Genomic DNA, 55,103 nt, shown 5'->3' on the forward strand with positions numbered 1-55,103 from the left:
ACCTCCCACTCCCCCCCGCGCAAGACCCCCCCCCCCCACCCCCCCCCCCCCCTCCCCCCCCACCGCCGGGTGCGAGTTGACACTCCGTCATAGTGGCGGAGAGTTGATCATCGCTCAGGGTTTGCGGGCGACGGCCGCGTAACAGGCGGCGTCGGCCGCGCTGGCGTTCTCCGCCACGTCCTGCGGGTCGGGGCGCCACTGGTGGGAGGGGACGATGCCGGGGGTCACCAGCTCCCAGCCGTCGAAGAAGCGGGTGATCTCGCCGAGTGTGCGGGGCTGGCCCGGCGTGCCGGCGGCCAGGTAGGCCGCGGCGAGGCGGGCGATGCCCTCGGGATCGAAGTCCGGCGTGACGTGGCTGATCGTGAGTGTGCTGCCGGACGCCAGCTCCGACTTGAGGCGCTCGACGATCCGATGGGCGTCGTGGTCGCCCGTGACGAAGTGCAGCAGGGCGTTCAGGCTCAGCGCCACGGGCTGCTTCAGGTCGAGCGTGCCCAGCAGTTCGGGGGCGGACAGCAGCGCCTCGGGGTCGGTGACATCCGCCTGGACGTAGGCGGTGCGGCCGGCGGGGTGGCTCTGCAGGAGGGCGCGGGCATGGGCCAGCACGATCGGATCGTTGTCGGTGTAGACCGCATGCGCCTCGGGGGCCCGGAGCTGGGCGACCTCGTGCAGGTTGGGCGAGGTGGGGATGCCGGTGCCGATGTCCAGGAACTGCCGCATGCCCGAGCCGGCCAGGAAGCGGGTGGAGCGGTGCATGAAGCGGCGGTTGATCCGGGCCGCGACCAGGATCGAGGGGAAGACCGCCATCGCGCGCTCGGCCGCCTCGCGATCGGCGGGGAAGTTGGTCGTCCCGCCCAGGAAGAAGTCGTACATCCGGGCCGAGTGCGCCCGGTCCATCTCCAGGTCAACCACACCGTCTGCACCGTCGTCGGTCATCGCACCCCTTCTCCACCGGACATCATTGCCCACCACCTTGGCGGAGAACCCCGCAGGAACGAGGCAACCCCGAGGAGTAGTCGTATTATTCCTCTCTGTTAAATTCCTTGGGATCGGACTGCACATTGGGGCCGTTCATCCGGTTGGCTTACAAGTAAGAGAACCGCGTGTGTCTCACACCGACGGCCGCCTCCACTGTGGAGCGGTGCGGTGCCCATGAATGGGACGTCCGTGACCATCGATCTGGAAACCATGGCGGTCTGGGGGACCGCCGCCCGGATCCCCGCCGCCGGCATACGGCGCAACCGCCCCACCATCGGCGACAGGAGCGCCTGATGGGAACCACACCCAGCGGCGCGCCGGACCTCGACGGGCACCGCCCCGACCCGCGTCCGCCCACCGCCACACCCACCGCCACGCCCACCATCACGCCTGCCGTCACACCCCGGCGGTCCACGCTCACCTTCGACGCGTTCCACGAGTACCACCACAAGCTCTGGCTGCGCTACGCCCACACCCAGCTCGGCCACCGTAGCGCTGCGCAGAGCGTGGTGGAGGCCGCCTGCGCCGACCTGCTGGAACACTGGGAACACGCGCTGGAGCAGCACTCGGTGCCCCAGTACGCATGGACGCTCCTCAAGGACCACGTGCAGCGCTGGCTGGACGCCCACGGCATGCAACCCGTCCTGGTGGGCACCGCCGCCTTCCACGCCGCGATCCGCAAGCTCCTGGTCCACGAGATGCGCGACGAGTTCGCCGTCCTGGAGAGCGAACTGGGCCTGTACCAGGCCATCGCCGAACTGCCCGAACGGCAGTACGACGTCATCGTGGTCCGCTACGTCCTCGGCCACGAGGTCGATGAGGTCTCCCACTACCTGGGCATCGAGGCCGCGACCGTCCGCTCCCACGTGCGGCACGCCAAACGCCGACTGGCCAGAGCACTGAACCTGCCCGAACTCCCCGATCAGCCGGAACTCCCTGATCAGAAAGGGAAGATGTGAAGCGCACCGACGAAGACCGCTCCATCGACACCCTGCTGAACGACGCCGAAGTCCTCACCGACGAATACGACGACTACGACGCCGAGGCCGCCCGCCGACGGATCACCCAAACCCTGTACGCCCGCAGGCAACACGCCGCCGGTACTCGTACCGCCGACGCTCCGGCCACCGCGACGGACCGCTTCCCCGCCGCCACCGACCAGGCCGCCCACGACCTGAATCTCGCCGCCTCGCTCATCGTCGGTGCGCCCCAGGCCGCCACCAGCCTGGAGCGGCTGGCCCGCGAGGACGACATCGAGCCGGCCGGCGCTCTCGTCTTCGCCGCCCTGCTCCACCTCACCGGCTACCAGGAGGCCGCCGCGTTCTGGTGGCAGTTCGCCGCCGGCGCGGGCAACAGGAACGCCGCGTTCTGCCTCTTCCTCGCCCACCGCAGGCGCGCCGAGTTCAAGGACGCCGCGCACTGGCGCGCCCAGGGCCGTGGCCTGGCGGCCGGCTCCGGCGGGCGAACCCGGGCCGGACTGCGGGCCCTGCTGCCGGAGAAGGTCCGCAACGACCTGCTCCGGCAGTGCCGCGACGGCCGCCACCCCGCACTCCCCGCCGCACTGGAGGCCGTGATCAACCGCCTGCCCATCGACAGCGCGGACAGCGACTACGGCGAGATCCCGCAGCCGGTGAACGGCATCGTCCGGGACCTGGTGAGCACCCGCTGGTCCTAGGGCGTGTCCGGCCCCAGGGCTTGCCTGACAAGCCCTGGCCACCCCTGGCGGGACGGCCGCACTGCTACTGTGCCAGCAGGACTGTCCCACCAGGAGTGCCCATGCCAGCCACCCCGCCGCAGCGGCCGCGGCTGACCGTCGACGAGCTTGCCGCCCGGGCCGGCGTCACGGTGCGCACCCTGCGCTTCTACAGCGGGCGCGGTTTGCTGCCACCGCCCGAGCTGGGCCCGCGCCGGGTCGGGCTGTACGGGCCCGAGCACCTGGACCGGCTGGAGCTGATCGAGGAGTTGCAGCGGCTCGGCCTCACGCTCGCCGCGATCGAGCGCTATCTCGATCAACTCCCCGCCGACATCAGCTCATTGGACCTGGCGATCCATCGCGCCCTGATCGCCGTCTGGGCTCCGGAGACGGCCGAGGAGGCGAGCGTCGAGCAGCTGTCCCGCCGGGTCGGCCGCGCGCTCTCCGCCGCCGACCTGGACCAGCTGGTCGCGATGGGCGCCCTGCAACGCACCGAGCAGGACGACGCGTTCCTCGTCGACCCGGGTCTTCTCCCGCTCGGCGCACGGGTGTTGGACCTGCCGATCCCGCTGGAGACGATCGTCGCCGCGCGCGCCGTGGTCCGCCTGCACAGCCAGGCCGCCGCCCGCGAACTCAACCGGCTGTTCCTCGAAACCGTCTGGAAGCCGTTCCGCGAGAGCGGCGCCGCCGAGGCCGAGGTGGTGCGGATGCGCGAGGTGAGCAGCCAGATCGAGCCGCTGCTGACCCAGGCCCTGGTCACCGCCTTCCACCGCTCGCTCGCCGAGCAGCTCGCGGAGAGCGGCGGCGCGGGCTAGGAGTTAATGCATTGCCCTTGGCGGCTGCCTGTCAGCATGCTTGCCGCCATGACCTCTCCCGCGCTCTCCTTCGCCGCCAAGCCCACACTGGTCGGCACTCGCGTACTGCTGCGGCCGGTCATCGCCGCGGATGCCCCGGGGCTCGTGGAACTGCTGCACGAGCCGGAGGTGCGTCGGCTGACGGGGTCGCACGGGCCGGTCCCGCCGCAGGCGCTGGAACGCGCCGAGCAGTGGTACTCCTCGCGGGCGGCGGAGGACGACCGGCTGGATCTGGCGGTCGTCGAGCAGGCCACGGGTGGGTACGTCGGTGAGGTGGTCCTGCGGGGGTTGGATGCCGACAACCGGTCATGTTCGTTCCGGATCGGCCTGGTCGGGCCCCGCGCCTTCGGCCGTGGTTACGGCACCGAGGCCATCCGGCTGCTCCTTGCCCATGCCTTCGACACCGTCGATCTCCACCGGGTCGAACTCGAGGTCTACGACTTCAATCCACGCGCCCGGCACGTCTACGAGCAGGTCGGCTTCGTCCACGAGGGCACGAAGCGTCAGGCGCTGCACTGGCAGGGCGCCTGGGTCGACTCGCACGTCATGGCAGTCCTCGCCGATGACTGGTCCAGGCACCGCGGGTTCCCCCGCTCCGGTGAGTGATCCGCCGCTGAGCCTTCCCCTGGGCGCGAGGCATCAGTGCTGGTCAGGTCGCCTGACGTGACACTTTGGGACACGAACGGGACACCGTCACAGCTCTGTCCCGGAGGGCCCGTCGAGCCTGGACCGGCGTGATCACCTGTGTGAATCTTCTGGTGAGCGCGGCGGACGGCTGCGGACCCACCCTTCTTCGGAGATGTAGAGATGCGTGTTCAGCGTGCCCTGGCGGCAAGCGCAGTGGCGGTCGTGGCGGGACTGGCGCTGACCGCCTGCCAGGGAGACGTGAGCGGCAGCGTGACGACGGGTGGCGGCCAGTCGGCCGCCACCCAGGCCGGCGCCGGGTCCGGCGGCAGCGGGTCCACCAGCGGCGGCTCGTCCGGCGGCAAGGGCTCCGCCACCACGGCGGCGATCAGCCACTGCACCACCGCCAACCTGGGCATCAGCGCGTCCGTGGGCAAGGAGACGCCGCCGGAGGCCGACATGGCCGCGGTCACCGTCTCGTTCACCAACAAGGGCGGCTCCGGCTGCACGCTGTACGGCTTCGCCGGGGTGGACCTGACCACCGGCGAAGGCCCGACCTCGGTGCCGCGCAGCCCGCACACGGCGAACACCGTCACCCTCGCCGCCGGGGCGAGCACGCAGTCCGTGATCTGGTACCGCACCAACCCCAGCGGCCACCCCGGCACCAAGGTCACCGGCATGACCGTCACCCCGCCCGGCGAGACCCACTCGGTCAAGCTGACCTGGCCGGGCGCCGAGTTCGCCACCGGCGCGGACGCCCGCGGCACGGACACCCTGTACCTGGAGCCGGTCGGCTACCGCGGCTGACGGCTTCGCCCGCGCCGGCATCCGGCTGACGGCATACGGCTGACGGGCTACCCGTTGCCCACCGCCAGGACCTGGGCCACCGCCTGCCCCGCCGCACCCGCGCCGTGGCCACCGCCCTCGACCTCGGCGGCCACCGCGAGATCGTCGCGGTAGCCGAGGAACCAGCTGTTGGGCGCCGGCTCGCCGTCCACGTCGGCGGTGCCGGTCTTGGCCCCGACCTGGCCACCGAGACCCGCCATCGCCTGCTGGGCGGTGCCAGAGGCCGCGGTCTGCGCCATCATCGTGCGAAGCTGCTTGGCCACCCCATGTGACAGCGGCTGGGCGGCCGCAACCTGCGGCTGCCCGGGCAGCAGGATCGGCTGGCGGAACGTACCGCTCTGCACGGTGGCCGCCACCGAGGCCATGGCGAGCGGGTTGGCCTGGATCTCGCTCTGCCCGATCGCCTCGCCCGCCGCGTCGTCCGAGCCCGTCGGAGCCGGCACCTTCGCGTCGAAGCTGCTCACCCCTGGCGCGGTGGACCACTTCAGGCCCAGGCCGAACTGCTCCTGCGCGACCTCGGACACCCTGCCGGACGCCAACTTGGCCTGGCTCTCCTGGATGAAGGCGGTGTTGCAGGACTGGGCGAAGTCGTCCATCAGCGTGTAGTTGGGGAAGGACCCCGCCTCGTCGTTGTGCCACTGCCGCGGCGAGTTGGCGGTCTGCGGGCAGGGCACCGGGGTGCTGGGGGTGTCACCGGCCTCCAGCAGTGCGGCCGCGGTGATCACCTTCATCGTCGAACCGGGCGCGACCTGGGCCAGGAACGCCTGGTTGAACCCACCGGCCGGCGCGTTGGCCACCGCAAGGATGTTGCCGGTGCTCGGCTCGATGGCGACCAGCCCGACCGGCTTTCCGCCCGCCGACTGCGCCGCCACCGCTTGCTCGGCGGCCCGCTGCACGTCAGCGTCCAGCGTCAGCCGCAGCTGCGGGGCGGACGGCGGCTGCGCGATGACGTACAGCTGCCGGGCGGTGGCCCCGACGCCGTCCGCGAGCACCACCGCCTGCCCATCGGCGCCGGCCGGGTCGGCGGACTGCGCGGTTCCGGACGGCTGGGCGGTTCCGGACGGCTGGGCAGCGATGGACGACTGGAGTGCGGCGAGTATCGGAGTGAGCGAGGGAAAGCCGTCCAGCGACCGGCCCTTGCGGTCGGCCGGCACCGGCGTCTGCGCGGCGATCGCGCGCAGCACAATGGAGTTGCTCGCGGTCAGCGACGGATGGATGACGCTGGGATCCCAGTGCACCACCGGCTTCCCACCGCCCGTCTGCCGCACACTCAGCCCGCTCTGGTACGTCCACGGGCTCCCGGTGGCGTTCGTGAAGGTGACGGTGACCTTGAAGCCGATCGGCGCGTCGACGTCGGTGGCCGTCGAGTGGAGGACGGCTTGGCCACCGGCGGCCAGTGCCAGCGAGCTGTACGCCAGCTTCTGCTTGAAGTCGGCCAGCTGGGCGGTCGCGGTGGCCGGACGGTCGGTCAGCGCGCCGGCCGCCTCCATGTCACCGCCGGCCCAGGCCGTCAGGAAGGCACTGGCGGTGGCCGCCGCGTCGGCCGCGCTCGGCGGCGAGGTCGGCACCGCCGGGGCCGGTACCGCGTGTGAGTGACCGGAGGAGCCGCCGAACACCGCGGAGGCGAGGTTGTCGGCCGCGACCCCGCCGACGGCGAGCAGCCCGGCGAAGACCACGCCGGTGGTGATCAGTACTGCGCGGCGTTTCCCCGAACGCCGTGTGGCGGGGTCGTCGTTGGCTTGCCCGTCCTCGTCCCCGTCCCCGTCCCCGTCCGGCTCCTCGTACTGGTCCGCGTCCGGCTCCTCGTGCTCGACCGGCTGCCGCCACTGCGGCCACCCGTCCAGCTCGACCAGCTGATCGTCCTCGGAATCCATTTCCTGTTCTCCCCCTGCTTGTAGGTCACTTGTTCCACTCTGGGCTCATCGCCACTGCCCGTACCTCATGCGGACTCAGCGCCAGCGGGTGCTTCCCGTCGGGGGTCGCATCGACGCGCTCGATCACGGTCACGCTGCGGCCGTCCGGGTGGAACGCCTCGGCCGTCCAACGGAGCTGCCCTGCTTCGTCCGGCCCGGCCGAGGAGAGCCACACGACGGTGCCGTCCCAGAGCTTCTGGCATGTCTCGGCGGGATAGCCTACGCAGTTGCCCACGCTCGGTTCCGGAGAGGCGTCCTGGATGTTCAGGAACACGGTGGCCGTGCCCTGGCTGTCGGTGAAGTCCAGCGAGGCGGAGATCTGGGCCTGGACGCCGTTCGGAGCCGACTGCCGGCCGGGGGCGAGGCTGCCTGAGCCGTCCGCGTGGCTCACCGTCCCTCCCTTGGGCAGCAGCGCGGCAAGCTGATCCTGGGCCCGCACGAAGCCCGCCGGGCTCGACGAAGGGGAGGGCGACGGCGAGGACACCGCCACCGTGCTGACGGCCGGAACGGGCCGGACCACGCCGTGCCCCTCCCCGGCCACTCCCAGAGCGCCCAGCAGGCCCCCACCGATGACCAGCAGCGCGGCAGCACCCCCCAGCTGCGCGCGCCGCACCCGTCGCAGGTGCCGTCCGCGCGCCGCCGCGCGCAGGACGAGATCCGGGCTGTGCGCCGGAAAGAGCCCGGCGGCCTGGTCCAGCGCATCGGGCAGCACCCGCTCGGTGCGTGTGAGCCTTGCGGGCAGCTGCTCCTGATCGTCCGTCATGTGGCTCACCACGACCCCACCAAATCCTGGAGCTCCTCACCGAGCACGACCCGCAGTTTCTCCAGCGCCCGCAGGCTGCGCACCCGCACCGCGCCCGGCGACACCCGTAGCACCCGGGCCGTCTCCTCCACCGAGTGGTCCTCCCAGTAGCGGAGCACCAGCACCGCACGGTCCTTGGCCGTCAACTGGGCCAGCGCGTGCAATAGGGCGATCCGCAGCTCCGGCTCGTCCACCCGCTCCGCCGCCTCCGGCACCGAATCGACCGGCTGCTCACTGGCGCTGCGCCGGCGGCGGTAGGAGACGAAGGTGCGGAAGAGTACGGTCTGGGCGAAGGCGGCCGGTGACCCGTTCTGGTCGATCCGGCGCCAGGACCGGTACAGCTTGGCCAGCGTTTCCTGGACGAGGTCCTCGGCCAGATGCCAGTCACCGGTGAGCAGGCAGGCGGTGCGGAACAGGTGCCCGCTGCGCGCGTGCGCGAACTCCAGGAAGTCCGCAGGTGCTTCCCCCACCGAGCTGCCCTTCCCCCCGAAACGATGCCACTCCTCATACGCCCGACCCCACCGGGCGCGTTACACCCTCCCTCAGGCGGGAGTCCTGGGGGAAGGGCTTGGCGAAGCGCATCCGGTCACACTGGGGGGAGCAGTCGAGGGTGCTAGCGCCCGCTGCGGCACTGTTGGGCGCGCAGCCGCAGGTAGACGGGGGTGGTGATCGCCACGCCTGCCAGCAGCACGATCACGTCCAGGAGCAGGCGGCGGTGGTGGTGGCCCTGGGAGTCGCTGTAGACACCTGCAAGCATTACTCGGACGACCAGAGCCCCCAGCAGGCCCACCCCTGCGGCGAGCAGGGCCTCGACCTGGTTCTCGCGTCGTGCCACGCGTCCTCCTTCACGCTCGTGTTCATGTCCGACGCCGCAGCACCGCGCGCGGATACGCCACAGAACGGGACGCACACGACTGGCCGATGGTTCAGGGGTGATCAGAGGAGGTGGTCCGCCTTGCCTGCCTTGATGTCCAGGATGAGGGCTCGGAGGGCGGAGATCGAGTCGGTGAGAGGGCGGTCCTCCTCACCGTTCACGGCGATGTAGGCGTTGCCGGCGGCGTCCGTGCCCAGGCGGAAGCAGTTGCCGGAGTCCTGGCAGAAGGGGGCTTCCCAGGTGATATCTGACATGTGATGCCCTCCCCGGGGACAACGGACCACCGGGACCGCACTACACGCGGTCCCGGCGCCTGACAGCTACAGCAGATGGTCCGCCTTGCCAGCCTTGATGTCCAGGATGAGTGTGCGCAAGGCAGAGATGGAGTCGGTCAGGGGACGGTCCTCCTCACCGTTCACCGCGATGTAGGCGTTGCCGGCAGCATCCGTGCCCAGGCGGAAGCAGTTGTTACCTTCGCCGCAGAACGGCTCTTCCCAAGTGACGTCAGACATCGGTTCTCCTAGAGCGCTTGAGCGATGGCGTGAATGAAATCCCGGGACTTCTCGACAGGCAAGGCCGACTCGGCCATCCAATCGAGATGTGCACGATACTTGGCAAGTTGAGCTTCGGCATCAGTGAAGTCCGGCCCGTGGGCAGAGTCCAACTGCACCGTGTCGAGCCGGGGAACAGCACCCTCGGCGTAGAGGAGAGCGTGGCCTGCACCGGGGAATGAGCCGCTCTCAACTGGCAGGACTCGAAGAGTGACGTTCTCCCGCTCCGATTCGACACACAGGTGTTCGAGCTGGGCTCGCATAGCCGCGCGCCCACCGAACTGCATCCGAAGAGCAGCCTCGTGGACGTAACCCACATAGGAGAGCAGATCCGGCCGCCGCAGAACGCGTTGCCTGGCCATGCGGTGATTCACCCGCAACTCGACCTCCAACCGCGACAGTGGCGGTAGAACCGAACCGAAGATGGCGCGGGCATAGTCTTCAGTGTGCAGGAGACCTGGCACATGCACTGACTGCATCGTCTTCAACCGGATCGCATGCCATTCGAGTTCAGCGATGTCGAGCATGCCAGGTGAGATCGTGCCGCGATGCTCCTCCCACCAACCGCGTTCCCGATTGGCGGCCATGGCGACCAGCGCCTCGATGTACGGCTCATCGGCACAGCTGTAGTTGCTGGCCAGCGTCCGCACGCGATCCGGGCTGATCACACGAACACCCGACTCCATGTTCGAGATCTTCGTACGATCGAGACCAAGCAGACCAGCCGCATACTCGGTACTCGCTCCTGCGGCGACACGGAGCTTTCGCAGCTCAGCGCCCAGGCGCTTCTGGCGCTCGGTAGGGACAGATCGAGTGGGCATGCCGTCCTCTCAGGCTGAGTTGGAGTCAGTCTGCCGCGATCGACTACCCAAATCCAACTCGATCGTAGCAATTACCCGGGATCCAGTGGCACATTGCCACTCAGGGCGCTAGCTTCAAGTAGCACGACGTTCACACACGGCGATGACCGGAAGTGCACCGCGCGAGCATGCCCGCCTTCCCTGGGACAGGTGCGCCCGCGCCCGGGGAGGCAGGCCACCGGCAGCGCCGCATCCACATCCACACCCACCACACGCACATGCTCAACCACCGCACCCCCGCGAGGAGTCAGCCATGCCTGGAATCCCGCTCCCGTCCGCCATCGCGACGACCGCTCCCACCTCCCCCACCCCCTCCCCCACCACCCCCACCATCCCCGCCGTGCCGCTGCACTGGCGGTTCCCCGCCGAACTCGCGTCCGTCTCGCGCGCCCGGCGGGCCGTGGCTCGCGCGCTCCCGCCGCACTGTCGCCCCGAACTCTCCTACGAGATCAGGCTGCTGACCTCCGAACTCGTCACCAACGCGATCCGGCACGGCGCCCGCGCCGACGAGGACGAACTCGTCGAACTCGTCTTCTGGACCGCCGACGGCCACTACTGGCTGGCCGTCTCCGACCCCGGCTCGGGCCGTCCCACCCTCTCCCCCACCCCCAACGCCAAGAGCACCGAGGCGTGCGGCGGCCGGGGGCTCCTGCTCGTGGACGCGCTCAGCGATGCCTGGGCCGTCGTCCCGCGCCGTACGCGCGGCAAGTCCGTCATCGCCGGAATCCGCCTGAACCACCAGGCCTGACGGAACGTCATATCAACCACACGAGCTGCCCTGCCGGAGGGGACAGGGCAGCCAGTGCATGCACCCTGACACTTTCCGGCCTCCCCGGGAGGAGCCCGACCTCCCCGCCTCCACGACCCCGAGTCACCCGTTCACGCCGTCCGCAGCGGGCGCGGTGCACGCGGCCGGTGGGACTGAACGCCGGCGCGGGAGTGGGAAGTCGGCATCGCCAACTTCCCACTCCCGCGCCGCTGTCAGGTGCCTGATTAGCTGCAGCTCAGGCTGAGGTTGTAGTTGCGGGATCCGGAGTCGATCGTCGTGTCGGTCCAGTACGGACCGGTGAGGCCGTACCCGGCCGTGAGGGTGTAGGTGCCGGGGCCCCCGCACGCGACCCCGGGGCCCTGGACCGTGCCGGACGGGCCGCCGCTTCCCGTGGTCTGGCCGCTCAGTAGTGTCTTGCCCGAGCGGCTCAGGGTGTACGAGAAGTCGAACGTGCACGGGTATTTCGAGCTGGCGTTGTACCAGGCTCCTCCCCAGTAGTACTCGCAGGAGGTGAACTCCAGCGTGGGCCAGACCTGGCTGCCGTCGGTCTGGAGGCAGAACTGGGCCTGGGTGTAGGTCCAGTGGTTCTCCGAGTACAGCGGGAACTGGTCGCCGCACACCGGCGCCGGATCGGTGGCCCCGTGCGGGGCATGGGCACCCGGGGAGGTGGCCGACGGTGGAGTGGCGACGGCGGTCGGCGCCATGGCCGCCACCAGCGCGATCGCGGCGGAGGCCGCGCACACGAGGGTGCGCTTGAGGGAGGTCTGGAAGAGGGGCATGTCTACCTCATGGGGGGTCGGTCGTCGGGGGACAGCCATGGGGATGCGGCTGAAGTCGGTTCGAGCGCACAGTGCAGTCTGAACGCCTACGCGCTTCCGCCCGTACACGAACCATTGCATACGACCGACGCCCCGGCCGGGCGACAGGGCCGCACGCGCACCAATGAGTCGAAGCGTCAACTCGTCGTACTGGCAGGCAATCAGAGCGTACGACTCGGCATGCGATCGGTCCTGCGGCGGTGCACACCGCATGCCGCTGGCTTCGGATCAGGTGTCAGGCGTCAGGCGTCAGGCGTCAGGTCCGACTGCAGAGCCGGGGCCGGGATCATGATCGCGGCGGCCGGCAGCAGGACGTCCGGTTCAGTGCCCGGGTCCTCGGTGACGACAACGCCTGCCGCCTCGACATCGAAGCCGGCCGGCCAGGTGGTGAGGTCGCTCGCCAGTGCGCCTTCCAGTTTCGCTTGCCGTAGGTCGGTTCCGCTGAGGTCGCAGCCTCGGAGGTCGGCCATGCGCAGGTCCGCGCGGACGAACACGGCTCCTGCGGCACGGGCTTTGCGCAAGTTCGCCTCTCGCAGGTCAGCGCCGGAGAAGTTCGCTTCACGCAGGTCGGCCTTGAGCAGGCGTGCGCCGCGCAGATCGGCTTCGGTCAAGCGGGCCTGGTGAAGGATCGAGGTCCCGAGTTCGGCGTGCCGCAGATTGGCCGTGATCAGCGAGGCCCCGCGCAGGTTGACCTGGTACACGCTTGCCGCTTCCAGGCACGTTCCGTCGAGGTTGACACCGTTCAGCCACAGTCCGTCGCAGTCGGCCCGGCGCAGGTCGGTGTAGCTGACGTTGAGCCAACCCGCGGGACGTTCCTCGCCGAGGACTCCGAGGCAGGTGAGCGCCACTTGGGCGTCCGCGGCGCGGGTCTCCAGCGGGCGCACCGAGTTGATCGATGCGTCCGCCGCCGGGGCTCCCGGCTCCTGCGGCGGCCAGGGCAGGTGCGTCCGCAGGTATGCGGCCATGATCGAGACGATCGCCTCGTAGTCACGGACGGAGTGGTCGGCAATCCGCCACAGTGCGTAGATGCCTCCGATCCGTACGTCGAGCTTGTCGCTGCCCAACTGTTCCACGGCTCGGCTGAAGCGGTCGGTGACTTGGCCCTCCCTGGTGGCGTTCAGCCCGTCCTGGCTGACGCGCAGCTGCCGCCAGGTGGCATAGGCCCCGAACAGGACGACCGCGCCACCGATCGCTTGAAGCAGCGTGGTGCGCACGTTGTTCACGGCGTTCACCCGGTCTGCGGCGGAGAGCTGGGCACCGGCGAGGTCGTGGTCGACGACCAGCCCTGGAAACAGCAGGAGTGCAACCGACAGCACCGCCAGACCGGCCACCGTGACCGAGACCCAGACCGCGACAACGGCCCGATCCGGCCGCTGACGGCCGCGAACAGATCCCCCCATAGCCACCGGATCCTAGGGCAAAAGCGAACGGCGCGAGCCAATCAGGACGAGGCTTTCTTCCCGTACCGCTTGGCGTACGCCGGGTCGGACTCCCACCACAGGCCGGACGGCCCCGCGCGGTCGGGCTCCTCCGCCGCCGGGGTCCCCGGAATACCCCCACCATCGCCGTCGTCCTCGGCGCGCACCCGGTTGACCAGGCCGGGGATCGGTGTGAGGAGTCCGAGCACCGGCACGATCGCGATCAGCAGCGAGTACCCCGTGCTGAAGGCCGTCACCCGGGTCACGCCGTCCTCGGAGACCTCGATGGCGATGGTGTTGGAGCGGCCGCCCCGGGAGCCGACGCGCAGCGAGTGCGAGCCCGCCTCGACCGGGAAGAGGGCGGACCCGCCCTGCTTGACCTTGCCGACCGTCGTGTCGTCGATGACGACGTTCAGCCAGCCCGCCCTCCGCAGGGTCGGCGCCTCCGTACGCACAAAAACAGTTCCGGCCACGAGCGCGCCCCTTGGATCCTGATCGCCACTGAATCCTGCCGATCATATGAGGCATTTACGACCCGACCCCGACCCGCAGCCCCTGCCAGGCCGCAAGCTCCCCCACCTCATGGCGCACGGCCTCCGTCATGGCCGGCGTGAAGGCGACGTCCTCGTGCACGGCGTTCACCACGAACGTCCCGGCCTTGCGGTCGGCCACCGCATCGACCTTTCCGATCAGCCGGTCCTCGTGCAGGATCGGCAGCGCGAAGTAACCCCAGCGCCGCTTCGCCTTCGGCTTGTACATCTCCAGCACGTACTCGAAGTCGAACAGGTCCTGCGCCCGCGCGCGGTCGTGCACCAGGCGGTCGAACGGCGACAGCAGCGCGGTACGCCCGGCGAACGGCTGCCCGAGTGCGGCCGGATCCACCCGCCACCGGCCCGGGACGCCTTCGACGACCGCCTCCTCCCCCGGCTCACCCACCTCCCCCGACTGACCAGCCCCTCCACCCGCGCGCGCCCGCTGGATGCCGAGCGACCGCAGCCACCGCTCAGCCCGGATCCTGCGCGCCTCCTCCGACGGGACCGCCACCACGCCGGCCGGATACACCCGCTCGGCGAGGTCCCACAGACGCTGCTTCCCCCGGCGCCCGGCGATCGCGACCTCGCCGCACACCACCAGGAGCTCCAGCAGCTGCGTGACGTTGCGGTTGTTGGTCCACCCCGTCGACGGCCACGCCACCACACTCGTGTCCGGGATGTCCCGCGACAGCAGGGGACCGGACGAGCCGAGCAGTCCGAGCACGTCCCTCCGGAACGTCTCGTTCGCCCGCAGCCACTCACGCGACTTCTCACGCGTCGGCGCGCTCCTCATATCCGCCACGTACAGCGGCAGATCGTCCATCGGCCGCACCATCGCGTCGGACTCCCACAGCGTCCGGTCCTCCTCCAGCGCCCGCCGCAACTGCTCCGGCCGGTACGCCGAGCCCAGCCGGCTCCAGGCGACCAGGTCCACGTTCGGCGCCACGGCGGCCGTCGGGTCGATCTGCAGCAGCGTCAGCCGGCGCACGACGCCGAGCAGGTCGCTCGGACGCCCCGCGTCGAGCAGCTGGGCCCGGACGGCTATCCGCCGCGCTTCCTCACGACTGAGCCGATGAATCGCCATCCGCGCAGGCTACCGACCGACACTGACAACGCCCTTCACCGGCCACGCGCGGGCGGCGTCTGCTCGACGAGGACGCCCGTCACCCGCTCCAGGACGATCACCTCCTGGTAGGCGCGGTCGAGCACCGCTGCGCCCAGGTTCAGGTGAGATGGCTGTGTACCCAGCGGGAGATGTTCGTGATTCCGGGCCGCCGTGCCTCAAAGACCCAGCTTGCCCTTGCCCTTGAGCGCGAAGCCACCCTTGATGACCGGCCCGTCCGGCGCCGCGGACATGCACTTCGTCAGCAGTGGCTGGCCCGGCTGCGTCGCACCGGAGATGCCGACCAGGCTCGGGCCGTCGCCCTTGCCGGCGGCGTAGAAGCTCAGGCCCATCCGGATGTGCTGCTTCAGCAGGTCCTGCCAGTACGGGCCGGCGTCGACCAGGGTGCCGGTGACGGTCGCGGTCGGGCCGCCGGTGGTCATGCAGTCCACCGCGAAGTCGCCCCAATTGACCAGCGGCGGCTTGCCGTTGCCCTGCGACATGCTGTGGTGGATCCGGAAGGTGCCCCAGGAGCTGGTCGGGAAGACGGGGTGCATCTGGTCGAAGGTGGCGTGCGCGTCGACGCTGACCTCGACGTCGTCGGCGGTGACGGGGTAGGCCAGCCGGGCCGTTCCCTCGATGCCGGCCGTGACGGAGCCGGCGGCCGGGGAGCCCGGGGTGGGGGCTGCCGAGGCGGTCTGCATGACCGCCGTGGTGGTGGTCGCGGCGACCAGCAGGGCGAGGACGGCGGCGGTGCGCGGGATCGTCTTGAGCACGATGGTCTCTCCGATGCAGAGTCAGCACTGGTGTGAACGTGCTGATGATCCTGCCGAGTTGGCGTCACCGGGGCATCACTCAGGAGAGCTGACTGTGAGGGCGACAACACCGTCCGCGGGGACGAGCGGCGCTCCCCCACCCGGGGGAGGAAAGACGGGGGCCCCGGCCGCAACCCACTGCGGCCGGGGCCCGCACGCTCGCCAGGGGCGATGGCGTCAGTCCTTGAACGTGCCGCCCTCCGCCGCCACCCGCTCCAGCAGCGGCGGCGGGGTGAAGCGATCGCCGTAGGCGGCGGCCAGCTCACGGGCGCGGTCGGCGAAGCCGGGCACGCCGCCGGGGTAGCCGTTGATGTACTGGAGCACGCCGCCGGTCCAGGCCGGGAAGCCGATGCCGAGGATGGAGCCGACGTTCGCGTCGGCGACCGAGGTCAGCACGCCCTCCTCCAGGCAGCGCACGGTGTCGATCGCCTCGGCGAAGAGCATCCGCTCCTTGAGGTCCTCGAACGGCAGCTGCACGTCGGCGCGGGTGAAGTGCTCGCGCAGGCCGGGCCACAGGCGCAGCCGCTTGCCGTCGCCGTCGTACTCGTAGAAGCCCGCGCCGCCGCTGCGGCCGGGGCGGTCGAACTCGTCGAGCATCCGGTCCATCACCAGGTCGGCGGGGTGCGGCTGCCAGACGCCGCCCGCCGCCTCGACCGCGCGCCGGGCCTCGCCGCGGATCTTGCGCGGCAGCGTCAGCGTCAGCTCGTCGAGCAGCGAGAGCACCTTGGCCGGGTAGCCGGCCTGCGCGGCGGCCTGCTCGATGCTGGCCGGCTCGACGCCCTCGCCGACCATCGCGACGCCCTCGTTGATGAACTGGCCGATCACCCGGGAGGTGAAGAAGCCGCGCGAGTCGTTCACCACGATCGGGGTCTTGCCGATCCGCCGGACCAGGTCGAAGGCGCGGGCCGTCGCCTCCTCGCCGGTCCGCTCGCCCTTGATGATCTCGACCAGCGGCATCTTGTCCACCGGCGAGAAGAAGTGCAGGCCGATGAAGTCGGCCTCGCGGTCGACTCCCTCCGCCAGCAGGCTGATCGGCAGCGTCGAGGTGTTGGTGCAGAGCAGCGCGTCGGCGTCCACCACGCCCAGGATCTCCTGGAAGACCTTCTGCTTGAGCTCGACGTTCTCGAAGACCGCCTCGATCACCGCGTCGCAGCCGGCCAGATCGGCGGCCTCGGCGGTCGGGGTGATCCGGGCCAGCAGCTCGTCGCGCTGGGCCGCGGTGCTGCGGCCGCGCGCCACGGCCCTGTCCAACAGCGCGGCCGAGTAGGCCTTTCCGCGCTCGGCGGCCTCGACCGTGACGTCCTTGAGCAGCACCTGAAGGCCCGCCTTCGCGCAGGAGTACGCGATGCCCGCGCCCATCATGCCCGCGCCGAGCACCGCGACCCGGCGCACCGGCCGCTCGGGGATCCCGTCGGGCCGTCCCGCACCGGAGTTGACGGCCTGCATGTCGAAGAAGAGCGCCTGGATCATGTTCTTGGCGGTCTGGCCGCAGACCAGCTCGGTGAAGTAGCGGGCCTCGACGGCCATCGCGGTGTCCACGTCCACCTGGCTGCTCTCCACCGCCGCCGCCAGCACGTTGCGCGGCGCCGGGTACGGCGCACCGGCCAGCTGCTTGCGCAGGTTGGCCGGGTAGGCGGGGAGTTGGGCGGCGAGCGCGGGGGTGGCCGGGGTGCCGCCGGGGATCTTGTGACCCTTGACGTCCCACGGCTGCACGGCGCTCTCGTTGGCGGCGATGAAGGCGCGTGCCTTGGTCAGCAACTCCTCATCGGTCGCGGCGAGTTCGTGCACCAGGCCGGCCTCCAGCGCAGCCGCCGGGCGGTACTGACGGCCGGTCAGCAGCACCTTGAGCAGCGCGTCGGCCAGGCCGAGCAGCCGCACCGTGCGGACCACACCGCCGCCACCGGGCAGCAGGCCGAGCGTCACCTCGGGCAGGCCGATCTTGCTGGACGGCACGTCGAGCGCGACCCGGTGGTGACAGGCCAGCGCGAGCTCCAGGCCGCCGCCGAGCGCGCTGCCGTTGATCGCGGCGACGACCGGACGGCCGAGCTTCTCGAGCGCCCGCAGCGAGCGCTTGATCCGCATCGAGGACTCGAAGACCTGCTCGGCGTCCTCGGGGCCGGCTGCCGAGAGCAGCCGAAGGTCGCCGCCGGCGAAGAAGGTCTTCTTCGCCGAGGTGATGATCACGCCGCGCAGGTTCTCGGTCTGCCCGAGCCGGGCGACGGTGGCCTCGAAGGCGTCGCTGAACGCGGCGTTCATGGTGTTGACGGACTGCGTGGGGTCGTCGAGGACGAGGGTGACGATGCCCTCCTGGTCCTGCTCCCAGCGGATAACGGTCTGCTCGCTCATGAGAGTTGTCTCCAGGAAGGGGGGTCAGATGCGCTCGACGATGGTGGCGACACCCATGCCGCCGCCGACGCACAGGGTGGCCAGGCCGTAGCGCAGGTCGCGCCGCTCCAGCTCGTCGATCAGGGTGCCGAGGATCATCGCGCCGGTCGCGCCGAGCGGGTGGCCGAGCGCGATCGCGCCGCCGTTCACGTTCACCTGCTCGTGGGAGAAGCCGAGTTCACGCACGAAGCGGAGCACGACCGCGGAGAACGCCTCGTTGATCTCCACCAGGTCGATGTCCGCGGCGGTCAGCCCGGCCTTGGCCAGCGCCTTGCGGGTGGCCGGCGCGGGGCCGGTCAGCATGATGGTCGGCTCCGAGCCGGAGACGGCCGCCGCGACGATCCGCGCGCGCGGGCGCAGCCCGTACCGCTCGCCGACCTCGCGCGAGCCGATCGCCACCAGCGAGGCGCCGTCCACGATGCCGGAGGAGTTGCCGGCCGTGTGCACGTGGTCGATCCGCTCGACCCAGTGGTACTTCTGCAGCGCCACGGCGTCGAAGCCGCCCGCCTCGCCGATGCCGGCGAAGGCCGGCTTGAGGCCCGCCAGGGTCTCCACCGTGGTCGCCGGGCGCAGGTACTCGTCGCGCTCCAGCACGATCAGGCCGTTGCGGTCGCGGACCGGGACGACCGAGCGGTCGAAGAGCCCGTCCGCCTGCGCCTTGGCCGCGCGGGCCTGCGACTCGGCGGCGAACGCGTCCACGTCGGCGCGGGTGAAGCCCTCGATGGTGGCGATCAGGTCGGCGCCGATGCCCTGCGGGACGAACGAGGCCTCGAAGTTGGTCATCGGGTCCATCGCCCAGGCGCCGCCGTCCGAGCCCATCGGGACCCTGGACATCGACTCCACACCGCCCGCCAGCACCAGGTCCTCCCAGCCCGAACGGACCTTGGCGGCAGCCAGGTTGACGGACTCCAGGCCGGAGGCGCAGAACCGGTTCTCCTGCACGCCGGCCACCGTGTCCGGCAGCCCGGCGGCGATCGCGGCGATCCGCGCGATGTCGGAGCCCTGGTCGCCGAGCGGGCTGACCACGCCGAGCACCACGTCGTCGATCGCGGCCGGGTCGAGGTCGGGCATCCGGCGGCGCATCTCGTGGATCAGGCCGACCACCAGGTCCACCGGCTTGGTGCCGTGCAGGGAGCCGTTCTTGCCGCGCCCGCGCGGGGTGCGGATCGCCTCGTAGACGTACGCTTCGGTGGTCACCGTTACTGCCTCTCTGCAGGGTTGGTCGAATCGAGCTCGGGGACGCCCCAGTCGCGGGCCACCTCGGCGGTGTCGGCGCCGGGCAGTGCGGGCGGGCGGCGCAGTGCGCCGGGGGTGGCGGAGAACCGCGGGGCCGGCGCGGGCTGGGTCACGCCGCCGCGCTCCAGGTAGGTGCCGCGGGCCGTCAGGTGCGGATCAAGAGCTGCCTGACGCATCGTCAGCACCGGTGTCACGCAGGCGTTCGAGCCGGCGAAGACGGCGGTCCACTCGGCGCCGGTGCGGGCGGCGAACCGGGTCGCGATCCGGGCCCGCAACTCGGGCCAGCGGGCGGTGTCGTACTGTCCGGGCGCGTCCTCGCCGAGCTCCAGCAGGCGGGCGAACTCGGCGTAGAACTGCGGCTCCAGCGCGCCGACGGCGAAGTAGCCGCCGTCGCTCGCCTGGTAGCCGGCGTAGAACGGCGTGCTGCCGTCGAGGAAGTTGCGCCCGCGGGCGTCCTGCCAGCGGCCCTCGGCGAGCAGGCCCCAGAAGAGCGTGGCGAGATGGGCCGTGCCGTCGACGATCGCGGCGTCCACCACCTGGCCGGTGCCGGTGCCGCGCGCGTGCTGCAGCGCGGCGAGCAGGCCGACGACCAGGTAGAGCGAGCCGCCGGCGTAGTCACCGAGCAGGTTGAGCGGCACCGCCGGCGGCCCGTCGGCCGGGCCGATCATGCTCAGCACGCCGGTCAGCGCGGTGTAGCCGATGTCGTGGCCCGCGGTGTCGGCGAGCGGGCCGGACTGGCCCCAGCCGGTCATCCGCCCGTAGACCAGGCGCGGATTGCGTGCCAGGCACTGCTCGGGGCCGACTCCCAGCCGCTCCGCCACGCCGGGGCGGTACCCCTCGATCAGCAGATCCGCCCGCTCGGCCAGCGCCAGCACGGTCTCGGCGCCACCGGGCGACTTGAGGTCCACCAGCACCGAGCGCTTGTTCCGGTTCGTCAGGTCCTGGGCCGGATCGCCGTCGAGCGGCGAGCGGGTCGGCCGGTCCACCCGCACCACATCGGCCCCGAGGTCGCCGAGCAGCATCCCCGCGAACGGTCCGGGCCCGATCCCGGCAAGCTCCACCACCCGCACCCCGGCGAGCGGGCCGCTTGGCGGTGGGTTCTCCGACTGCGCCACCCTGGTCGTCTCCTCGCGAGCGTGACAGTAGAGCTGTAACACTGGGGATGGTATGCCGGTGACCCGCCAGTAACAAGGGCGACTCGTAGGCCTGCCCAGGGCCGCTCTAGTCTGGCGCGCATGAGTGATCTTGTGGCCGGGTGGGTCGGGCTGTGGCGGGGGCAGCGCTGGGTGCTGCGCAATCCGCGCTGGTGGGGGTTCGGCATGGTCCCCGCACTGGTGGCGCTGCTGGTGTCGTGGGCGCTGCTCGGTGTGCTGGCGTACTGGCTCGGCGACCTCGTCACCTGGGCGACCCCGTTCGCCGACACCTGGGCGGCCGGCTGGCAGCGGACGTTCCGGGACCTGGTCAGCGCACTGGTGCTGGGTGGGGCGGTGCTGCTGTCGGTGGTCGGCTTCACGGCGCTGGCGCTGGTGATCGGCCAGCCGTTCTACGAGCGACTGGCCCGGCAGGTCGCACCGCCGCCGGCCGGCGCGCCCGAAGTCGGCATCGCCGACTCCCTGCGCGCCGGGCTGCGGGTCGGGCTGCGGGCGGCCGCCTGCGCGGTCGGGCTCTTCGCGCTGGGCTGCGTGCCGGTGGTCGGGCAGCTGCTGGCGCCGGCGCTCGGCTTCTGCGTCTCCGGCTACTTCCTCACCGTGGAGCTCACCACGACCGCGTTCGACCTGCGCGGGATCCCGCCGCGCGAGCGGCTGCGCGGCCGGCGGATGCTCGCGGTCGGCTTCGGGGCGCCGCTGGTGCTCGCCTTCCTGGTGCCGTTCGCGACGGTGCTGCTGATGCCGGGCGCGGTGGCGGGCGCGTCGCTGCTGGTGGAGGAGCTGACCGCCGGCCGGCGGGGCCGGGAAATCCCGTTGACGGCCGTCCTAGAGTCGTCCGGGTGACCGATGCACGCACTGATCCCAGTGACCTCCAGGAATTCCTCGCCGCCTACGACGCCCAGCTGCGCGGCGGCTTCGACGGGCCGAACGTCCGGCACGACTACGACGGCGCGGTGCTCCGGGTCACCGGTGGGCACGAGGGCTTCGTCAGCACGCCGCCCGACCTCGGCGTGCGCGGCGCCGAGCTGGACGAACTGATCGCCCGGCAGGTGCAGTTCTTCGCCGCCCGCAGCGAGCCCTTCGAGTGGAAGACCCGCGGGCACGACGAGCCCGCCGACCTGACCGACCGGCTGCGCGCCGCCGGGCTGGTCGCCGGGGGCCGGGAGACGGTCCTGGTCGGGCGCACCGCCGAGATGACCGCCGAACCGCAGCTGCCGCCGGAGGTCACGCTGCGCTGGACCACCGACCCGGCGGACGCGGACCGGATCGCCGACATGGAGACCGCCGTCTGGGACACCGACATGGGCTTCGTCTCCGGCTTCCTCAGGGGCCAGCTGACCGAAGTGCCCGACCGGATCGCGATCCTGGTCGCGGAGGCGGACGGTGTGGTCGTCTCCGCCGCCTGGCTGGTGCTGCGGCCCGACACGGACTTCGCCGGCCTGTGGGGCGGCTCGACGCTCGCCGCCTGGCGCGGCAAGGGCGTCTACCGCGCCCTGGTCGCCCGCCGCGCCCAGCTCGCGCTGGAGCGCGGCTACCGCTACCTGCACGTGGACGCGAGCGACGACAGCTCCCCGATCCTCCAGCGCCTCGGCTTCCTGGCGATCACCAGCACGACCCCGTACACCTGGAAGCCGGCGGAGTAGCGGCCGTCGTCCCCCGTGCGGGGGAGGCCGGGATCAGCCCGGGGCCTGACGGCCGATCAGGCGGCCAGGCATAGGGTCAGGTGCATGAGACGGCCGGTGGGGGCTCTGTTCGGGCGGCGGGCGCGGCTGCGCTGGGTGCACCTGGTGCTGGGCGGCGCGCTGCTGATGCCGTTCTGGATGCTCGCCAACGTGCTGACCGGCGCGCTGCTGCCGGGTGACACCGGACCGCGCACCCTGCTCACCCAGCTACTCGCGCTGCCACTGTCGCTGCCGATGGCCTGGCTGGCGGGGCTGCTGCCGGTCACCCGGGAGCTGGTCCGCGCCGCGACCCGGGCGCTGGCACAGGCAGGCCTCGGCGAGCCGGCCACCGGACCGGCCGCCTCGTGGGCCGCCCGGCGGCGCACCGCGCACTGGTTCACGCTGCACCTGCTGCTCGGCGGGATCGTCAGCGGCATGTCGATCTCGATCCCGCCGGTGGTCGTGGTGCTCTGCGTCGCGCCGAGGACGGTCTTCGACAGTCCGCCGCTCGGCTGGTCGCGCCACGGCTTCGGGCCGACCGAGCTGCGGGGTCTCGAACTCGCCTCCGGCCTGCTCGCGCTGCTGGTCCTGACGACCGCCGCCGCCGGTGCGCTGCTGGCCCGCCAGGCACCACGGCTGCTCGGCCCGACCGCCGGCGAGCGGCTCGCGGCCGCCGAGCAGCGGGCGCTGGTGCTGGCCCAGCGCAACCGGCTGGCCAGGGAACTGCACGACTCGGTGGGCCATGCGCTGAGCGCCGTGTCGATCCAAGCGGCCGCCGCCGGGCGGGTGTTGCACACGGACCCGGATTTCGCGGCCGAGGCGCTGGCGGCGATCGAGCAGGTCGCCCGTGAGGCGGTGGCCGAACTGGACACCGTGCTCGGCCTGTTGCGCGAGGACGCCGACCCGAGCGCGAATGCGAATACAGGCACAGGCCCGACGTTGGCCGCGCTGCCCCAGCTGGTGCGCCAACTCGCGCTGGCCGGTGTCACGGTGGAGACGGCCTGCGGCCCCGGACTGGACCGGCTGCCCGCGCCGCTCTCCCGCGAGGCGTACCGGATCGTCCAGGAGGGCCTGACCAACGTGCTGCGGCACGCCGGCGCCGTCCCGGCCACGCTCCGCCTCGAACTGCGGGACGGACGGCTGGCGCTGGAGCTGACCAACCCGATCGGTGCCGACCGGCCGAACCGGCCGGGCGGCGGGCGCGGACTGCGCGGCATCACCGAACGCGCCGTCGCCCTGCATGGCGAGAGCGAGAGCGGCCGGACGGCGGACGGACGCGCGTGGCGTCTCGCGGTCCGGCTGCCGCTCTCACCCGGGCCATCTCGCGCCACACAGCCACCACTCCCCCTGTCACCACCAGCAAGGAGCCACCCATGACCGGCACCCCGATCCGCGTCCTGGTCGCCGATGACGAGCGCCTGGTCCGGCTCGGCCTGCGGGTGGTGCTCGACGCCGAGCCGGACCTGACCGTCGTCGGCGAGGCGGCCGACGGGAGCGAGGTCCTCCCCCTGGTCCGCGAGACCGGCCCCGACATCGTGCTGATGGACGTCCGGATGCCGGTGCTCGACGGCATCCAGGCCACCCGGGAGCTGCTGCGCGCGCTGCCGGAGCCACCGCGGGTCCTGGTGGTCACCACGTTCGAGAACGACGACTACGTCTACCAGGCGCTGCAGGCCGGGGCCGCCGGCTTCCTGCTCAAGCGGGCCCGAGCCGAGGAGATGGTGCAGGCGGTCCGGCTGGTGGCCCGCGGCGATTCGCTGCTCTACCCGGCCGCGATCCGCGAGCTCGCCGCCGGCCGCGCCCCGAGCCGCCCCGAGCCTGCGGGCCCGGTGCGCCGGCTCACCGAGCGCGAGGGGCAGGTGCTGCGCCTGATGGCAACCGGTCTGAGCAACGGCGAGATCGCCGCCGAGCTGGTGGTCAGCCCGGAGACGGTCAAGACGCACGTCGGCGCCGTGCTGGCCAAGCTCGGCGCCAGGGACCGGACCCAGGCGGTGATCGCGGCGTACGAGTCGGGCTTCGTGCTGCCGGGCTGACTTTCCGGCCTACCCATGGGTAGAGTGCAACACTCCCCCCACTCAAGATCAGCCCACTCAAGACCCAGGTGACCTGCATGAACGTCTGGACTCGCCCCGCACTCTGGTGGCGCCTGGCCATCGTCCTCTCGTCCGGCCTCGGGCTGATCCTGGGCACGGGATCGCTGGTGTACTTCACCGTCGAGAGCAACGTGATCGTGCTGGGCACCTTCGCCGGAGCGGCGTACTGGATGGTCAAGCGCGGCACGGTGGACGCTCCGGCGCCCCGGCTGCGCGGCGCCGCCACGCTCTACATCCTGATCACCGGGCTGGTCGCGCACATCCTGCTGAACCACGGCGCCAACCCGCTGCCGGGCCTGACGTCCGGTCCGGACCGGCTGCAGAACTGGTCCTCGTTCCTGCTGCACTACACGACGCCCGTGATGGTCCTGATCGACTGGTTCTGCCTCAAGCCGCGCAGTGCCTCGCACTGGCGCGACATGCCGCTCTGGCTCTGCTTCCCGCTCGGCTACGCCGCGGTGACGATGGCCCGGGCCGCGCTCTTCCCCGGTTTCCCGAACAAGTACCCGTACTTCTTCTTCGACCCGAGCCAGCGCGGCTACGGCTACGTCTGGCTCCAGATCGCCCAGCTGACGGTGGAGTTCATCGTGCTCGCGGCGTTCGTGGTCGGCCTGGACCGGCTCGGCACCGCGGTGCGCGGCAGGCTGGTGCGCACCCGGCCCGCCGCCAGCTGAACGCGTCGGCGCAGCATGACTAGATCCGCCAGGCCCTGATCCGCTCGGCCGCCACGAAGATGTCCGCCTTCGTGTCGGCCACGTCCCGGGCGAGCTCGACCAGCGCGCCGTACGGCGGATCGATGCCCTCCTTGGCGGCGTGCATGTACGCGGCCGTCGCCATGCAGGCGTAGAGGTTGTTGCGGACCGGCAGCGGTCGCAGCAGCACGATGGTGTGCATCAGCGCGGCCGCGCACCAGGCCGGGTCGGCGTCGTGGCCGAGCTGCGCGGTGTTCACCCGGTGCCTGGCGACGGCGGCCTGGAGCGCCGAATAGTCGCGCACGCTCAAGTCCTCCGGGGAGGCCTGCTCCTGGACGTCGAGGAGCCAGCGGATATCGACGTGCAGGATCTGCATCACGCCGCGCTGCGCTTCGCGCCGGGCGTGTCCTCGGGGAAGGCGGCGTCGAACTCCTCCAGGTGCGCGTTCCAGAACGCGACCGCGTGGTTGACGAAGGTCCGTCGCTGCTGCTCACGCACGCTCAGATCGTGCACGTACGCCTTCACGGTCTTGCCGTCCGCCGCCGCGGCCTCTCGGATCGCGGCCAGCTCGGCCTCGGTGTACTCGATATTGAGAGCTGGCATGCCGTTCAGGCTACCGGAGGGGTACCGGCACCGGACAGGGTCGTAGATTTTCCTCCGGACACTGCAACATGATCCCAACGACATCGCGTTAGCCGGGCATGGACCACACGACGACCGAGCCGGGACCACCGGGCCCACTGGACTTCCTGGACTTCGCGGCAGCACGGAGCGGCCAGCTGTACAAGACCGCCTACCTGCTGACCGGTGGTGACGCGCACCTCGCCGAGGACCTGGTGCAGGAGGCCCTGAGCCGGATGTACACCCGCTGGCGGCGGCTGTCCCGGCTGGAGAACCCGGCCGGCTACGCGCAGACCGTGCTGGTCAACGCCTTCCTGACGCTGCGCCGGCGGCGCAGCAGCACCGAGCGGGTGACGTACCGGTTCCCCGAGATCGCCGTCCGCGATCCGGATCCCGCGCTGCGGCTGACGCTGCTCAGTGCCCTGCAAGAGGTGTCACCGCAGGACCGGGCCGTGCTGGTGCTGCGCTTCTGGGAGGACCGCAGCGTCGAGCAGACCGCGGCCGCCCTGAACCTGAGCTCCACGGCCGTGCGCTCGCGCAGCCACCGTGCGCTGGCGCGGATGCGCCAGCTGCTGGGCGACAACTTCGCCGAGCGCACGTCTCCCTGAGCCTTGCCCGGACGCTCCCCGGTCCGGCCGGCCTACCCGGATCCCTCCCGCTCCCCCGGCTCCGCGGGATCCCCGAAGACTCTCTCCCAGAAGATCATCGAGAAAGCGGTGTTCCGCATGCCTCTTGACGACGAGCAGTTCGACGACACACCGTTCGCCGACGAGTTCGCCCGCGCCCTGCACGCGGCCGGCGACGTCGCCCCGCCGGCCGGGAACGAGGCGCTGGCCCTCGGCGCGGCCCGGCGCGGCCGCCGGCGGCAGCGCCGCAACGCGGTGACCGCCAGCGTGGCCGTGGTGTTGCTGGCCTGCGGCGGCGTCGCGGCGGCCGTGCAGCTCGGCGCGCATCGCGCCGACGGCCGGATCGCGCCCGCCGCGCCGACGGTCACCCCGACCACCTCCGCCACCCCGAGCACCCCCGGCACCCCGAGCACCTCCGCCACCCCCACCGCGAGCGCCGGCCCGGTGAGTTCCGACCGGATGCTCGATCTCCTCAAAGCCCGGCTGCCCGCGGAGCTGAAGCTGAGCAACGCGCGTGGTCAGGGCACCGAGCCGGACCCCAGCGAGAAGCTTCCGGGGGAGCCGTTGGCCTCCTACACGACCACCGATGCCCAGGGCACGGGCAGCGTCCAGATCATCATCTCGCGCGACCCGGCGCCGGTGGACCTGAGCTCGGCACAGTACGCGTGCCTGACCCAATCCGTGACGGCCTACCAGTGCACCCGTACCGCCCAGCCGGACGGGGCGTACCTGAGGGTGGCCGATGAGCAGGGGGGCTCGCCGAACCGTGAGCAGCTCCGCAGCGCCGTGCTCCAGCGGCCCGACGGCCTGATGGTCACCGTCACCTCGTACAACGCCTCACTCGGTGACGGCCCGTCCGACCCCAGTCGGGCGGAACCCCCGCTGACCACGGCGCAGCTGAGCGCGCTCGCGCTCGACCCGGCCTGGCAGACGGTCGGCGCCGCGGTGAAGCCCGGCATCGGCAACGGCGTCTCCTGGCGGGCCGTGCCACTCGCCGACCTGCTGAACACGACCGCCGCGCTACTGCCCGCCGGTCTGACCGAGGCCGAGACGGGCGGCGAGCTCTCCTTCGCGCACTTCACCGTGAACGACGGGCAGGGCAAGAGCTTCGTCCGGGTGTCGGTGGAGGACTGGAGCGTCTTCAAGCCTGGCCGGATCAGCGGCGCGGACATCACCGGCGAGTTCACCGACGCGACCACCCTGGCGGACGGGACCAAGATCCTCACCACCGAGGACGAGCCGTACGGCGGCCACGACGGGCTGCTGCGCAACTCCGTGCGGATCCTGCGGCCGGACAAGATGCTGATCGAGGTGGAGTCGTTCAACGCCGCCTCGTACACCGGCGGTGTCGACCGTGCCGAGCCGGCGCTGACGCTCGACCAGCTGAAGGCGATCGCGCTCAGCCCGAGCTGGCACGCCCCGGCGAACTGACCGGATGGGTGGGGGCCTCCCGCACGAGGGGACGGGAGGCCCCCACCCATCCGAGCACCCCCGTCACATCGGCTCCACCTCCCGCAGCCCGTCCTCGTCCAGCAGCAGCCAGCGGGTCAGCCCGAGCCGGCGCAGGAACGGCAGGTCGTGGCTGGCCACGATCAGCGCGCCCTGGTAGGACTCCAGCGCCTCGGTGAGCTGGCGCATGCTCGCCAGGTCGAGGTTGTTGCTCGGCTCGTCGAGCAGCAGCAGCTGCGGTGGCGGGTCGGCCAGCAGCAGCGCCGCCAGCGTGGCGCGGAACCGCTCGCCGCCGGAGAGCGTGCCGGCCAGCTGGTCGGCGCGCCCGGCGCGGAACAGGAACCGGGCCAGCTTCGCCCGGACCAGGTTGTCCCCCACCGAGGGGGCCAGCGCCTTGACGTTGTCCGCCACGCTCAGCGCGTCGTCCAGCAGGTCGAGCCGCTGCGGCAGGTACCTGATCTGCACCGGCGTGTTGAGCTCGCCGGCCAGCGGCGCGAGCTCACCGGCGATGGTGCGCAGCAGGGTGGTCTTGCCGCTGCCGTTGCGCCCGATCAGCGCGACCCGCTCGGGCCCGCGCAGCTCCAGCTTGACGCTCGCGCCGAAGACCGGGCGCACATTGTCCAGGCCCAGCACGGTGCGCCCGGCCGGGACTTCGGTGCGCGGCAGGTCGATCCTGATCTCGGCGTCGTCCCGCACCGCGTCCTCGGCGGCGGTCAGCCGGTCGCGGGCGTCGGTGAGCCGCTCGGTGTGCAGGTTGCGGTGCTTGCCGGCCGAGACCTGCGCCTGCCGCTTGCGCTCCTGCATGATGATCTTGGGCTCGCGCTTCTGCTCGTACATCTTCTTGCCGTACCGCACCCGGCGGGCCAACTTGACCTGGGCCTCGGCGAGTTCGCGCTCCTGCCGCTGCACGTCGCTCTCGGCGACCCGGACCATCCGCTCGGCCGCCTCCTGCTCGGCGGCCAGCGCCTGCTCGTAGTCGGCGTAGTTGCCGCCGTACCAGCTGACCTCGCCGTCCCGCAGGTCGGCGATCTGGTCCACGTGCTGCAGCAGCTCGCGGTCGTGGCTGACGATCACCATCACGCCGCCCCAGCCGGCCACCGCCTCGTAGAGCCGGGCGCGGGCCGAGAGGTCGAGGTTGTTGGTCGGCTCGTCGAGCAGCAGCACGTCGGGCCGCTCCAGCAGCAGCGCGACGAGCCGCAGCAGCACCGCCTCGCCGCCGGAGAGCTCACCGGTGGTGCGGTCCAGCCGGAGGTGCCCGAGACCGAGCCTGTCGAGCTCGGCGACGGCGCGCTCCTCGACGTCCCAGTCGTCGCCGAGCACGGTGAAGTGCTCGGGCGAGACGTCCCCGGACTCGATCGCGTGCAGCGCCTCGCGCCGCGCCCGGATGCCGAGCGCCTCGTCCACCCGCAGGCGGGTGTCGAGCGTGAGGTCCTGCGGCAGGTAGCCGACCTCGCCACCGATCCGCACGCTGCCGGCGGTCGGCGTGAGCTCACCCGCCAGCAGCCGCAGCAGGGTGGACTTGCCGGCGCCGTTGAGGCCGATCAGGCCGGTGCGGCCGGGGCCGACCGCGAGGTGGAAATGGTCCAGCACGGGCTTGCCGTCCGGCCACTCGAAGCTGAGGTCGGTGCAGAGGATCGAGGTGGTAGCTGATGCCATGAATGGCCTCCTGCGGGTTGCTCGTCACGGTGGGTGGCAACACGGGAGACACCGCGGGACGGCAGCCGGACGGCGAGGCGGGAGGGAAGGTCACCCAGGGGCCGGAAAAGGGCTCCGCGCAGGGATCGGCTCCACACCGAGGTCAGCGGCACACGTCTCCACCGCGCGAGGGACTCAGCGCGGGAGCGGTGTCTCAGGACCTCAGTAGAGCAACGGCCTTCTCCTGTTCGGACTGTTCGGGCGTGACTTCGGGCCCCGGCGGGGACCGCCGTGACCAACGAGCTTCACGGTACGACCGCCGCCCGCCACCCCGCAAAGGCTTTTTCCGGCCGTTCCGACCGGCCGTTTAGGATCGTAGGCATCATGAGTGCCACTCTCGTAACCAAGGATCTGGCCGCCGGCCACGGCGACCGCACCCTCTTCTCCGGTCTCGACCTCGTCGTCACCCCCGGCGAGGTGACCGGACTGGTCGGCGTCAACGGCGCCGGCAAGTCCACCCTGCTGCGGCTGCTGGCCGGGCTGGACCGGCCGGAGGGCGGCTCGATCACGCTCAGCCCGCCGAGCGCGACGGTCGGCTTCCTGCCGCAGGAGCCCGAGCGCCGCCCCGGCGAGTCGATCCGCGACTTCCTGTCCCGGCGCACCGGCGTCGCCGCCGCCCAGGCCGAGCTGGACGCCGCCACCGAGGGCCTGGTCGAGGGCCGCCCCGGCGCCGACGACGCCTACGCCGACAGCCTGGACCGCTGGCTGAACCTCGGCGGCGCCGACCTGGACGAGCGGGCCGAGGAGGTGGCCGCCTCGCTCGGCCTGCGGATCGGCCTGGACCAGGAGATGACCTCGCTCTCCGGCGGCCAGGCGGCCCGCGCCGGCCTCGCCTCGCTGCTGCTCTCCAAGTACGACGTCTTCCTGCTGGACGAGCCGACCAACGACCTCGACCTCGACGGCCTGGACCGGCTGGAGGCGTTCGTCAAGGGCCTGCGGGCCGGCACCGTGCTGATCAGCCACGACCGTGAGTTCCTGGCCCGCACGGTGAGCCGGGTGGTCGAGCTGGACCTGGCCCAGCAGCAGGTCAACGTGTACGGCGGCGGCTACGACTCCTACCTCGCCGAGCGCGAGCGGGCCCGGATGCACGCCCGCGAGGAGTACGAGGAGTACGCCGACACCAAGGCCGGCCTGGAGGCCCGCTCCCGGATGCAGAAGGGCTGGGCGGACAAGGGCGTGCGCAACGCGCTCAAGAAGAACCCGGACAACGACAAGAACCGCAAGGCCGCGGCCGTCTCCTCCTCGGAGAAGCAGGCCGCCAAGGCCAAGCAGACCCAGCGCATGATCGAGCGCCTGGAGGTGGTCGAGGAGCCGCGCAAGGAGTGGGAGCTGCGGATGGAGATCGCGATCGCGCCGCGCTCCGGCTCGGTCGTCGCGACGCTCCGTCAGGCCGTCGTGCAGCGCGGTGAGTTCGCGTTCGGGCCGGTGGACCTGCAGATCGACTGGGCGGACCGGGTGGCGATCACCGGCGCGAACGGCGCCGGCAAGTCCACGCTGCTCGCCGCGCTGCTCGGCCGGCTCGAACTCGACTCCGGCCAGGCATCGTTGGGCTCCGGCGTGGTGATCGGCGAGGTGGACCAGGCGCGCGGGCTGTTCTTCGGCGCCGAGACGCTGCTGGCGGCCTTCGGGGCCGCCGTGCCCGAGCTGACCGCGGCCGACGTCCGCACGCTGCTGGCCAAGTTCGGCCTGAAGGCGGCGCACGTACTGCGCCCGGCCGACACGCTCTCGCCGGGCGAGCGGACCCGCGCGGCGCTCGCGCTGCTGCAGGCCCGCGGGGTCAACCTGCTGGTGCTGGACGAGCCGACCAACCACCTGGACCTGGTGGCCATCGAGCAGCTCGAATCGGCGCTCGCCTCGTACACCGGCACGCTGCTGCTGGTCACCCACGACCGGCGGATGCTGGAGGCGGTCTCGGTCAACCGGCGCCTCGCGGTGGCCGACGGCAAGGTCTCCGAGCTGTAGTCGCGTAGCGGCCGGCAGCCGTCGCACCCGGAGAGCGGGCGAGAGGTTTAGACCTCCCGCCCGCTCTCCATACTCCGACGTATGACCACCTACCCCACGGTCCCCCTGCACCCGATGACGGTCCCGGCCCAGGAGGCCGCCGACCGCTGCCGGAGCTTCCACGACGTGATGGCCCAGCGCCGGACCGTCCGCGACTACGACCGCCGCCCGGTCCCGGACGACGTGATCGACTGGGCGATCCGCACCGCCGCGACCGCGCCGAGCGGCGCGCACGTCCAGCCCTGGCGCTTCGTGGTGATCACCGATCCGGCGCGCAAGCGGCAGCTGCGCGAGGCCGCCGAGGCCGAGGAGCGCGAGTTCTACGCGCACCGCGCCTCCGCGGAGTGGCTGGCCGCGCTCGCGCCGATCGGCACCGACTGGCAGAAGCCGTTCCTGGAGGACGCACCGGCCGTCATCGTGGTCTTCGAGGTCCACAAGGGCCCCAACTCGCCGCGCCCGTACTACACCAAGGAGTCGGTCGGGATCGCGGTGGGCCTGCTGCTGGCCGCGCTGCACCAGGCCGGGCTGGCCACATTGACGCACACGCCGAGCCCGATGAGGTTCCTCAACGAGGTCTGCGAGCGCCCGGCCGAGGAGCGCGCCGCCTATGTGATCCCGGTCGGCTACCCGGCCGAGGGGGCGCGCGTGCCCGACCTGCACCGCAAGGAGCTGGACGAAATTCTGGTCCGGCTCTGACCGGCCTCGGACATAATGCGGATCATGAACCACACCGCCGAAGGGCCTGTCACCCCGCCCCTGCCGGCCGACGAGCGGCCGCCCGAGCTGCTCGCACTGCCGGACGGATTCACGCTGCGCCGCCGCACGCTCGATGACGCCGCCGCGATGAACGCCGCCGTGGTGCGCAACCTCGCGCACCTGCGGCCGTGGATGGTCTGGGCGGACGCGGCGCCGACCCTGGCCCGCACCCAGGAGATGACCCTCAGCGGCAACGAACTCTGGCTGGCCGGAAGCGACTTCCTCTTCGTGCTCGGCCGGGCGGACGAGCCGGGCAGCGTGCTCGGCTCGTTCGGGCTGCACGGACGGGTCGGCCCGGGGGCGCTGGAGATCGGCTACTGGGTGGACGCCGGCTACACCGGCCGCTCGCTGGCCACCAACGGCGCCGCCGCACTGACCGCGGCGGCGCTGGCGCTGGCCGGGATCGACCGGGTCGAGATCCACTGCGACGAGGCGAACGCGGCCAGCGCCGCCGTGCCGCGCAAGCTCGGCTACCGGCTGGACCGGATCGCGCTGGTCGAGCCGCAGACGCCGGCCGAGACCGGGCGCAAGATGATCTGGACCACCGAGCGCCCGAGCAGCCCCGGCAGCGGTTCGCTCGACCTCGGCTGACGGCCCGTCACCTTAAGCGCGCCGTAAGGCACCGGGGATCCGTTCGAGATCCATTGACTTGGTCTGTTGGTCTAGTCCATCTTGGGCGCAGCTGTTGCGCAGCTGTTCGGACCTCCCACTCCGCCGCCCCGCACTCCCCCACAGCCGTGCCGGGCGGCGGCCAGACCACCGTCCCGAAAGGCACCCCCATGCCACGCGCGCTCCACCGCCAGGCCGTCCCGCGCCGGGCCAAGCTCCTCTCGCTCGGCTGCGCCGCCCTGCTGGCCACCGGCGCGCTCACCGCCCTCGCGGTGAACGCCGACGCCGCCGACGGCAACCTGCTGGCCGACCCCGGCTTCGAGAGCGGCCTGGGTCCGTGGAGCTGCTCGGCCGGCACCGGATCAACCGTCAGCAGCCCGGTGCACAGCGGCAGTTACGCACTCCAGGGCGCCGCGAGCAGCAGCGACACCGCACAGTGCAGCCAGACCGTCACGGTGCAGCCGAACACCACGTACGCGCTGAGCGCCTGGGTGCAGGGCAGCTACGTCTACCTCGGCGCGACCGGCGCGGGCGTCACCGACCCGGCCGTCTGGACGTCCAGCGCGGGCGCCTGGAGCCAGCTCAGCGGCGGCTTCACCACCGGCCCGAACACCACCAGCGTGACGGTCTACCTGCACGGCTGGTACGGGCAGGGCTCGTACCTGGCGGACGACGTCGTGCTGACCGGCCCCGGCGCCCCGACCCCGCCGCCCAGCTCCCAGCCCCCGACGTCCCAGCCGCCGACCAGCACGCCCCCCACCAGCACACCCCCGACCACGCCGCCGAGCACCCCGCCGGTCTCCCCGCCGCCCAACGTGGCGATCCCGGTGGCCCCTTACGTCGACATGGGCGCCTGGCCGACCCCCTCGCTGACCGCCGACGCGGCCGGCAGCGGGATCAAGTCCTACACCCTCGCCTTCGTCACCAGCGTGGGCTGCAAGGCCAGTTGGTTCAACGCCTACGACCCGCGGGCGGCCTGGGCCGGCGACCAGATCAACGCGATCCGGGCGGCCGGCGGCGACGTCAAGGTCTCCTTCGGCGGCGCCTCCGGCACCGAACTCGCCGCCGCCTGCCCGACGGTGGACTCGCTCTTCGCCGAGTACGACGCCGTGGTCAGCGCGTACAACCTGAAGTACGTCGACTTCGACATCGAGGGCGCCGCGGTCTCCGACACCGCCGGCAACGACCGCCGCTCGGCCGCCCTCGCGCTGCTGCAGAAGGCGCACCCGGGGCTGAAGGTCTCGCTCACGCTCCCCGTGCTGCCCGAGGGCCTCACCTCGGACGGCCTGAACGTCGTGCGCTCCGCGATCAACGCCGGTGTCGACCTCGACCTGGTCAACGTGATGGCGATGGACTACGGCCGCCCGTCCACCAACTACGGCGACGCCGCCGTGCAGGCCGCGCAGAGCACCCACGACCAGCTGAAGACGCTCTACCCGGCCAAGACCGACGCGCAGCTCTGGGCCGGCGTCGGCGTCACGCCGATGATCGGCGAGAACGACGACCACAACGTCTTCGACCAGGCCGCCGCGCAGCAGCTGGTCACCTTCGCCCAGCAACACCACCTCGGCGAGCTGGCCTTCTGGGAGATGAGCCGGGACGCCAACGCCTGCACCGGCGGCGCGCTCTACAAGTGCACCAACGTGCCGCAGCAGCCGTTCGACTTCTCGAAGATCTTCAACCGCTACCAGGGCTGACCTGCGCGTTGCCGAGCTGCCAGAATCCGATCATGAACTCTGAGAAGATCACCGCGGCCACCACGGCCAATGCGGGCAGCGCGGGCACCTGGCAGCTCGGCGACCTGACGGTCAACCGGATCGGCTTCGGCGCGATGCGGCTGACCGGCAGCGGCGCCTTCGACATCGGCACGCCGAGCAACCGTGAGCGGGTGATCGGCGTGCTGCGCCGCGCGGTCGAGCTCGGCGTGAACCACATCGACACCGCGGCGTTCTACTTCTCCTGGCTGCGCTCCGCGAACGAGCTGATCAACGCGGCGCTCGGCCCGTACCCGGACGACCTGGTGATCACCACCAAGGTCGGGCCGGGCCGCGACCCCTCCGGCGAGTGGTACAAGGCCACGCCGGAGCAGCTGCGCGGCCAGGTCGAGGAGAACCTGCGCCAGCTCGGCCGCGACCACCTGGACGTGGTCAACTACCGCTCGATGTCGCGCAGCAAGCCGATCGCCGAGTACTTCGGCGCACTCGCCGAGCTGCGCGAGGCCGGGCTGATCCGGCACCTGGGCGTCTCCAACGTCACCCCCGAGCAGCTCGCCGAGGCCCGCGCGATCGCGCCGGTGGTCTGCGTGCAGAACCGCTACGGGATCGGCGTCGAGCCGGCCGAGCGCGCGCTGCTGCGGGCCTGCGGCGAGCAGGGCATCGCGTTCGTCCCGTTCTTCGCGATCGCGGGCAGCGGCCGCGAGGAGGGGGCCGGCACCGCCGGGGCCGAGAGCGAGCAGTTGCTCGACATCGCCCGCGCGCACGGCGCGTCGCCCGCGCAGATCCGCCTCGCCTGGACCCTGCACCAGGGCCCGCACGTGCTGGCGATCCCCGGCACCGGCAACCCGGATCACCTGGTGGAGAACCTCGCCGCCGGTGCGCTGCGGCTCACCGAGCAGGAGATGGCCGTCCTGGACGCGCTGCCGCAGGGCTGAGCCGGGGCGCCTGCGGTCCACCGGATCGAGCGGAAGCCGCTCGATCCGGTGGATCCTCCGATCCTCAGACCGCCGGCACCATCCGCGCCCGCGCGATGATCGCCTCGGTGTCCACCCCCGCCGGCAGCGTGCCGAACGCCCCGCCGTGGTCGCCACCGAGCCGCGAGGCGCAGAACGCGTCCGCCACGGCCGGGTCGGCGTAGCGCACCAGCAGCGAGCCCTGCAGCGCGAGCGCCATCGACTCGACCACCCGGCGGGTGCGGTACTCCAGCTCGCCCGGGTCGGCGAGTTCCTTGCGCAGCCCGGCGATCGCGGCGTCGAGCCGCCGGTCGGCGCCGGCCGCGGTGTCGAGCTCGTCGAAGTACGCGTCCAGCGACTGCGGGCTGCGCGCCATCGCGCGCAGCGCGTCCAGCGCCGCGACGTTGCCCGAGCCCTCCCAGATCGAGACCAGCGGCGCCTCCCGGTAGAGCCGCGGCATGCCGGACTCCTCGACGTAGCCGTTGCCGCCCAGGCACTCCAGCGCCTCGGCCGCGTGCGCCGGACCGCGCTTGCAGACCCAGTACTTGCTGACCGCCAACCCGAGCCGCTTGAGCAGCAGTTCGCTCTCCTCACCGGCCAGCCCGCGGTCGGTCGCCTCGGCGAGGCGCAGCGCGACCGTGGTCGCCGCCTCGGACTCCACGGCGAGGTCGGCCAGCACGTTGCTCATCAGCGGCTGGTCGATCAGCGCGGCGCCGAACGCCCGCCGGTGGGTGGCGTGTTGGACCGCGCGCTGAACGCCGAGCCGCATCCCCGAGGCGGCGCCGAGCGTGCAGTCGAGCCGGGTCATGTTGACCATCTCGATGATGGTCGGCACCCCGCGCCCCTCCTCGCCGACCAGCCAGCCGACCGCCTCCTCGTACTCCAGCTCGGCCGAGGCGTTGGACCGGTTGCCGAGCTTGTCCTTGAGCCGCTGGATCCGCAGCGCGTTGCGGGTGCCGTCCGGCAGCACCCGCGGCAGCAGGAAGCAGCTGAGCCCGCCCGGCGCCTGAGCGAGCGTCAGGAACACGTCCGACATCGGCGCCGAGGTGAACCACTTGTGCCCGAGCAGCCGGTAGCTGCCGTCCCCGCTCGGGATCGCGGTGGTCGTGTTGGCCCGCACGTCCGAGCCGCCCTGCTTCTCGGTCATCGACATGCCGGCGATCAGCCCGCGCTTGCCGTGCGGCTCGCGCAGGCCGAAGTCGTAGACGGTGGAGGCGAGCAGCGGCTCCAGCCACTCGGCGAGCGCCGGCGTGGTGCGCAGCGCCGGGACGGAGGCGTAGGTCATCGAGATCGGGCAGCTGTGGCCGGCCTCGACCTGGCCCCAGAGGTAGAACTTCGCGGCCCGCGCGGTGTGCGCGCCGGGCCGGGCGTCCTGCCAGGGGGCCGCGTGCATGCCGTGCGAGACGGCGACCCGCATCAGCTCGTGCCAGGCGGGGTGGAACTCCACCTCGTCGATCCGGTGGCCGTAGCGGTCGTGGGTGCGCAGCACCGGCTCGTTCTCGTTCGCCAACCGGCCCCACTCGGCGGCCTGTTCGGTGCCGGCCAGGGCGCCGAGCTCGCGCAGCTCGGGCTCGGCCCAGCCGGCGCCGGCCCGGTGCAGCGCGGCGAGCAGCGCCGGGTCCTCGGCGGTGTTGTGGCCGTACGGCGGCGGGACCTGGTTGGTGACCTCGTGGGTGTGCGGCATGCCCTGGCTCCTACGGTTCCTACCGATGAGTAATGAAGTTCCAGCTTGCCTCATCTTGGCAAAGAAGAGGAGGGGCCCGGCCGGGAACGGGAGGGGCCGGGCCGTCACGCACCCGGCGCACTACGATCGGCCGATGACGGAAACCACCGATCTCGCGAATCGGCCACAGGACAGATATCCGCTGCTCTTCGCCCCACAGCGCTGGGAGTGGGGCGACATGGACGCCCGCTTCGGCACCGAACTGCCGCCGGACGAGCTGATCACCAACATCCACCTGATCGGGTTCAGCGACGGCCTGGTGGTGCTCTGCCGGGACGCCCGCGGCCACTGGTTCCTGCCCGGCGGCACCCGCGAGGCGGGCGAGAGCGTCGAGAGCTGCCTGGCGCGCGAGCTGCGCGAGGAGGCCGGCGCCCGGCTGCTCGGCGCGCCGGTCTGGGTCGGCGCGCACCGGGCCGTGACGGACCGTCCGACGCCGTACCGGCCATGGCAGCCGCACCCGGAGAAGGCGTGGCTCTGGGGCTGGGGCGAGGTGACGGTCGACTCCGAGCCGACCAATCCGGCGGACGGCGAGCAGGTCGTCGAGGTGCGCGCGATGCCGGCCACCGAGGCGGCCGCGCTGCTGGTGAACGGGCGCGAGCCGTGGTGGGGCGAGCTGATCGCGCTGGCGGCCGAGGACCGCGCCGGGCGCTGACGAATTGACGGGGCGTGCGGCCACTGCCGCACGCCCCGTCAGCGATCGCTCAGTAGCGCCTACTTGCCCAGGCCGGCCCTGCGCAGCGCGTCCGCCATCGCGCTGTTGGCGACCGGCGCGGCCGGCGCGGACCCGCCGCGGCGGTCCTGCCGCGGCGGCCGGGAGCCGCGCTCACGGTCACGCCCGCCGCCCCCGCCGCCCTCGCGGCCGGTGCCCTGCGCGGGCTTGGCCTCCCTCGTCACCTCGTCGTCCAGCCGAAGCGTCAGCCCGATCCGCTTGCGCTGGACGTCCACCGTGACGACCTTGCAGGTCACCACGTCACCCGGCTTGACCACCTCGCGCGGATCCTTGACGAACCGCGCCGAGAGCGCCGAGACGTGCACGAGGCCGTCCTGGTGCACGCCCACGTCGACGAACGCGCCGAACGCGGCCACGTTGGTGACCACGCCCTCCAGCACCATGCCCACCTCCAGGTCGCCGATCTTGTCGACGCCCTCCTTGAAGGTGGCGGTCTTGAAGGCCGGGCGCGGGTCGCGCCCCGGCTTGTCCAGCTCGCCGAGGATGTCGGTGACGGTCGGGATGCCGAAGGTCTCGTCGGCGAACTCGCTCGGCCGCAGCGCGCGCAGCGCCGGGCCGTTGCCGATCAGCTCGGCGACCGTGCCGCCGGTCTTCGCCAGCATCCGCCGCACCACCGGGTACGCCTCGGGGTGCACCGCGGAGGCGTCCAGCGGGTCGTCACCGCCGGGGATCCGCAGGAAGCCCGCGCACTGCTCGAAGGCCTTCGGGCCGAGCCGGGCGACGTCCTTGAGCGCGCGCCGGGTGCGGAACGGGCCGTTCGCGTCGCGGTGCGCCACGATGTTGTCGGCCAGCGTCGCGGTCACCCCGGAGACCCGGGTGAGCAGCGGCGAGGAGGCGGTGTTGACGTCCACACCGACCGCGTTCACACAGTCCTCGACCACCGCGTCGAGCGAGCGGGACAGCTTCACCTCGCTGAGGTCGTGCTGGTACTGGCCGACGCCGATCGACTTGGGGTCGATCTTGACCAGCTCGGCCAGCGGGTCCTGGAGGCGGCGCGCGATCGAGACCGCGCCGCGGATCGACACGTTGAGCTCCGGCAGCTCCTGCGAGGCGTACGCGGAGGCCGAGTAGACCGAGGCGCCGGCCTCGGAGACGATCGCCTTGGTCAGCTTCAGCTCGGGGTGACGCTTGATCAGGTCCTCGGCCAGCTTGTCGGTCTCGCGCGAGGCGGTGCCGTTGCCGATCGCGACCAGGTCGACCGAGTGCTTCGCCGCGAGCGCGGCCAGCGTGGCGAGCGAGGCGTCCCACTTGTTCGCCGGCTGGTGCGGGTAGATGGTGTCGTGCGCGACCACCTTTCCGGTGGCATCGACGACCGCGACCTTGACGCCGGTACGAAAACCCGGGTCCAGGCCCATGGTGGCCCGGGTGCCGGCCGGCGCGGCGAGCAGCAGGTCGCGCAGGTTGGCGGCGAAGACCCTGACCGCCTCGTCCTCGGCCTCCTGGCGCAGCCGGGTGCGCAGGTCGATGCCCAGGCGCACCAGGATCCTGGTCCGCCAGGCCCAGCGGACCGTGTCACCGAGCCACTTGTCGGCCGGCCGGCCGTGGTCGGCGACCCCGAAGCGGGCCGCGATCCGCTGCTCGTAGTCGCTCGGTCCGGGCAGGTCGCCGCTCTGCTCGCCGTCCTCCGGCGAGAGTTCGAGGTCGAGCACCTCCTCCTTCTCACCGCGCAGCATCGCCAGGATCCGGTGCGAGGGGAGCTTGGTGTACGGCTCGGCGAAGTCGAAGTAGTCGGCGAACTTCGCGCCCTCCTGCTCCTTGCCCGCCCGCACGGTGGCGACCACCCGGCCCCGCGTCCACATCCGCTCGCGCAGCGAGCCGATCAGGTCGGCGTCCTCGGCGAACCGCTCGACCAGGATCGACCGGGCGCCCTCCAGCGCGGCGGGCGCGTCGGCGACCGCCTCGTTGAGGAATCCCGCGGCGAGCGCGGCCGGGCCCTGCGAGGGGTCGGCGAGCAGCTGCTCGGCGAGCGGCTCGAGACCGGCCTCGCGGGCGATCTGCGCCTTGGTGCGCCGCTTCGGCTTGAACGGCAGGTAGATGTCCTCCAGCCGCGCCTTGGAGTCGGCGGCCAGGATCTGCGCCCGCAGCGCCTCGTCCAGCTTGCCCTGCGAGTCGATCGACTCCAGCACCGCGCTGCGGCGCTCCTCCAGTTCGCGCAGGTAGCGCAGCCGCTCCTCCAGCGTGCGCAGCTGCGTGTCGTCCAGCTCGCCGGTGACCTCCTTGCGGTACCGCGCGATGAACGGGACGGTCGAGCCGCCGTCCAGCAGCTCGACGGCCGCCTTCACCTGCCCTTCGCGGACGCCGAGTTCCTCGGCGATCCGCAGCCCGACTGCCCGTTCGGCTGCCGCTGCTGCCTGTGCTGCCTGTTCGGCTGGCGTGGTCACGAAGCCGGTCACCTTCTCCAGAGTTGCGCTGCACGTACGTCCCGCAATTCTGACAGCTGTAAAGTCCGGGCATGGATGACGCGCTGCTGGAGCGGCTGGGCCGGGGCAAGTACCTGCTGGTCACCTCGTACAAGAAGGACGGCACCGCCGTGCCCACGCCGGTCTGGGTGGTGCGGGACGGCGACGCGCTGGGGATCTGGACGGTCGCGGACTCGTGGAAGGTGAAGCGGATCCGGCGGCGCGCCGAGGTGCTGGTCGGGCCGTGCGACCTGCGCGGACGGCCGACCGGCGAATCCGTCCCGGCGACCGCGCAGTTGCTGGACGCCGCCGGGACGGCCCGCTACCGGCCGCTGCTGGCGAAGAAGTACGGGCTGACCGGCCGGCTGACGCTGCTCGGCAGCCGGCTGCGCCGCGGCCTCGACGGGACGGTCGGGATCCGCATCACGCTGAGTTGACGCCCGGCCGGCCGGCGTCCGGTCAGCTGACGGCCGGCCGGCTGCCGCCGCGCAGTTCGGGGAACTGCTCCTCGCGCCACTCCTGCGTGAGCGCGCCGCCCGGCTCCTGATGGGCCTGCTCCTCGCGGGCCCGCAGCTCGACCCGGCGGATCTTGCCGGAGATCGTCTTCGGCAGCTCGTAGAACTCGATCCGGCGCACCCGCAGGTAGGGCGCGAGGTGCTCGCGCGCGTATCCGAGGATCGCCAGCGCGGTCTCCCGGTCCGGCGCCCAGCCGGGCGCGAGCGCGACGTACGCCTTCGGCACCGCGAGCCGGGTCGGGTCCGGCGCCGGGACGACGGCGGCCTCGGCGACCGCCGGGTGCTCGATCAGCACGCTCTCCAGCTCGAACGGCGAGATCTTGTAGTCCGAGGCCTTGAACACGTCGTCGGTGCGGCCGATGTAGGTGATGTAGCCGTCCGCGTCGCGCGCGGCGACGTCGCCGGTGCGGTAGTAACCGCCCGCCATCACCTCGGCGTTGCGTTCGGCGTCGCCCAGGTAGCCGGTCATCAGGTTGAGCGGGCGGCTCGCCAGGTCGAGGCAGATCTCGCCCTCCTCGGCCGGCTTGCCGGTCACCGGATCGACCAGCACCACCGGCACGCCCGGCAGCGGACGGCCCATCGAGCCGGGCTTGACCGGCGCTCCGGGCTGGTTGCCGATCAGCAGGGTCGTCTCGGTCTGGCCGAAGCCGTCCCGGATGGTCAGCCCCCAGTGCCGCTCGATCTGCGCGATCACCTCGGGGTTGAGCGGCTCGCCGGCCGCGACCAGCTCGCGCAGCGCGCCCGGACCGGCCGACAGGTCGCTCTGGATCAGCATCCGCCAGACCGTCGGCGGGGCGCAGAACGTGGTGACCCCGGCCCGGTGCAGGTGGCCCACCAGGCGGGCCGCGTCGAAGCGGGTGTAGTTGTGCACGAAGATCGTCGCCTCGGCGATCCACGGCGCGAAGAAGCAGCTCCAGGCGTGCTTGGCCCAGCCCGGCGAGCTGATGTTGAGGTGGACGTCGCCGGGGCGCAGGCCGACCCAGGCCATCGTGGTGAAGTGGCCGACCGGGTAGGAGACCTGGGTGTGCTCGACCATCTTGGGCCGGCTGGTGGTGCCGGACGTGAAGTAGACGAGCAGCGGATCATCGGGCGCCGTGACGGCGGTGAACGGCGCCGGGTCGGCCAGCCGGTAGGCCTCCTCGAACCCGACCCAGCCGTCGGCGCTGCCGCCGCCGACCATGATGCGGGTGTAATCGCCGGGAACCGTCTCGAACTTGGCGGTGTCGGCCGCGTTGGCGATCACGTGCCGGGCGCCGGAGCGCTCGATCCGGTCGGCCAGGTCCGCCGCGCCGAGGGCCGTCGTGGTCGGCATGATCACCGCGCCGAGCTTCATCACCGCGAGCATCGACTCCCAGAGCTCGACCTGGTTGCCGAGCATCAGCAGCACCCGGTCACCCTGCCGGACACCGCGGCCGGCCAGCCAGTGCGCGACCTGGTCCGAGCGGTGCGCGAGCTCGGCGAAGGTGTACTTCGCCTCGGCGCCGTCCTCCTCGACGATCCACAGCGCCGTGCGGTCGTTGCCGCGGGCGATCGCGTCGAACCAGTCGATCGCCCAGTTGAAGGGGCCGTCGAAGGCCGGCCAGGCAAAGTCCTCCGTAGCGGATTCCTCCCGACCGATCATCAAGTCACGGGCGGCGCGATAGCGCTGGGTGGCGGCGGGACTGGTCACGACAACTCCTTGAGAGCGGGGTCCGGGCCGATCATAAGCGGCCGTCAGGTTCCCGTCTTGGCGTGTATACGTCGAGTTTGCCATCTTCCGGCGCGTCCCCCGGGCGGCGAGTATCGGCACCGAGCCGCCGCAGCACAACCCCCACACCCCCTCTCGTGATTGCGAGCGCCATGAAACTCGTGAACCTGCGCCGCCCGCTGGCCGCCCTCGGTGCGGTGCTGGCCGTCGGCGTGCTCCCCGCCGCCCAACTGGTCGCCGCCCCGGCCGCCTCCGCCCACACCGTGAACGCCGCGGCCACGACCTCCGGCGCGCACCTCGGGGTCTTCTCGGCCGCCGCCACCGGGCAGGCGCCGGCGGGCACCCAGGTCGTCTACAACGGCGGCGCGGTGCAGCACCACCCGAAGGTCTACCTCGACTTCTGGGGTAGCCAGTGGAACAAGGACACCAACGGCATCCCGGCCTACATGGCGAACTTCTTCAAGGGGCTCGGCACCAGTACGGACATCTGGTCCCGGATCACCTCGCAGTACCCGGACTACACCGGCACCGGCGCGACCTTCAGCGGCGCGGTCTACGGCGGCACCTGGTCGGACAACGCGAAGGCGGCCCCGGCCTCCTCCTCGGCGAACTCCCTCGCGAACGAGGCCAACAAGGCCGCCAACCACTTCGGCGTAGCCGGAAACCCGGACGCGCAGATCGTCGTGATGAGCCCGCACGGCACCTCGCCGGACGGCTGGCCGGGCTCCGGCTTCTGCGCCTGGCACGACTACAGCGGCAGCGTCTCGTTCACCAACATGCCGTACCAGCTGGACGCCCCCGCGGGCAGCCGCTGCCCGAACTCCGCACTCGGCGGCAAGCTGGACGCGTTCAGCATCGTCGAGGGCCACGAGTACGCCGAGTCGATCACCGACCCGCAGCCGGCCGGCGGCTGGCTCACCGCGGGCGGCGAGGAGATCGGCGACCTGTGCGAGAGCAACTTCCAGGAACTCACGCTGCCGACCGGCACCTTCGCGGTCCAGCCGCTCTGGAGCAACAGGGCCGGCGCCTGCTCGATGAAGTGACGATCCGTCTGCTTCGGTAGGACGCGAGCCCGGGGCCGCACCGCTTCCGGTGCGGCCCCGGGCCGCTCAGTCCCGGAAAGGCAGCAGCTGCGCGCGCTTCGGCGGGCGGCCGTCTCCGGAGGAGCGGCCGGTGACGCGGCGCAGCAGCCACGGGCCGACGTGGATCCGCAGCCAGTGCAGGTCGCCGCGGAGTGCGGTCCACCGGCCGACCGGCGGGGCGGGCGGCAGCGGGGCGCGCCAGTCGAAGGCGGGCGGGCGGCCGAGCGCCTGGCGGACCGCCTCAGCGACCCGCTGGTGGCCCTGCGCCGACAGGTGCAGCCGGTCCTCGGCCCAGAGTCGGCGGTCGTCGAAGCAGCCGGCCGGGAAGAGATCCACCATGACCACCCGGGGGTGCTCGGCGAGCTCCTGGACGAAGGCGCGCAGCCGGCGGATGGCCGGCATCAGCCGGGCGCTGCCCGCCATCCGGCGGCTCGGGTCGGTGCTGCTGAAGAGCACCACCACGGCGCCGCCGGCCAGCAGCGCCTCGACCGCCGCGCCGAGCCGCGCCTGCACCTCGGCGATCTCGCAGCCGGGTCGCAGCACGTCGTTCAGCCCACCGGCCAGCGTGACCAGTTCGGCCCCCATCGCGACGGCGGGGGCCAGCTGCTCGTCGCAGATCTGGCCGATCAGCTTGCCGCGCACCGCGAGGTTGGCGTACCGGAAGTCGGCCCCGCCGACTTCTCCGTCAGCGGCCTCAGCGGCCTCAGCGGCCTCAGCGGCTTCGGCGACCTCCGCAGCCAGGGCGGCGGCGAGCCGGTCGGCCCAGCCGCGGAAGTGGCCGTCCGGGCGCAGCTCGTCGCACATGCCCTCGGTGAAGGAGTCGCCGACCGCGACATAGCTGGCGAAGCGGGTGGGGATGCTGGTCTCGTTCATGGCATCCCGATGCTACTCGCCGGTCACCTCGACCGATCCGAGGGGCGTCCCGACGGGCGTCCAGACGCAGCGGACGTCCGGCTCGCGCTCCTCGTTACGGCTGCCGTCGGTCAGCTCGGCCTCGACGAAGCCGTGCCGCCGGTAGAACCGCCGGGCCGCGCCGTTGACCTGGAAGGTCCACAGCTCCAGCCCCTCGGGGCGCTGCCGCTTGGCGAGCTCGACGAGCTGGTCGCCCAGCCCCTGGCCGCGCCACTCGGGCGCCAGGTAGAGCTGTTCGAGCGAGCCGCCGTCCAGCACCAGCAGGCCGGCCGGCTCGCCGTCCGGCGCGGTGGCCAGCCAGGTCTCCAGCTGCGGGACGACGACGTACCGGAACCAGCCGTGCACCTCCTCGGCACTGTGCGCGAGGCGGACGCCCGGCAGGGCGGTGGTGAAGGAGCGCAGGTAGAGCGCGGCGGCGGCATCGGCGTCCGCCTCGGTGGCACGGGTGATCATCACGGTTCGTACCATGCGCGCCCGCACGGCGGCTCGGCAACCGGATTTCCCGGCCACGCCGCGGGCGGACAGCGACGAACAGCACTCGGGGCCGTCGAGCTTCCCTCTCGACGGCCCCGAGCATCCAGCGGCGCCCTGCGGCGCCAGTCTCGTCACACGCCGGGCACGCCGGCCGCGCCGGTGACCCAGTGCCCGCGCACCGCGTCGGTCGGCCGCTGCTCGCCGAGCGCGGGCAGCCCCCAGGCACCGAGCGCGTCGATCACCACGCGCAGCTCCGTGCCGCGCTCGGTCAGCTGATAGACCATCGCGCTGGCCGGCCGCTCCAGCTTGCGCCGTTCGACCAGACCCTCCGCCTCCAGCTGCTTCAGCCGGGTGGCCAGGATGTCCGTGCTGACCCCGGGCAGGTCCGCGTGCAGGTCGGTGTACCGGCGCGGCCCGCCCAGGAGCTCACGGACGATCAGGAGGCTCCAGCGCTCCCCCACCGCGTCCAGGGCACGGGCAATCGCGCAGTACTGGTCGTAGCTTCGGCGTGACATGGCATCAGCATAGCCAAAAGGTTGGACTTTCCAAGTGCATACTTGGTAGAACAAAGCTGCCAGGTTATGGCGGCGGTGCGGTGAGGCCGGGAGGCAGGCAGATGGAGTTTCGGCAGTCCAGCAAACTCGCAGGCGTGTGCTACGAGATCCGCGGCCCGGTGGTCGACCAGGCGAACGCGCTGGAGGAGGCCGGACACAGCGTGCTGCGCCTGAACACCGGCAACCCGGCACCGTTCGGCTTCGAGGCGCCCGAGGAGATCCTGCAGGACATCATCCGCAACCTCCCCACCGCGCACGGCTACAGCGACTCGCGCGGGATCCTGCCCGCCCGCCGCGCGGTCGTGCAGTACTACCAGCAGCGCGGCGTGGCCGGCGTCGACGTCAACGACGTCTTCCTCGGCAACGGCGCCTCCGAGCTGATCCAGATGGCCGTCCAGGCGCTGGTGGACGACGGCGACGAAGTGCTCGTCCCCGCCCCCGACTTCCCGCTGTGGACGGCCGTGGTCCGGCTCGCCGGCGGCAAGGCGGTGCACTACCTGTGCGACGAGGAGGCCGAGTGGTACCCGGACCTCGACGACATCGCCGCGAAGATCACCTCCCGCACCAAGGCGATCGTGGTGATCAACCCGAACAACCCGACCGGCGCGGTCTACCCGAAGGAGCTGCTGGAGGGCATCCTCGACCTGGCCCGCCGGCACGGCCTGATGGTGCTGGCCGACGAGATCTACGACAAGATCCTCTACGACGGCGTCGAGCACCACTGCCTCGCCGCGCTCGCCGACGACGTGGTCACGCTCACCTTCAACGGCCTCTCCAAGGCGTACCGGGTGGCCGGCTTCCGCAGCGGCTGGCTGCTCGTCTCCGGCCCCAAGCAGCGCGCCCGGGACTACCTGGAGGGCCTGACCATGCTGGCCGGCATGCGGCTGTGCCCCAACGTGCCGGCCCAGTACGCCGTCCAGGCAGCGCTCGGCGGCCACCAGTCGATCCACGACCTGACGCTGCCGAACGGCCGGCTCACCGAACAGCGCGACGTCACCTGGCGCGCGCTGAACGAGCTGCCCGGCGTCAGCTGCGTCAAGCCCAAGGGCGCGCTGTACGCGTTCGCCAAGCTGGACCCCGCGGTGCACAAGATCAAGGACGACGAGCAGTTCGTGCTGGACCTGCTGCTCCGCGAGAAGATCCACATCGTCCAGGGCACCGGCTTCAACTGGCCCCGCCCGGACCACTTCCGCTTCGTCACGCTGCCCCGGGCCGACGACCTGGAGACGGCGATCAGCCGGATCGGCCGCTTCCTCACGACCTACCGTCAGTAGACCCGTCAGCAGATCGTCAGCAGAAGCCGCCGGCTTCACTCGAAAGATCACGTGCGCCGCTCGGCGCACGCCTCCCACGCGCTGCCGTACGCGGCTTACCGGCCGTCGATCTTCCACGGAGACTGCTTCCAGCAGAGACCCGAAGATCGACGGCCCGACTCCTGGTGTGGAGGATCCCCATGGCACAGCCGTTCCAGATGCCCGAGTTCTACCTGCCGCACCCGGCCCGGCTCAACCCGCACCTGGAGCAGGCCCGGGAGCACACCCGGCACTGGGCCCGCGGCATGGGCATGCTGGAGGGCAGCGGCATCTGGGAGCTGCGGGACCTGGAGGAGCACGACTACGCGCTGCTCTGCGCGTACACCCACCCGGACTGCGACAGCAGCGCGCTCGACCTGGTCACCGACTGGTACGTCTGGGTGTTCTTCTTCGACGACCACTTCCTGGAGACGTTCAAACGCACCCAGGACCGGGCCGGCGGCAAGGCCTACCTCGACCGGCTGGCCGCCTTCATGCCGATGGACCTGACCGGCGGCTTTCCCGAACCGACCAACCCGGTCGAGGCGGGCCTGGCCGACCTGTGGGCCCGCACGGTGCCGCACATGTCGACGGACTGGCGGGCCCGGTTCCGGCTCAGCACCGAGCACCTGCTGAACGAGTCGATGTGGGAGCTCTCCAACATCAACATCGGCCGGATCCCCAACCCGGTCGAGTACATCGAGATGCGCCGCAAGGTCGGCGGCGCGCCCTGGTCGGCCGGCCTGGTCGAGTACGTGGCCGGCGAAGTGCCCGCCGCGGTCGCCGCCAGCCGCCCGCTGCGGGTGCTCCGGGACGCGTTCTCGGACGGCGTCCACCTGCGCAACGACCTCTTCTCCTACCAGCGGGAGACCGAGGGCGAGGGCGAGCTGAGCAACGGCGTGCTGGTGCTGGAGAGGTTCCTCGACTACAGCCCCCAGCAGGCCGCCGACGCCGTCAACGACATGCTGACGTCCCGGCTGCACCAGTTCGAGAACACCGTCTTCGCCGAACTGCCGCCGCTCTTCGCCCAGCACGGCCTGGACCCGGCCGAGCAGACCCGGGTGATGGCGTACGTGAAGGGCCTTCAGGACTGGCAGTCCGGCGGCCACGAATGGCACATGCGGTCCAGTCGCTACATGAACGACCGGGCCTCGCTCACCACTGCGGAGAGCGCCGCCGGCACCGGCGGCGCGAGCGGTGCCGGTGCGGCCGGCCTGTTCTCGGCGGTCCCGGTCGGCCTCGGCACCTCGGCCGCCCGGCTGCGCCGGCTGACCGACCTGACGGATGCGCTGAAGCCGTTCACGCACGTGCCGTACCAGGCGGTCGGGCCACTCGAACTGCCGGACCTCCGGCTGCCGTTCACGCTCCGGCTGCACCCCCTGCTGGACGCCGCCCGGGAGTACGTCTACGCCTGGTCCGAGGAGCTCGGCATCACCGAGTTCCGCCCCGGCGTGCCCGACTCCGGCGGCTGGACGGACGCCTGGATGCGCCACACCGACCTCGCACTCTGCTCGGCCGGCCTCCAGCCGGACGACACGCTCGACGGGCTGCAGCTCTCCGCCGCCTGGCTGACCTGGGGCACCTACGCGGACGACTGGATCCCGCTGGCCTTCGGCCACCCCGCCAACCCGCTCGCGGCGAAGACCTGCATGGAGGACCTCAAGCGGTTCATGCCGATCGAGTCCCCCGCCGACACCCCGCCGGCCACCACCGTGCTGCAACGCGGCCTCGCCGAGCTCTGGCAGCGCACCACCGCCGGGCTCTCCCTCCCCCAGCGCGAGGCATTCCGCGAGGGGATGGACGTGATGCTGGACGCCTGGGCCTGGGAGATCGGCAACATGGCGCAGCACCGGATCCCCGACCCGATCGACTACATCGAGATGCGCCGGCTCACCTTCGGCACCCCGCTCACCACCAGCCTGGCCCGCTTCGAGCTCGGCGAGGACGTGCCGGCCGAGGTCTGGCGGACCGGCACCGTGAAGGCGCTGGAGGACTCCGCCGCCGACTGGGCCTGCCTGCTCAACGACCTGTTCTCCTACCAGAAGGAGATCCAGTTCGAGGGGGAGCTGCACAACCTGGTCCTGGTCGTGCAGAACTTCCTCAGCTGCGACCGCGAGCACGCGGCGGCCATCGTCGCCGACCTGATGGACTCCCGGCTGCAGCAGTTCCAGCACATCGCGAGGAACGAACTGCCCCAGCTCTACGAGGACTTCGAGCTCGACGCGAACGCGCGCAAGGCGCTGGAGGACTATACGCAGGGCCTGCGGAACTGGCTCTCCGGGATCCTCAACTGGCACCGGGAGGTCGGCCGGTACAAGGAGGCGAACCTGGAGTACCAGCCGGCCGGGTTCCGGCAGCGGCTCGCCGCCGCACCACTGACCGCCGCCGCGTCCGCCTCCGGCACCGGGACCGTCTCTGACACCGGCACCAACACACCGAGGATCCCGAGGATCCCCGGCCCGACCGGGGTCGGCACCTCCGCCGCGCGGATCGCCGAGCTGCTCGGCACCCGCTGACCCGCCGGTCGGGCCCGGCCTGCCCCGTTCGGGGGACGACCGGGCCCGACCTGGGGCCCGACCTGGGACGCGGCTCTGGTTAGGCTCTCCGACATGAGCCTCCCCCAGCACCCCGAGCACCAGCAGCCGGACCACCGCGCGGCCGTCGCCACCGAGACCGCCCGCTTCGTCTCCATCGTCCGGGGCGCCGACCCCGCCACCCCGGTCCCCAGCTGCCCCGGCTGGACGCTGACCGACCTGATCCGGCACACCGGCAGCGTGCACCGCTGGTTCTCCGCGCTGCTGCAGCAGCGCATCCAGTCCCGCCCGACCAGCCGCGACGTCGTCCTCGACCTCCCCGCGACGGACGAGGGCTACCCCGACTGGCTGACCGCGAGCTCGACCGTGGCGGCCGAGGCCTTCGCGACCATCGAGCCCGACGCCCCGATGTGGGCCTGGGGCGCCGACCAGCACGCCCGCTTCTGGGCCCGCCGGATGCTCTTCGAGACGCTGGTGCACCGGACCGACGCCGAGCGCGCGCTGGGCCTGCCCACCGCGATCGACCGCGCGCTCGCGGTGGACGGCGTGGCCGAGTTCCTGGTCAACCTGCCGTTCGCGACGCCGTTCGCGCCGAAGGTGGCGAACCTGCGCGGCGAGCACACGACCATCCGCTTCCGCAGCACGGACGCGCCCGGCGACTGGCTGGTCCAGCTGCGCCCGGACGGCTTCGGCCTGCTCGCCGAGGCCACCGGAGCCGACGAGGCGACCACCGCGACCGCGAGCGTCCAGGGCGCCGCTGCGGACCTGCTGCTGGCGCTGTACGGCCGGCTCGACCACACCTCGCCGGCCTTCGAGACCGCCGGCGACCAGGAGCTGCTCGCCCACTGGTTCGCCAACTCCGAGTTCTGACCGCCCGGTCGAGCACCGAAAGCCACCGGCCTGACAGCGGATCCGCTGTCAGGCCGGTGGTGGCGCCGGCCGTCAGGACCAGAGCTGGTCGTCCTTCCCGTTGCACTGCGCCTGGACCACGTACGCCCCCTCGTCCGTGGAGGCCTCCCAGATGCCCAGGCACTGGCCGGAGTTGTCGTTGATCAGGCGGTAACGCGAGGTGCTCGGATCCCGGTCGTAGTACCAGAGCTGGCTGGCGCTGCCGTTGCACGTCCACTGCACCGCACGCTCGCCCTGCGTCGTGTAGCCGTTGAAGACGTCCAGGCACATGCCCGTACTGGCGTTGGTGAGCGTGTAGAAGCCGTCGTGCGCGAAGTGGAACGTCCAGGCCTGGTCGCCGTAGCCGTTGCAGCTCCACTGCACCGCGGTCTCCCCCGGTGCCGCGTTCCCGTTGTAGATGCCCAGGCAGCGACCGGAGCCGACGTTGCGCACCGCGACCCCGTCGGCCGCGCCGGCGGGCGGCGCCACGGCCACCGCCGCGGTGGCCGTGAGCAGCAGCCCCGCGGCCAGCGTCGCGATCCGGCGCGGCGTCCTCGACATGGTGACCACGGTGACCCCTCTCATCGGCACTCGGCAGCCGCGACGTTATCAGCGGACAGTGACACAAACACCACGCTCAGCAGTCAACACGCCGCCGCCTATCCTTTCGCCATGATCGTGCTGCGCTCAGCCGCCCTCTTCGTGCTCGCCGCCATCGCCGAGATCGGTGGCTGCTGGCTGATCTGGCAGAGCATGCGCGAATCCCGGCCCTGGTGGCTGGCCGGGATCGGGGTGGTGGTGCTCGGCGGCTACGGCTTCGTCGCGGCGCTGCAGCCGGACAGCCACTTCGGCCGGGTACTGGCGGCCTACGGCGGCGTCTTCGTGGCCGGCTCACTCGCCTGGGGCGTGGTCGTGGACGGGTTCCGGCCCAGCCGCTACGACCTGGTCGGAGCGGCGATCTGCCTGGTCGGGGTCGGGGTCATCATGTACGGCCCAAAGCACTGAGCCTTCGGCGCGGCGGGCCGGCGGGGGCTGCGGCAGTCCGCGGCCCCCGTCCGGCAGGCCGTCACCAGAGCCTGACGATCACTGGAGCGTGACGATCTGGTGCATGCCGAGCGCGGCCTGCGGCTCGCCGAAGTCCTCGTCGGGCACCTGGCTGATCAGCGCGTAGCGGCCGGGGAGCAGACCGTGCGCCTGGACCGAGGCGCTCAGGCCGCTGGAGATCGCACCGAAGCCGGTGGCGGGACCGGTGAACGGCGAGGCCGGGCTCAGACCGGACGCGACCGCGGCGAAGTAGACCCGCAGCTGCTCGTCGGTGGTGTCCGGGCCGACCGGCAGCACCTCCATCTCCTGCAGCTGCGCGGAGTCGTTGCGCATCAGGTAGGCCAGGTGCGCGTGGTCGAAGCTCTCGGTCCGGAACCGCGGACCGGCGGCCGCGTCCTGGGCGATCACCATGCCGTCGTCGAACCGGGCCTGGTTGGCGCTCTGCCCGCCGGTGCCGGCGAGGTCGATGCGCTGGACCACCGGGTGGGCCGGGTCGGCCCGCAGCGCGGTCATGTCCACCAGGTAGACGGCGCCGGGCGCGATCTCCTCGGTGAACTGCTCGTGCACCGCCGGCGTGACCATGGCGCCGCCGAGCGCGTCGGCCTCGCCGCGCACGGCACGCACGCCGGCGGCCCGGGTCTGCGGCGTCTGGCTCACCGCACCGGCCAGGTCCTGCTCCAACTGCGCGAGGGTGGCGCCGTCGTGCAGCCGGAACAGCTGGAGGTGACGGCCGTTCGCGTCGTCCGTCTTGACCCGGAAGCTGACCAGGCCGCCGACGCCGGTGGCGGGCGCCTGGATCCCGGTGGCGCCGATGCTCACCTCGATCGGATGGTCCTCGGGCGAGGTGGCGCCGGCCGCGACCGTCCCGGTGAGGCTGGTCGCGAGCGCGAGCGCGGCGACCAGGGCCGCGCGGCGGAGAGTGTGCTGTGGCATGAAGATCCCTTTCGGTGGACGTGCCCCCGACCGGTAGGGATCCCCCGGCGCGACGGCGACACAGCGGCCCGGCGCCGGATGCCGACCGATCGGACCATCAGGTCATCCGGCCGACAGCCCCTCAGCCGAGCTCCCGCCGCCCGGCACCCGGCACCCGGCACCCGCCGGCTCACGGCCCGTCAGCGCAGCAGCGGCGCGACCGCGTCCGCCAGCGCCGCCGCCACCTGCGCCGGCCGGCCGAGCGCCGCCCCGACCATCGCACCGTCCCGCAGCAGCACCAGCACGTCCGCGCGCCGCTCCGGATCGGCCACCCCGGCGCCGGTCAGCAGCCGGCCGAACAGCTCGCGCAGCCAGTCGCGGTGCTCGGCGATCGCGCGGGCGACCGGATGCCCGGGATCCGGGTACTCGGCCGCCGCGTTGATGAACGGGCAGCCGCGGAACCCCGGGCCGCACATCTCCTGCCCGAGCCGCGCCACCAGCTGCGCCAGCGCCTGATCGGCCGCCAGCGCGGGCAGCGCCTCGGCGACCTCGGCTCTGATCCGCTCGTCCCAGGCCTGGATGTAGCTGCGGACCAGCTCCTCCTTGCCGGGGAAGTGCCGGTAGAAGGTGGCCCGGGTGACGCCCGCCTCGGTGACGATCCGGTCCACGCCGACCGCATGGATGCCCTCGGTGTAGAAGAGCCGGGTGGCGGTCTCCAGCACTCGCGTGCGGGCGGGGGTCGGGGTGGCGGCTGGCGTACTCACGCTCCGACCGTACTGCACGCTGGCGGGCGGCCCGGCTGAAGGGCTAGCATCAGGAAGAACGAACGTTCTATCCCCCTGCGCTCCATATCCCGTCACGGCGAAGGACCACCATGGCCAAGTCCCCCGAGGTCGGCACGCCCGCCCCCGACTTCACCCTCCCCGGCCTGCTGCTCAAGGACGGCGTCGCCGAGCAGCGCGAGTACCGGGCGGCCGACGCCAAGGGCCACCCGCTGGTGCTGGTCTTCTACCCGGGCGACGACACCGCCGTCTGCACGAAGCAGCTCTGCTCCTACACGTCCGACCTGGACCGGTTCAAGGACCTCGGCGCGGCCGTCTGGGCGATCAGCCCGCAGGACCTGACCAGCCACGAGGCCTTCGCCCGCAAGCACCGGCTCGGCTTCCCGCTGCTCGCCGACGAGGACCGCGCGGTCGCCAAGGCCTTCGGCATCGCGGTCCCGGGCCTGGGGCTGCGCCGCTCGGTCTTCATCCTGGACGCCGACGGCACGGTCCGCTGGAAGCACGTCGCGCTGGCCGGTCTGACGTTCCAGCACAGCGACACCCTCACGGAGCAGCTCGCCGCTCTGTGAGGGTGTGCCGATGGGCGCTGTGAATCAGTGCCCGCGTGTGAGTCAGTGCCCGCGCGCGATCCACTCCTCCAGGTGCGGAGCCTCCTCGCCGATCGTGGTGGTCGACCCGTGCCCGGTGTGCACGACGGTCTGCGGCGGCAGGTCGAGCAGCCGGGTGCGGATCGAGTCGATGATCGTCGGGAAGTCCGAGAAGGACCGCCCGGTCGCGCCCGGCCCGCCCTGGAAGAGCGTGTCGCCGGTGAAGACCGCCTCCAGCGCGGGCACGTACACGCTCACCCCGCCGGGGCTGTGCCCGGGCGTGTGGCGGATGTGCAGGTACAGCCCGCCGACGGTGATCCGCTGACCGTCCCGCAGCTCCTCGTCGGGGCTGTCGGACGGGTGCGCCTGCTTCCACAGCGGCAGGTCGGCCGGGTGCAGGTAGATCGACGCGCCGGTGATCGCGGCCAGCGCCGGAGCGGCGTTGACGTGGTCGTTGTGCGCGTGCGTGCAGATGATCGCGAGCACCCGGCGGTCGCCGACGGCGTTGGCGATCGCCTGCGCGTCGTGCGCCGGGTCGATCACCACGGCGTCCCGGTCGTTCGCGATGATCCAGACGTTGTTCTCCACCTCCCAGCTGCCACCGTCGAGTTCGAAGGTGCCGGAGGTGACGAGGAGCTCGATCTCGGGCTCGGGGGGCATCATCTGCATCAGAACACCACCACCGAACGCAGCACGTCGCCGCCGTGCATCCGGGTGAAGGCCTGCTCGACCTCGTCCAGCGCGATGGTCTCGGTGACGAAGGCGTCCAGGTCGAGCCGGCCCTGCTGGTAGAGGTCGATCAGCATCGGGAAGTCCCGCGAGGGCAGGCAGTCGCCGTACCAGGAGGACTTCAGCGCACCGCCGCGTCCGAAGACGTCGATCAGCGGCAGCTCCAGCTGCATCTCGGGCGTCGGCACGCCGACCAGCACGACGGTGCCGGCCAGGTCGCGGGCGTAGAACGCCTGCTTGTACGTCTCCGGACGGCCGACCGCCTCGATCACCACGTCCGCGCCGTGACCGCCGGTCAGCGCGCGGATCTCCTCGACCGGGTCACCGGTCGCGGAGTGCACGGCGTGGGTCGCGCCGAGCTTCAGCGCGGTGTCCAGCTTGCGGGCGTCGATGTCGACCGCGATGATCTTGGCCGCGCCGGCCAGCCGGGCGCCGACCACGGCCGCGTTGCCGACCCCACCACAGCCGATCACCGCGACGCTGTCACCGCGGGTCACCCCGCCGGTGTTGATCGCCGCACCGATGCCCGCCATCACGCCGCAGCCGAGCAGACCGGCGGCGGCCGGCGAGGCCGCCGGGTCCACCTTGGTGCACTGGCCCGCCGCGACCAGCGTCTTCTCGGCGAACGCGCCGATGCCCAGAGCGGGCGACAGCTCGGTGCCGTCCAGCAGCGTCATCTTCTGCTTGGCGTTGTGGGTGGCGAAGCAGTACTGCGGCCGGCCGCGCAGACAGGCCCGGCACTGACCGCAGACCGCGCGCCAGTTGAGGATCACGAAGTCGCCGGGGGCGACCTCGGTCACGCCCTCGCCGACGCTCTCCACCACGCCTGCGGCCTCGTGGCCGAGCAGGAACGGGAAGTCGTCGTTGATGCCACCCTCGCGGTAGTGCAGGTCCGTGTGGCAGACGCCGCACGCCTGGACCTTGACCACCGCCTCGCCCGGTCCGGGGTCGGGCACGATGATCGTCTCCACCTGCACCGGCTCGCCCTTGCGCCGGGCGATGACGCCCCTGACCTGTTGTGACATGCGGCCCTGACCTTTCGAAAACGTTGCGAAGCCGAACGGCCCCTCAGGAGATTGTCTCCCGAGGGGCCGCCCGCGACGCCCGTCCGTCAGCGGACGCCGTCCCGGAGCCGAGGCACGGTCGGCTCACGTAGTGTCAGAACCCGCCGA

55 protein-coding genes and 1 pseudogene are annotated in these 55,103 nt (G+C 71.9%); 26 read left to right on the forward strand and 30 right to left on the reverse strand.

The window, feature by feature from the left end; genetic code table 11:
- Positions 1-114 precede the first annotated feature (114 nt).
- Positions 115-933 (reverse strand): SAM-dependent methyltransferase, encoded by an 819-nt coding sequence (locus tag AC060L_RS22935; RefSeq protein ID WP_483800740.1) that lies wholly within the window; start codon positions 931-933, stop codon positions 115-117.
- 335 nt (positions 934-1,268) lie between these two features.
- On the opposite strand from AC060L_RS22935, the gene AC060L_RS22940 reads away from it, so the two are divergent.
- From AC060L_RS22940 to AC060L_RS22960, 5 genes are all read left to right on the forward strand, one after another.
- Positions 1,269-1,934, forward strand: coding sequence for a sigma-70 family RNA polymerase sigma factor (locus tag AC060L_RS22940; protein WP_483800741.1), 666 nt, complete (start codon positions 1,269-1,271; stop codon positions 1,932-1,934).
- Positions 1,931-2,650, forward strand: a complete 720-nt coding sequence (locus AC060L_RS22945; RefSeq protein ID WP_483800742.1) for a hypothetical protein — start codon at positions 1,931-1,933, stop codon at positions 2,648-2,650. Before AC060L_RS22940 ends, AC060L_RS22945 begins: the two co-directional genes overlap by 4 nt.
- 101 nt (positions 2,651-2,751) lie before the next feature.
- The gene (locus AC060L_RS22950; RefSeq protein ID WP_483800743.1) at positions 2,752-3,483 is read left to right on the forward strand and encodes a MerR family transcriptional regulator; all 732 of its coding nucleotides are present in this window, start codon (positions 2,752-2,754) and stop codon (positions 3,481-3,483) included.
- A 48-nt stretch (positions 3,484-3,531) separates the two neighbouring features.
- Positions 3,532-4,128, forward strand: coding sequence for a GNAT family N-acetyltransferase (locus AC060L_RS22955; protein WP_483800744.1), 597 nt, complete (start codon positions 3,532-3,534; stop codon positions 4,126-4,128).
- A gap of 201 nt (positions 4,129-4,329) precedes the next feature.
- Entirely contained in the window at positions 4,330-4,953 is a 624-nt protein-coding gene (locus tag AC060L_RS22960; protein ID WP_483800745.1) for a DUF4232 domain-containing protein, read from the forward strand.
- 47 nt (positions 4,954-5,000) lie between these two features.
- Here the strand turns inward: AC060L_RS22960 and AC060L_RS22965 are convergent, their stop codons facing one another.
- The 7 genes from AC060L_RS22965 to AC060L_RS22995 all read right to left on the reverse strand — a co-directional run bounded on the left by AC060L_RS22965 (position 5,001) and on the right by AC060L_RS22995 (position 9,953).
- Positions 5,001-6,866 carry a penicillin-binding transpeptidase domain-containing protein gene (locus tag AC060L_RS22965; RefSeq protein ID WP_483800746.1) on the reverse strand — a complete coding sequence of 622 codons (1,866 nt, stop codon included), beginning with the start codon at positions 6,864-6,866 and terminating at the stop codon, positions 5,001-5,003.
- Positions 6,867-6,891: 25 nt separating this feature from the next.
- Positions 6,892-7,668, reverse strand: coding sequence for a hypothetical protein (locus AC060L_RS22970; protein ID WP_483800747.1), 777 nt, complete (start codon positions 7,666-7,668; stop codon positions 6,892-6,894).
- 5 nt (positions 7,669-7,673) lie between these two features.
- Positions 7,674-8,177, reverse strand: a complete 504-nt coding sequence (locus tag AC060L_RS22975; protein ID WP_483800748.1) for a SigE family RNA polymerase sigma factor — start codon at positions 8,175-8,177, stop codon at positions 7,674-7,676.
- Positions 8,178-8,320: 143 nt separating this feature from the next.
- A complete protein-coding gene (locus AC060L_RS22980; RefSeq protein ID WP_483800749.1) occupies positions 8,321-8,542 on the reverse strand; it encodes a hypothetical protein in 222 nt (73 codons plus the stop codon).
- A gap of 101 nt (positions 8,543-8,643) precedes the next feature.
- Positions 8,644-8,835, reverse strand: coding sequence for a hypothetical protein (locus AC060L_RS22985; RefSeq protein ID WP_483800750.1), 192 nt, complete (start codon positions 8,833-8,835; stop codon positions 8,644-8,646).
- 66 nt (positions 8,836-8,901) lie between these two features.
- Positions 8,902-9,093: a hypothetical protein gene (locus tag AC060L_RS22990; RefSeq protein WP_483800751.1), complete on the reverse strand. Its 192-nt coding sequence runs from the start codon at positions 9,091-9,093 to the stop codon at positions 8,902-8,904.
- Between the two features lie 8 nt (positions 9,094-9,101).
- Positions 9,102-9,953, reverse strand: coding sequence for a helix-turn-helix domain-containing protein (locus AC060L_RS22995; RefSeq protein WP_483800752.1), 852 nt, complete (start codon positions 9,951-9,953; stop codon positions 9,102-9,104).
- Positions 9,954-10,245: 292 nt separating this feature from the next.
- Between AC060L_RS22995 and AC060L_RS23000 the strand changes: the two genes are divergently transcribed.
- Positions 10,246-10,740 carry an ATP-binding protein gene (locus AC060L_RS23000; protein ID WP_483800753.1) on the forward strand — a complete coding sequence of 165 codons (495 nt, stop codon included), beginning with the start codon at positions 10,246-10,248 and terminating at the stop codon, positions 10,738-10,740.
- A 245-nt stretch (positions 10,741-10,985) separates the two neighbouring features.
- Here the strand turns inward: AC060L_RS23000 and AC060L_RS23005 are convergent, their stop codons facing one another.
- The 8 genes from AC060L_RS23005 to AC060L_RS23040 form a co-directional block, all read right to left on the reverse strand.
- Entirely contained in the window at positions 10,986-11,540 is a 555-nt protein-coding gene (locus AC060L_RS23005) for a hypothetical protein (RefSeq protein ID WP_483800754.1), read from the reverse strand.
- A 281-nt stretch (positions 11,541-11,821) separates the two neighbouring features.
- Positions 11,822-12,910: a pentapeptide repeat-containing protein gene (locus AC060L_RS23010; protein WP_483800755.1), complete on the reverse strand. Its 1,089-nt coding sequence runs from the start codon at positions 12,908-12,910 to the stop codon at positions 11,822-11,824.
- Between the two features lie 110 nt (positions 12,911-13,020).
- Positions 13,021-13,452, reverse strand: coding sequence for a hypothetical protein (locus AC060L_RS23015; RefSeq protein ID WP_483800756.1), 432 nt, complete (start codon positions 13,450-13,452; stop codon positions 13,021-13,023).
- Positions 13,453-13,525: 73 nt separating this feature from the next.
- Positions 13,526-14,614 carry a DNA glycosylase AlkZ-like family protein gene (locus AC060L_RS23020; RefSeq protein ID WP_483800757.1) on the reverse strand — a complete coding sequence of 363 codons (1,089 nt, stop codon included), beginning with the start codon at positions 14,612-14,614 and terminating at the stop codon, positions 13,526-13,528.
- Positions 14,615-14,811: 197 nt separating this feature from the next.
- Entirely contained in the window at positions 14,812-15,408 is a 597-nt protein-coding gene (locus tag AC060L_RS23025) for a hypothetical protein (RefSeq protein ID WP_483800758.1), read from the reverse strand.
- Positions 15,409-15,624: 216 nt separating this feature from the next.
- Positions 15,625-17,793, reverse strand: a complete 2,169-nt coding sequence (locus AC060L_RS23030; RefSeq protein WP_483800759.1) for a 3-hydroxyacyl-CoA dehydrogenase NAD-binding domain-containing protein — start codon at positions 17,791-17,793, stop codon at positions 15,625-15,627.
- Positions 17,794-17,817: 24 nt separating this feature from the next.
- Positions 17,818-19,029 (reverse strand): acetyl-CoA C-acetyltransferase, encoded by a 1,212-nt coding sequence (locus tag AC060L_RS23035; protein WP_483800760.1) that lies wholly within the window; start codon positions 19,027-19,029, stop codon positions 17,818-17,820.
- A gap of 2 nt (positions 19,030-19,031) precedes the next feature.
- Complete coding sequence (locus AC060L_RS23040) at positions 19,032-20,183, reverse strand: CaiB/BaiF CoA transferase family protein (RefSeq protein ID WP_483800761.1); 1,152 nt, start codon at positions 20,181-20,183, stop codon at positions 19,032-19,034.
- Between the two features lie 120 nt (positions 20,184-20,303).
- On the opposite strand from AC060L_RS23040, the gene AC060L_RS23045 reads away from it, so the two are divergent.
- From AC060L_RS23045 to AC060L_RS23065, 5 genes are all read left to right on the forward strand, one after another.
- The gene (locus AC060L_RS23045) at positions 20,304-21,059 is read left to right on the forward strand and encodes an EI24 domain-containing protein (RefSeq protein ID WP_483800762.1); all 756 of its coding nucleotides are present in this window, start codon (positions 20,304-20,306) and stop codon (positions 21,057-21,059) included.
- Positions 21,056-21,859, forward strand: coding sequence for a GNAT family N-acetyltransferase (locus AC060L_RS23050; protein ID WP_483800763.1), 804 nt, complete (start codon positions 21,056-21,058; stop codon positions 21,857-21,859). The genes AC060L_RS23045 and AC060L_RS23050 overlap by 4 nt, the downstream gene beginning before the upstream one ends.
- A gap of 84 nt (positions 21,860-21,943) precedes the next feature.
- Entirely contained in the window at positions 21,944-23,254 is a 1,311-nt protein-coding gene (locus tag AC060L_RS23055; protein WP_483800764.1) for a sensor histidine kinase, read from the forward strand.
- Entirely contained in the window at positions 23,251-23,910 is a 660-nt protein-coding gene (locus tag AC060L_RS23060) for a response regulator transcription factor (protein WP_483800765.1), read from the forward strand. Before AC060L_RS23055 ends, AC060L_RS23060 begins: the two co-directional genes overlap by 4 nt.
- Positions 23,911-23,987: 77 nt before the next feature.
- Positions 23,988-24,644, forward strand: a complete 657-nt coding sequence (locus AC060L_RS23065; protein WP_483800766.1) for a Pr6Pr family membrane protein — start codon at positions 23,988-23,990, stop codon at positions 24,642-24,644.
- A 19-nt stretch (positions 24,645-24,663) separates the two neighbouring features.
- Here the strand turns inward: AC060L_RS23065 and AC060L_RS23070 are convergent, their stop codons facing one another.
- A complete protein-coding gene (locus AC060L_RS23070; protein ID WP_483800767.1) occupies positions 24,664-25,041 on the reverse strand; it encodes a toxin Doc in 378 nt (125 codons plus the stop codon).
- Positions 25,038-25,265, reverse strand: a complete 228-nt coding sequence (locus AC060L_RS23075; RefSeq protein ID WP_483800768.1) for a hypothetical protein — start codon at positions 25,263-25,265, stop codon at positions 25,038-25,040. Before AC060L_RS23075 ends, AC060L_RS23070 begins: the two co-directional genes overlap by 4 nt.
- 98 nt (positions 25,266-25,363) lie before the next feature.
- Between AC060L_RS23075 and AC060L_RS23080 the strand changes: the two genes are divergently transcribed.
- Complete coding sequence (locus AC060L_RS23080; protein ID WP_483800769.1) at positions 25,364-25,891, forward strand: SigE family RNA polymerase sigma factor; 528 nt, start codon at positions 25,364-25,366, stop codon at positions 25,889-25,891.
- A 117-nt stretch (positions 25,892-26,008) separates the two neighbouring features.
- Positions 26,009-27,340 (forward strand): hypothetical protein, encoded by a 1,332-nt coding sequence (locus tag AC060L_RS23085; protein ID WP_483800770.1) that lies wholly within the window; start codon positions 26,009-26,011, stop codon positions 27,338-27,340.
- Positions 27,341-27,403: 63 nt separating this feature from the next.
- On the opposite strand, the gene AC060L_RS23090 is transcribed toward AC060L_RS23085, so the two are convergent.
- On the reverse strand, positions 27,404-29,014 hold the full coding sequence (locus tag AC060L_RS23090; RefSeq protein WP_483800771.1) for an ABC-F family ATP-binding cassette domain-containing protein: 1,611 nt from the start codon (positions 29,012-29,014) through the stop codon (positions 27,404-27,406).
- A 363-nt stretch (positions 29,015-29,377) separates the two neighbouring features.
- Here AC060L_RS23090 and AC060L_RS23095 point away from each other — a divergent pair, with 363 nt between their 5' ends.
- The 5 genes from AC060L_RS23095 (at position 29,378) to AC060L_RS23115 (ending at position 35,069) form a co-directional block, all read left to right on the forward strand.
- Positions 29,378-31,015: an ABC-F family ATP-binding cassette domain-containing protein gene (locus AC060L_RS23095; RefSeq protein WP_483800772.1), complete on the forward strand. Its 1,638-nt coding sequence runs from the start codon at positions 29,378-29,380 to the stop codon at positions 31,013-31,015.
- 81 nt (positions 31,016-31,096) lie between these two features.
- Complete coding sequence (locus tag AC060L_RS23100; RefSeq protein ID WP_483800773.1) at positions 31,097-31,750, forward strand: nitroreductase family protein; 654 nt, start codon at positions 31,097-31,099, stop codon at positions 31,748-31,750.
- Positions 31,751-31,774: 24 nt separating this feature from the next.
- Positions 31,775-32,401 carry a GNAT family N-acetyltransferase gene (locus AC060L_RS23105; RefSeq protein ID WP_483800774.1) on the forward strand — a complete coding sequence of 209 codons (627 nt, stop codon included), beginning with the start codon at positions 31,775-31,777 and terminating at the stop codon, positions 32,399-32,401.
- Positions 32,402-32,589: 188 nt separating this feature from the next.
- The gene (locus AC060L_RS23110) at positions 32,590-34,116 is read left to right on the forward strand and encodes a carbohydrate binding domain-containing protein (protein WP_483800775.1); all 1,527 of its coding nucleotides are present in this window, start codon (positions 32,590-32,592) and stop codon (positions 34,114-34,116) included.
- A 32-nt stretch (positions 34,117-34,148) separates the two neighbouring features.
- Positions 34,149-35,069, forward strand: a complete 921-nt coding sequence (locus AC060L_RS23115) for an oxidoreductase (protein WP_483800776.1) — start codon at positions 34,149-34,151, stop codon at positions 35,067-35,069.
- Between the two features lie 64 nt (positions 35,070-35,133).
- Here the strand turns inward: AC060L_RS23115 and AC060L_RS23120 are convergent, their stop codons facing one another.
- The gene (locus AC060L_RS23120) at positions 35,134-36,771 is read right to left on the reverse strand and encodes an isovaleryl-CoA dehydrogenase (protein WP_483800777.1); all 1,638 of its coding nucleotides are present in this window, start codon (positions 36,769-36,771) and stop codon (positions 35,134-35,136) included.
- 133 nt (positions 36,772-36,904) lie between these two features.
- Between AC060L_RS23120 and AC060L_RS23125 the strand changes: the two genes are divergently transcribed.
- Positions 36,905-37,462 carry an NUDIX hydrolase gene (locus tag AC060L_RS23125; protein WP_483800778.1) on the forward strand — a complete coding sequence of 186 codons (558 nt, stop codon included), beginning with the start codon at positions 36,905-36,907 and terminating at the stop codon, positions 37,460-37,462.
- 59 nt (positions 37,463-37,521) lie between these two features.
- Here AC060L_RS23125 and AC060L_RS23130 read toward each other — a convergent pair whose 3' ends face one another.
- Entirely contained in the window at positions 37,522-39,861 is a 2,340-nt protein-coding gene (locus AC060L_RS23130) for a Tex family protein (protein WP_483800800.1), read from the reverse strand.
- A gap of 131 nt (positions 39,862-39,992) precedes the next feature.
- Between AC060L_RS23130 and AC060L_RS23135 the strand changes: the two genes are divergently transcribed.
- The gene (locus AC060L_RS23135) at positions 39,993-40,376 is read left to right on the forward strand and encodes a PPOX class F420-dependent oxidoreductase (protein ID WP_483800779.1); all 384 of its coding nucleotides are present in this window, start codon (positions 39,993-39,995) and stop codon (positions 40,374-40,376) included.
- Positions 40,377-40,398: 22 nt separating this feature from the next.
- On the opposite strand, the gene AC060L_RS23140 is transcribed toward AC060L_RS23135, so the two are convergent.
- Complete coding sequence (locus AC060L_RS23140; RefSeq protein ID WP_483800780.1) at positions 40,399-42,123, reverse strand: AMP-binding protein; 1,725 nt, start codon at positions 42,121-42,123, stop codon at positions 40,399-40,401.
- Between the two features lie 170 nt (positions 42,124-42,293).
- Between AC060L_RS23140 and AC060L_RS23145 the strand changes: the two genes are divergently transcribed.
- Positions 42,294-43,184: a hypothetical protein gene (locus tag AC060L_RS23145; protein WP_483800781.1), complete on the forward strand. Its 891-nt coding sequence runs from the start codon at positions 42,294-42,296 to the stop codon at positions 43,182-43,184.
- A 66-nt stretch (positions 43,185-43,250) separates the two neighbouring features.
- On the opposite strand, the gene AC060L_RS23150 is transcribed toward AC060L_RS23145, so the two are convergent.
- The 3 genes and pseudogenes from AC060L_RS23150 to AC060L_RS23160 all read right to left on the reverse strand — a co-directional run.
- The gene (locus AC060L_RS23150; RefSeq protein WP_483800782.1) at positions 43,251-44,096 is read right to left on the reverse strand and encodes an SGNH/GDSL hydrolase family protein; all 846 of its coding nucleotides are present in this window, start codon (positions 44,094-44,096) and stop codon (positions 43,251-43,253) included.
- Positions 44,097-44,108: 12 nt separating this feature from the next.
- A complete protein-coding gene (locus tag AC060L_RS23155) occupies positions 44,109-44,588 on the reverse strand; it encodes a GNAT family N-acetyltransferase (RefSeq protein WP_483800801.1) in 480 nt (159 codons plus the stop codon).
- A gap of 185 nt (positions 44,589-44,773) precedes the next feature.
- Positions 44,774-45,124: pseudogene (locus tag AC060L_RS23160) on the reverse strand (winged helix-turn-helix transcriptional regulator); the annotation flags it as partial.
- 101 nt (positions 45,125-45,225) lie between these two features.
- Between AC060L_RS23160 and AC060L_RS23165 the strand changes: the two are divergent.
- The 3 genes from AC060L_RS23165 to AC060L_RS23175 all read left to right on the forward strand — a co-directional run bounded on the left by AC060L_RS23165 (position 45,226) and on the right by AC060L_RS23175 (position 49,859).
- Positions 45,226-46,437, forward strand: a complete 1,212-nt coding sequence (locus AC060L_RS23165; protein ID WP_483800783.1) for a pyridoxal phosphate-dependent aminotransferase — start codon at positions 45,226-45,228, stop codon at positions 46,435-46,437.
- Positions 46,438-46,616: 179 nt separating this feature from the next.
- Positions 46,617-48,971, forward strand: a complete 2,355-nt coding sequence (locus tag AC060L_RS23170; protein WP_483800784.1) for a terpene synthase family protein — start codon at positions 46,617-46,619, stop codon at positions 48,969-48,971.
- 93 nt (positions 48,972-49,064) lie between these two features.
- Complete coding sequence (locus tag AC060L_RS23175; protein WP_483800785.1) at positions 49,065-49,859, forward strand: maleylpyruvate isomerase family mycothiol-dependent enzyme; 795 nt, start codon at positions 49,065-49,067, stop codon at positions 49,857-49,859.
- A 72-nt stretch (positions 49,860-49,931) separates the two neighbouring features.
- Here the strand turns inward: AC060L_RS23175 and AC060L_RS23180 are convergent, their stop codons facing one another.
- Positions 49,932-50,438 carry an RICIN domain-containing protein gene (locus tag AC060L_RS23180; RefSeq protein ID WP_483800786.1) on the reverse strand — a complete coding sequence of 169 codons (507 nt, stop codon included), beginning with the start codon at positions 50,436-50,438 and terminating at the stop codon, positions 49,932-49,934.
- 111 nt (positions 50,439-50,549) lie between these two features.
- On the opposite strand from AC060L_RS23180, the gene AC060L_RS23185 reads away from it, so the two are divergent.
- Positions 50,550-50,882: a YnfA family protein gene (locus tag AC060L_RS23185; RefSeq protein WP_483800787.1), complete on the forward strand. Its 333-nt coding sequence runs from the start codon at positions 50,550-50,552 to the stop codon at positions 50,880-50,882.
- 78 nt (positions 50,883-50,960) lie between these two features.
- Here AC060L_RS23185 and AC060L_RS23190 read toward each other — a convergent pair whose 3' ends face one another.
- Both AC060L_RS23190 and AC060L_RS23195 read right to left on the reverse strand, forming a co-directional pair.
- Positions 50,961-51,854, reverse strand: a complete 894-nt coding sequence (locus AC060L_RS23190; RefSeq protein WP_483800788.1) for a hypothetical protein — start codon at positions 51,852-51,854, stop codon at positions 50,961-50,963.
- Between the two features lie 179 nt (positions 51,855-52,033).
- Complete coding sequence (locus AC060L_RS23195; protein ID WP_483800789.1) at positions 52,034-52,597, reverse strand: TetR/AcrR family transcriptional regulator; 564 nt, start codon at positions 52,595-52,597, stop codon at positions 52,034-52,036.
- A 110-nt stretch (positions 52,598-52,707) separates the two neighbouring features.
- Here AC060L_RS23195 and AC060L_RS23200 point away from each other — a divergent pair, with 110 nt between their 5' ends.
- The gene (locus AC060L_RS23200; RefSeq protein WP_483800790.1) at positions 52,708-53,184 is read left to right on the forward strand and encodes a peroxiredoxin; all 477 of its coding nucleotides are present in this window, start codon (positions 52,708-52,710) and stop codon (positions 53,182-53,184) included.
- 42 nt (positions 53,185-53,226) lie between these two features.
- Here AC060L_RS23200 and AC060L_RS23205 read toward each other — a convergent pair whose 3' ends face one another.
- Together AC060L_RS23205 and AC060L_RS23210 are read right to left on the reverse strand one after the other, a co-directional pair.
- Entirely contained in the window at positions 53,227-53,871 is a 645-nt protein-coding gene (locus AC060L_RS23205; RefSeq protein WP_483800791.1) for an MBL fold metallo-hydrolase, read from the reverse strand.
- On the reverse strand, positions 53,871-54,956 hold the full coding sequence (locus AC060L_RS23210; RefSeq protein WP_483800792.1) for an S-(hydroxymethyl)mycothiol dehydrogenase: 1,086 nt from the start codon (positions 54,954-54,956) through the stop codon (positions 53,871-53,873). Before AC060L_RS23210 ends, AC060L_RS23205 begins: the two co-directional genes overlap by 1 nt.
- Between the last annotated feature and the right edge of the window lie 147 nt (positions 54,957-55,103).

It is taken from the genome of Kitasatospora sp. NEAU-69 (genome assembly GCF_057158765.1).

Coding starts and splice junctions, on each gene's coding strand:
- AC060L_RS22935 (WP_483800740.1), bottom strand. CDS start 933: ATGACCGACGACGGTGCAGACGGTGTGGTTGACCTGGAGATGGACCGG.
- AC060L_RS22940 (WP_483800741.1), top strand. CDS start 1,269: ATGGGAACCACACCCAGCGGCGCGCCGGACCTCGACGGGCACCGCCCC.
- AC060L_RS22950 (WP_483800743.1), top strand. CDS start 2,752: ATGCCAGCCACCCCGCCGCAGCGGCCGCGGCTGACCGTCGACGAGCTT.
- AC060L_RS22955 (WP_483800744.1), top strand. CDS start 3,532: ATGACCTCTCCCGCGCTCTCCTTCGCCGCCAAGCCCACACTGGTCGGC.
- AC060L_RS22960 (WP_483800745.1), top strand. CDS start 4,330: ATGCGTGTTCAGCGTGCCCTGGCGGCAAGCGCAGTGGCGGTCGTGGCG.
- AC060L_RS22965 (WP_483800746.1), bottom strand. CDS start 6,866: ATGGATTCCGAGGACGATCAGCTGGTCGAGCTGGACGGGTGGCCGCAG.
- AC060L_RS22970 (WP_483800747.1), bottom strand. CDS start 7,668: ATGACGGACGATCAGGAGCAGCTGCCCGCAAGGCTCACACGCACCGAG.
- AC060L_RS22985 (WP_483800750.1), bottom strand. CDS start 8,835: ATGTCAGATATCACCTGGGAAGCCCCCTTCTGCCAGGACTCCGGCAAC.
- AC060L_RS22990 (WP_483800751.1), bottom strand. CDS start 9,093: ATGTCTGACGTCACTTGGGAAGAGCCGTTCTGCGGCGAAGGTAACAAC.
- AC060L_RS22995 (WP_483800752.1), bottom strand. CDS start 9,953: ATGCCCACTCGATCTGTCCCTACCGAGCGCCAGAAGCGCCTGGGCGCT.
- AC060L_RS23000 (WP_483800753.1), top strand. CDS start 10,246: ATGCCTGGAATCCCGCTCCCGTCCGCCATCGCGACGACCGCTCCCACC.
- AC060L_RS23005 (WP_483800754.1), bottom strand. CDS start 11,540: ATGCCCCTCTTCCAGACCTCCCTCAAGCGCACCCTCGTGTGCGCGGCC.
- AC060L_RS23020 (WP_483800757.1), bottom strand. CDS start 14,614: ATGGCGATTCATCGGCTCAGTCGTGAGGAAGCGCGGCGGATAGCCGTC.
- AC060L_RS23030 (WP_483800759.1), bottom strand. CDS start 17,793: ATGAGCGAGCAGACCGTTATCCGCTGGGAGCAGGACCAGGAGGGCATC.
- AC060L_RS23045 (WP_483800762.1), top strand. CDS start 20,304: ATGAGTGATCTTGTGGCCGGGTGGGTCGGGCTGTGGCGGGGGCAGCGC.
- AC060L_RS23055 (WP_483800764.1), top strand. CDS start 21,944: ATGAGACGGCCGGTGGGGGCTCTGTTCGGGCGGCGGGCGCGGCTGCGC.
- AC060L_RS23060 (WP_483800765.1), top strand. CDS start 23,251: ATGACCGGCACCCCGATCCGCGTCCTGGTCGCCGATGACGAGCGCCTG.
- AC060L_RS23065 (WP_483800766.1), top strand. CDS start 23,988: ATGAACGTCTGGACTCGCCCCGCACTCTGGTGGCGCCTGGCCATCGTC.
- AC060L_RS23075 (WP_483800768.1), bottom strand. CDS start 25,265: ATGCCAGCTCTCAATATCGAGTACACCGAGGCCGAGCTGGCCGCGATC.
- AC060L_RS23080 (WP_483800769.1), top strand. CDS start 25,364: ATGGACCACACGACGACCGAGCCGGGACCACCGGGCCCACTGGACTTC.
- AC060L_RS23085 (WP_483800770.1), top strand. CDS start 26,009: ATGCCTCTTGACGACGAGCAGTTCGACGACACACCGTTCGCCGACGAG.
- AC060L_RS23090 (WP_483800771.1), bottom strand. CDS start 29,014: ATGGCATCAGCTACCACCTCGATCCTCTGCACCGACCTCAGCTTCGAG.
- AC060L_RS23095 (WP_483800772.1), top strand. CDS start 29,378: ATGAGTGCCACTCTCGTAACCAAGGATCTGGCCGCCGGCCACGGCGAC.
- AC060L_RS23100 (WP_483800773.1), top strand. CDS start 31,097: ATGACCACCTACCCCACGGTCCCCCTGCACCCGATGACGGTCCCGGCC.
- AC060L_RS23105 (WP_483800774.1), top strand. CDS start 31,775: ATGAACCACACCGCCGAAGGGCCTGTCACCCCGCCCCTGCCGGCCGAC.
- AC060L_RS23110 (WP_483800775.1), top strand. CDS start 32,590: ATGCCACGCGCGCTCCACCGCCAGGCCGTCCCGCGCCGGGCCAAGCTC.
- AC060L_RS23115 (WP_483800776.1), top strand. CDS start 34,149: ATGAACTCTGAGAAGATCACCGCGGCCACCACGGCCAATGCGGGCAGC.
- AC060L_RS23120 (WP_483800777.1), bottom strand. CDS start 36,771: ATGCCGCACACCCACGAGGTCACCAACCAGGTCCCGCCGCCGTACGGC.
- AC060L_RS23125 (WP_483800778.1), top strand. CDS start 36,905: ATGACGGAAACCACCGATCTCGCGAATCGGCCACAGGACAGATATCCG.
- AC060L_RS23135 (WP_483800779.1), top strand. CDS start 39,993: ATGGATGACGCGCTGCTGGAGCGGCTGGGCCGGGGCAAGTACCTGCTG.
- AC060L_RS23145 (WP_483800781.1), top strand. CDS start 42,294: ATGAAACTCGTGAACCTGCGCCGCCCGCTGGCCGCCCTCGGTGCGGTG.
- AC060L_RS23150 (WP_483800782.1), bottom strand. CDS start 44,096: ATGAACGAGACCAGCATCCCCACCCGCTTCGCCAGCTATGTCGCGGTC.
- AC060L_RS23155 (WP_483800801.1), bottom strand. CDS start 44,588: ATGATCACCCGTGCCACCGAGGCGGACGCCGATGCCGCCGCCGCGCTC.
- AC060L_RS23165 (WP_483800783.1), top strand. CDS start 45,226: ATGGAGTTTCGGCAGTCCAGCAAACTCGCAGGCGTGTGCTACGAGATC.
- AC060L_RS23170 (WP_483800784.1), top strand. CDS start 46,617: ATGGCACAGCCGTTCCAGATGCCCGAGTTCTACCTGCCGCACCCGGCC.
- AC060L_RS23175 (WP_483800785.1), top strand. CDS start 49,065: ATGAGCCTCCCCCAGCACCCCGAGCACCAGCAGCCGGACCACCGCGCG.
- AC060L_RS23180 (WP_483800786.1), bottom strand. CDS start 50,438: ATGTCGAGGACGCCGCGCCGGATCGCGACGCTGGCCGCGGGGCTGCTG.
- AC060L_RS23185 (WP_483800787.1), top strand. CDS start 50,550: ATGATCGTGCTGCGCTCAGCCGCCCTCTTCGTGCTCGCCGCCATCGCC.
- AC060L_RS23190 (WP_483800788.1), bottom strand. CDS start 51,854: ATGCCACAGCACACTCTCCGCCGCGCGGCCCTGGTCGCCGCGCTCGCG.
- AC060L_RS23200 (WP_483800790.1), top strand. CDS start 52,708: ATGGCCAAGTCCCCCGAGGTCGGCACGCCCGCCCCCGACTTCACCCTC.
- AC060L_RS23205 (WP_483800791.1), bottom strand. CDS start 53,871: ATGCAGATGATGCCCCCCGAGCCCGAGATCGAGCTCCTCGTCACCTCC.
- AC060L_RS23210 (WP_483800792.1), bottom strand. CDS start 54,956: ATGTCACAACAGGTCAGGGGCGTCATCGCCCGGCGCAAGGGCGAGCCG.